Annotated in this window: 48 protein-coding genes, 1 tRNA gene and 1 riboswitch (2 of these 50 only partly in view); of the genes, 26 read left to right on the top strand and 23 right to left on the bottom strand. The window is 63.6% G+C overall.

Going from position 1 to position 57,671, the window contains the following annotated elements:
• Nucleotides 1-362 carry the 5' end (the start) of a LysR family transcriptional regulator gene (locus tag H163_RS0112705; protein WP_019964968.1) on the bottom strand. The gene continues 544 nt to the left of window position 1, outside the view, so the window shows 362 of its 906 coding nt (coding positions 1-362); the start codon lies at nt 360-362; the stop codon falls past the left edge of the window.
• Nucleotides 363-460: 98 nt separating this feature from the next.
• Here H163_RS0112705 and H163_RS0112700 point away from each other — a divergent pair, with 98 nt between their 5' ends.
• The gene (locus tag H163_RS0112700; RefSeq protein ID WP_019964967.1) at nt 461-2,092 is read left to right on the top strand and encodes a proton-conducting transporter transmembrane domain-containing protein; all 1,632 of its coding nucleotides are present in this window, start codon (nt 461-463) and stop codon (nt 2,090-2,092) included.
• A gap of 44 nt (nt 2,093-2,136) precedes the next feature.
• Nucleotides 2,137-4,572, top strand: a complete 2,436-nt coding sequence (locus H163_RS0112695; protein ID WP_019964966.1) for a YbcC family protein — start codon at nt 2,137-2,139, stop codon at nt 4,570-4,572.
• A gap of 25 nt (nt 4,573-4,597) precedes the next feature.
• Here the strand turns inward: H163_RS0112695 and H163_RS0112690 are convergent, their stop codons facing one another.
• The 4 genes from H163_RS0112690 to H163_RS0112675 form a co-directional block, all read right to left on the bottom strand.
• Complete coding sequence (locus H163_RS0112690; protein ID WP_244296270.1) at nt 4,598-6,109, bottom strand: protein adenylyltransferase SelO; 1,512 nt, start codon at nt 6,107-6,109, stop codon at nt 4,598-4,600.
• Nucleotides 6,110-6,163: 54 nt separating this feature from the next.
• Complete coding sequence (gene msrA / locus H163_RS0112685; RefSeq protein WP_019964964.1) at nt 6,164-6,670, bottom strand: peptide-methionine (S)-S-oxide reductase MsrA; 507 nt, start codon at nt 6,668-6,670, stop codon at nt 6,164-6,166.
• Nucleotides 6,671-6,672: 2 nt separating this feature from the next.
• Nucleotides 6,673-7,119, bottom strand: coding sequence for a peptide-methionine (R)-S-oxide reductase MsrB (gene msrB / locus H163_RS0112680; protein WP_019964963.1), 447 nt, complete (start codon nt 7,117-7,119; stop codon nt 6,673-6,675).
• Nucleotides 7,120-7,248: 129 nt separating this feature from the next.
• A complete protein-coding gene (locus H163_RS0112675) occupies nt 7,249-8,217 on the bottom strand; it encodes a GlxA family transcriptional regulator (protein WP_019964962.1) in 969 nt (322 codons plus the stop codon).
• A gap of 87 nt (nt 8,218-8,304) precedes the next feature.
• Between H163_RS0112675 and H163_RS0112670 the strand changes: the two genes are divergently transcribed.
• The 5 genes from H163_RS0112670 (at nt 8,305) to modC (ending at nt 12,179) form a co-directional block, all read left to right on the top strand.
• Nucleotides 8,305-8,976 carry a DJ-1/PfpI family protein gene (locus tag H163_RS0112670; protein ID WP_019964961.1) on the top strand — a complete coding sequence of 224 codons (672 nt, stop codon included), beginning with the start codon at nt 8,305-8,307 and terminating at the stop codon, nt 8,974-8,976.
• A 50-nt stretch (nt 8,977-9,026) separates the two neighbouring features.
• Nucleotides 9,027-9,443 (top strand): winged helix-turn-helix domain-containing protein, encoded by a 417-nt coding sequence (locus H163_RS0112665; RefSeq protein ID WP_019964960.1) that lies wholly within the window; start codon nt 9,027-9,029, stop codon nt 9,441-9,443.
• A gap of 92 nt (nt 9,444-9,535) precedes the next feature.
• Nucleotides 9,536-10,336 carry a molybdate ABC transporter substrate-binding protein gene (gene modA, locus H163_RS0112660; protein WP_019964959.1) on the top strand — a complete coding sequence of 267 codons (801 nt, stop codon included), beginning with the start codon at nt 9,536-9,538 and terminating at the stop codon, nt 10,334-10,336.
• Nucleotides 10,337-10,371: 35 nt separating this feature from the next.
• Entirely contained in the window at nt 10,372-11,070 is a 699-nt protein-coding gene (gene modB, locus H163_RS0112655; RefSeq protein ID WP_019964958.1) for a molybdate ABC transporter permease subunit, read from the top strand.
• Nucleotides 11,067-12,179: a molybdenum ABC transporter ATP-binding protein gene (gene modC, locus H163_RS0112650; protein WP_019964957.1), complete on the top strand. Its 1,113-nt coding sequence runs from the start codon at nt 11,067-11,069 to the stop codon at nt 12,177-12,179. The genes modB and modC overlap by 4 nt, the downstream gene beginning before the upstream one ends.
• Before the next feature lie 7 nt (nt 12,180-12,186).
• Here modC and H163_RS0112645 read toward each other — a convergent pair whose 3' ends face one another.
• Nucleotides 12,187-12,972, bottom strand: coding sequence for a DeoR/GlpR family DNA-binding transcription regulator (locus H163_RS0112645; RefSeq protein ID WP_019964956.1), 786 nt, complete (start codon nt 12,970-12,972; stop codon nt 12,187-12,189).
• 528 nt (nt 12,973-13,500) lie between these two features.
• Here H163_RS0112645 and H163_RS0112640 point away from each other — a divergent pair.
• The 5 genes from H163_RS0112640 to H163_RS24390 all read left to right on the top strand — a co-directional run bounded on the left by H163_RS0112640 (nt 13,501) and on the right by H163_RS24390 (nt 18,318).
• Nucleotides 13,501-14,457 (top strand): ABC transporter substrate-binding protein, encoded by a 957-nt coding sequence (locus H163_RS0112640; protein WP_208975395.1) that lies wholly within the window; start codon nt 13,501-13,503, stop codon nt 14,455-14,457.
• Nucleotides 14,458-14,844: 387 nt separating this feature from the next.
• Entirely contained in the window at nt 14,845-15,765 is a 921-nt protein-coding gene (ppk2, locus tag H163_RS0112635; protein WP_019964953.1) for a polyphosphate kinase 2, read from the top strand.
• 140 nt (nt 15,766-15,905) lie between these two features.
• Complete coding sequence (locus tag H163_RS0112630; RefSeq protein ID WP_019964952.1) at nt 15,906-16,919, top strand: Gfo/Idh/MocA family protein; 1,014 nt, start codon at nt 15,906-15,908, stop codon at nt 16,917-16,919.
• A gap of 116 nt (nt 16,920-17,035) precedes the next feature.
• Nucleotides 17,036-17,296 carry a hypothetical protein gene (locus H163_RS0112625; RefSeq protein WP_019964951.1) on the top strand — a complete coding sequence of 87 codons (261 nt, stop codon included), beginning with the start codon at nt 17,036-17,038 and terminating at the stop codon, nt 17,294-17,296.
• Between the two features lie 245 nt (nt 17,297-17,541).
• Nucleotides 17,542-18,318, top strand: coding sequence for a hypothetical protein (locus H163_RS24390; protein WP_147290461.1), 777 nt, complete (start codon nt 17,542-17,544; stop codon nt 18,316-18,318).
• A gap of 14 nt (nt 18,319-18,332) precedes the next feature.
• Here the strand turns inward: H163_RS24390 and H163_RS0112620 are convergent.
• Nucleotides 18,333-18,409 (bottom strand) — tRNA-Arg (locus H163_RS0112620).
• 295 nt (nt 18,410-18,704) lie between these two features.
• Between H163_RS0112620 and H163_RS0112615 the strand changes: the two genes are divergently transcribed.
• Nucleotides 18,705-19,577: a hypothetical protein gene (locus H163_RS0112615; protein ID WP_147290460.1), complete on the top strand. Its 873-nt coding sequence runs from the start codon at nt 18,705-18,707 to the stop codon at nt 19,575-19,577.
• A gap of 22 nt (nt 19,578-19,599) precedes the next feature.
• The gene (locus tag H163_RS0112610; RefSeq protein ID WP_208975389.1) at nt 19,600-21,069 is read left to right on the top strand and encodes a M48 family metalloprotease; all 1,470 of its coding nucleotides are present in this window, start codon (nt 19,600-19,602) and stop codon (nt 21,067-21,069) included.
• A 219-nt stretch (nt 21,070-21,288) separates the two neighbouring features.
• On the opposite strand, the gene H163_RS0112605 is transcribed toward H163_RS0112610, so the two are convergent.
• The 5 genes from H163_RS0112605 to H163_RS0112580 form a co-directional block, all read right to left on the bottom strand.
• Entirely contained in the window at nt 21,289-22,158 is an 870-nt protein-coding gene (locus H163_RS0112605) for an RNA polymerase factor sigma-32 (RefSeq protein ID WP_026355789.1), read from the bottom strand.
• A gap of 357 nt (nt 22,159-22,515) precedes the next feature.
• Nucleotides 22,516-23,091 (bottom strand): CarD family transcriptional regulator, encoded by a 576-nt coding sequence (locus H163_RS0112600; protein ID WP_019964947.1) that lies wholly within the window; start codon nt 23,089-23,091, stop codon nt 22,516-22,518.
• Between the two features lie 470 nt (nt 23,092-23,561).
• Entirely contained in the window at nt 23,562-23,900 is a 339-nt protein-coding gene (gene fdxA / locus H163_RS0112590; protein WP_019964945.1) for a ferredoxin FdxA, read from the bottom strand.
• Nucleotides 23,901-24,098: 198 nt separating this feature from the next.
• Entirely contained in the window at nt 24,099-24,467 is a 369-nt protein-coding gene (locus tag H163_RS0112585) for an RNA-binding S4 domain-containing protein (RefSeq protein WP_026355788.1), read from the bottom strand.
• Between the two features lie 56 nt (nt 24,468-24,523).
• On the bottom strand, nt 24,524-27,595 hold the full coding sequence (locus H163_RS0112580) for a helicase-related protein (protein ID WP_040678819.1): 3,072 nt from the start codon (nt 27,593-27,595) through the stop codon (nt 24,524-24,526).
• Between the two features lie 694 nt (nt 27,596-28,289).
• Between H163_RS0112580 and pyc the strand changes: the two genes are divergently transcribed.
• Nucleotides 28,290-31,733 carry a pyruvate carboxylase gene (pyc, locus tag H163_RS0112575; protein ID WP_026355787.1) on the top strand — a complete coding sequence of 1,148 codons (3,444 nt, stop codon included), beginning with the start codon at nt 28,290-28,292 and terminating at the stop codon, nt 31,731-31,733.
• A gap of 193 nt (nt 31,734-31,926) precedes the next feature.
• A complete protein-coding gene (locus tag H163_RS0112570; protein WP_019964941.1) occupies nt 31,927-32,688 on the top strand; it encodes a TSUP family transporter in 762 nt (253 codons plus the stop codon).
• 4 nt (nt 32,689-32,692) lie between these two features.
• Here the strand turns inward: H163_RS0112570 and H163_RS0112565 are convergent, their stop codons facing one another.
• Both H163_RS0112565 and H163_RS0112560 read right to left on the bottom strand, forming a co-directional pair.
• Nucleotides 32,693-33,409, bottom strand: a complete 717-nt coding sequence (locus tag H163_RS0112565) for a glutamine amidotransferase (RefSeq protein WP_019964940.1) — start codon at nt 33,407-33,409, stop codon at nt 32,693-32,695.
• 81 nt (nt 33,410-33,490) lie between these two features.
• Nucleotides 33,491-33,964 (bottom strand): tellurite resistance TerB family protein, encoded by a 474-nt coding sequence (locus tag H163_RS0112560; RefSeq protein WP_019964939.1) that lies wholly within the window; start codon nt 33,962-33,964, stop codon nt 33,491-33,493.
• A 334-nt stretch (nt 33,965-34,298) separates the two neighbouring features.
• Here H163_RS0112560 and H163_RS0112555 point away from each other — a divergent pair, with 334 nt between their 5' ends.
• The 4 genes from H163_RS0112555 to H163_RS0112540 all read left to right on the top strand — a co-directional run bounded on the left by H163_RS0112555 (nt 34,299) and on the right by H163_RS0112540 (nt 39,691).
• Nucleotides 34,299-35,582 carry an imelysin family protein gene (locus tag H163_RS0112555; protein WP_019964938.1) on the top strand — a complete coding sequence of 428 codons (1,284 nt, stop codon included), beginning with the start codon at nt 34,299-34,301 and terminating at the stop codon, nt 35,580-35,582.
• 323 nt (nt 35,583-35,905) lie between these two features.
• Nucleotides 35,906-37,450: a di-heme oxidoreductase family protein gene (locus H163_RS0112550; protein WP_019964937.1), complete on the top strand. Its 1,545-nt coding sequence runs from the start codon at nt 35,906-35,908 to the stop codon at nt 37,448-37,450.
• A complete protein-coding gene (locus H163_RS0112545; RefSeq protein ID WP_019964936.1) occupies nt 37,450-38,547 on the top strand; it encodes an imelysin family protein in 1,098 nt (365 codons plus the stop codon). The genes H163_RS0112550 and H163_RS0112545 overlap by 1 nt, the downstream gene beginning before the upstream one ends.
• Nucleotides 38,528-39,691 carry a DUF1513 domain-containing protein gene (locus H163_RS0112540; RefSeq protein WP_019964935.1) on the top strand — a complete coding sequence of 388 codons (1,164 nt, stop codon included), beginning with the start codon at nt 38,528-38,530 and terminating at the stop codon, nt 39,689-39,691. The genes H163_RS0112545 and H163_RS0112540 overlap by 20 nt, the downstream gene beginning before the upstream one ends.
• A 33-nt stretch (nt 39,692-39,724) precedes the next feature.
• On the opposite strand, the gene H163_RS0112535 is transcribed toward H163_RS0112540, so the two are convergent.
• The 9 genes from H163_RS0112535 to H163_RS0112495 all read right to left on the bottom strand — a co-directional run bounded on the left by H163_RS0112535 (nt 39,725) and on the right by H163_RS0112495 (nt 51,036).
• Nucleotides 39,725-40,801, bottom strand: a complete 1,077-nt coding sequence (locus H163_RS0112535; RefSeq protein ID WP_019964934.1) for a FecCD family ABC transporter permease — start codon at nt 40,799-40,801, stop codon at nt 39,725-39,727.
• Nucleotides 40,779-41,720: an ABC transporter substrate-binding protein gene (locus tag H163_RS0112530; RefSeq protein ID WP_019964933.1), complete on the bottom strand. Its 942-nt coding sequence runs from the start codon at nt 41,718-41,720 to the stop codon at nt 40,779-40,781. Before H163_RS0112530 ends, H163_RS0112535 begins: the two co-directional genes overlap by 23 nt.
• Nucleotides 41,721-41,730: 10 nt before the next feature.
• Nucleotides 41,731-42,498, bottom strand: a complete 768-nt coding sequence (locus H163_RS0112525) for an ABC transporter ATP-binding protein (RefSeq protein ID WP_026355785.1) — start codon at nt 42,496-42,498, stop codon at nt 41,731-41,733.
• Entirely contained in the window at nt 42,495-42,947 is a 453-nt protein-coding gene (locus H163_RS22750; RefSeq protein WP_019964931.1) for a DUF1636 family protein, read from the bottom strand. Before H163_RS22750 ends, H163_RS0112525 begins: the two co-directional genes overlap by 4 nt.
• A gap of 35 nt (nt 42,948-42,982) precedes the next feature.
• Nucleotides 42,983-43,199, bottom strand: a riboswitch (cobalamin riboswitch).
• Between the two features lie 323 nt (nt 43,200-43,522).
• Nucleotides 43,523-44,833 carry an NAD-dependent dihydropyrimidine dehydrogenase subunit PreA gene (preA, locus tag H163_RS0112515; protein ID WP_019964930.1) on the bottom strand — a complete coding sequence of 437 codons (1,311 nt, stop codon included), beginning with the start codon at nt 44,831-44,833 and terminating at the stop codon, nt 43,523-43,525.
• Nucleotides 44,834-44,861: 28 nt separating this feature from the next.
• Nucleotides 44,862-46,220 (bottom strand): NAD(P)-dependent oxidoreductase, encoded by a 1,359-nt coding sequence (locus H163_RS0112510; protein WP_019964929.1) that lies wholly within the window; start codon nt 46,218-46,220, stop codon nt 44,862-44,864.
• Between the two features lie 386 nt (nt 46,221-46,606).
• Nucleotides 46,607-48,259, bottom strand: a complete 1,653-nt coding sequence (locus H163_RS0112505) for a CRTAC1 family protein (RefSeq protein WP_019964928.1) — start codon at nt 48,257-48,259, stop codon at nt 46,607-46,609.
• A complete protein-coding gene (locus tag H163_RS0112500; protein ID WP_019964927.1) occupies nt 48,256-49,725 on the bottom strand; it encodes a di-heme oxidoredictase family protein in 1,470 nt (489 codons plus the stop codon). The genes H163_RS0112505 and H163_RS0112500 overlap by 4 nt, the downstream gene beginning before the upstream one ends.
• A gap of 42 nt (nt 49,726-49,767) precedes the next feature.
• A complete protein-coding gene (locus H163_RS0112495; RefSeq protein ID WP_019964926.1) occupies nt 49,768-51,036 on the bottom strand; it encodes an ROK family transcriptional regulator in 1,269 nt (422 codons plus the stop codon).
• A gap of 251 nt (nt 51,037-51,287) precedes the next feature.
• Between H163_RS0112495 and xylF the strand changes: the two genes are divergently transcribed.
• The 6 genes from xylF to otsB all read left to right on the top strand — a co-directional run.
• Nucleotides 51,288-52,322, top strand: a complete 1,035-nt coding sequence (gene xylF, locus H163_RS0112485) for a D-xylose ABC transporter substrate-binding protein (RefSeq protein WP_019964925.1) — start codon at nt 51,288-51,290, stop codon at nt 52,320-52,322.
• A 145-nt stretch (nt 52,323-52,467) separates the two neighbouring features.
• Nucleotides 52,468-53,757, top strand: a complete 1,290-nt coding sequence (locus tag H163_RS0112480; protein WP_019964924.1) for a sugar ABC transporter permease — start codon at nt 52,468-52,470, stop codon at nt 53,755-53,757.
• A 3-nt stretch (nt 53,758-53,760) separates the two neighbouring features.
• Nucleotides 53,761-54,543, top strand: coding sequence for an ATP-binding cassette domain-containing protein (locus H163_RS0112475; protein ID WP_019964923.1), 783 nt, complete (start codon nt 53,761-53,763; stop codon nt 54,541-54,543).
• A gap of 148 nt (nt 54,544-54,691) precedes the next feature.
• Nucleotides 54,692-56,137, top strand: a complete 1,446-nt coding sequence (gene xylB, locus H163_RS0112470) for a xylulokinase (protein ID WP_019964922.1) — start codon at nt 54,692-54,694, stop codon at nt 56,135-56,137.
• Between the two features lies 1 nt (nt 56,138).
• Nucleotides 56,139-57,455 (top strand): xylose isomerase, encoded by a 1,317-nt coding sequence (xylA, locus tag H163_RS0112465; RefSeq protein WP_019964921.1) that lies wholly within the window; start codon nt 56,139-56,141, stop codon nt 57,453-57,455.
• Between the two features lie 82 nt (nt 57,456-57,537).
• On the top strand, nt 57,538-57,671 hold the 5' end (the start) of the coding sequence (gene otsB, locus H163_RS0112460; protein WP_026355784.1) for a trehalose-phosphatase. It continues 604 nt past the right edge of the window; the window shows 134 of its 738 coding nt (coding positions 1-134); it begins with the start codon at nt 57,538-57,540; the stop codon falls past the right edge of the window.

Below are 57,671 nucleotides of genomic sequence, written 5' to 3'. Positions count from 1 at the left end.
ACATCCGCCCGCCCCAGCACGGGGCGCAGGAAGGCAATCTGGAAGTTGCGCGACAGCGTTGCCATGCCGCCCACCCGCAGCACCTGACGGGTGGTGCCGGTCTGGCGCAGGGTGGCAATCAGCTCTTCTCCTGCTGAGAAGATGGCATCGGCATGATCCAGCGCGATGCGCCCGGCCTCGGTCAGATGCAGCTGGCGGCCCCGGCGCTCGAACAGGGCATGGCCCAGCCGCTCCTCCAACTGGCGGATCTGCACCGACAGGGCCGACTGCGACAGGTTCAGCCGCTCCGCCGTGCGGGTCAGGTTGCCATCATGGGCCACGGCCCGGAAATAGCGTAGATGATGATAGTTCAGATCAGACATAGTTCTATTTTATAGAACGAAAACGCATAAACAATGTATTTTTATTGAGTTTTGTAGGCTGGTACCAACTGCGGCATCTGAGTGACCCGGAGGTCCAAATGCCTGAAATGTCCGCCGCGCTTCTGCCTGCTGCGCCCCTGCCTGCGGCGCTTGTGTCTGCCGCGCCCTACGGCGCGATTGCCGTTGCTGGCGCTGCCGGTTTGCTGGCCCTTGTTGCCTCCGTGGCTGCACTGATGCCGGGCCGCCGCCCCCATCCGCTGCCGCGGCTTGCAGAGCTTGCCGGGCTTGGCGCCTTCCTGCTGGCACTGGCAGCTCTCGCCGGTTTCCTTGTAACAGGCCCGCAGCAGGTCATCGTGCAGACGGGGTATCCGCTGGCGGATCTTCTCATGCCCGGACTGCGGCTCGATGCCGTGTCGGTGACCATGCTGGTGCTGGTCAGCTTCATCGGTTGGATCGTGCTGCGCTATTCACGCAGCTATCTTGATGGCGAAGCGCGGCAGGGAGCTTTCACCGGCTGGCTGTGCCTGACGCTGGCCGCCGTGATCCTGCTCGTCTCTTCCGCCACGCTGGCGCAGATCTGGCTCGCCTGGGTGATGGCCAGCCAGGCGCTGATGCGGCTCCTGCGCTTTTATCCGGAGCGGCCGGGTGTGGCGAAGGTTTTGGCCAAGAAGCAGTTGAGCGCCTGGACGGGCGATGCGGCGCTGCTGGCCGGTGTCATCGCGCTGGGCTTCACCTACGGCACGGGCGATATCGCCGCCATTCTGGCCGGTGCCCGCGCGGGAGAGGGCGGCATGCCGGCTGTTGCGGCTGCGGCCTTTATTGCTCTTGCCGCCTGCCTCAAGTCGGCGCAGTTCCCGCTGCATGGCTGGCTGACGGAAGTGATGGAAGCCCCGACCCCGGTGTCGGCCCTGCTGCATGCAGGCGTCATCAATGCGGGCGGTTTCCTGCTGGTGCGCTTTGCCGATGTGATGCTGCTCAGCCCCGGTGTGCTGGCTCTGCTGGTGGTGATTGGCGGCTTCACGGCGCTCTTCGGCGCGCTGGTGATGCTGACGCAGCCTCTGGTGAAGACTGCGCTCGCCTGGTCCACCGTGGCGCAGATGGGCTTCATGATCCTGCAATGCGGCTTCGGCCTGTTCCATCTGGCGCTGCTGCACATCGTGGCCCATTCCCTCTACAAGGCCCATGCCTTCCTCTCCTCGGGCACGGCGGTGGAAGCCGTGACGGCTGCTTCCCGGCCGGGGCCTGTAGCAGTGCCGGAAGCCAAGGCCGTGGCGCGGGCCTTTGCGCTGGCGGTGGGTGTCTATGCACTCGCTGCTGCGGCCTTCGGCTGGGCGGACAAGCCGCCGCAGGCGCTGGCCCTCGGTGTGATCCTCATCTTCGGCGTGGCCTATCTGATGGCGCAGGGGCTGGCCGGGGCCGCGCCGCGCGGTCTGATGCTGCGCACTATTGCCGCCTCGCTGGCTACCGCGGCTGCCTACTTCGCCTTCCACGGTGTGGCCGCAGCCATCTACGGCGGCACGCTGCCACCGGTGCCGCAGCCCGGCCCGCTGGAAACGGCCCTGCTGCTGCTGTCACTGGCAACCTTTGGGGTAATCGCGGTGACGCAGGCGATGTTCCCGCTCTGGGCGGCGCATCCGGCTGCAGCTGGCCTCAGGGTGCATCTCGCCAACGGGCTCTACGTTAATGCGCTGCTGGACCGCTGGCTGGCACGGCCTGCCCTGCGCTCCTGACCTGCTGATGCCCTTTGTCCTTTTCTCCGAACGGGAGACCTGAAATGACACTGCACATGCATCCCGCCGAAGCCGTCCATCCTGGTGACGCATCGCCCGCCCTGCCGCTTGCCGTTGTGATTGACGCGGCACAGGCCGCCCAGCGGCAGATCCCGCCCGCCTTCCCGCTGGCGGCAACCGTTGCCGTCAATCCCTTCCTCGGCCAGACGGGCATGACCCTTGCCCAGACGGCCGCAAAGCTGGCCCGGCTGGCCGGTGTGCGCATCACTCCGCCCCGCAGCGTCTTTGCCGCGAAGCTGGCGGAGGGAGATCTGACCCGGGAAGACATCGCACAGGCACTTGCGGCAAGCCCTGAGCCGCTGGCTCTCGATGCCGGGGCCGTCATCGCCCGGCTGAACGCCGAGCCGTCCGCACCTCGGGCTCTGCCGGCCGTCGCGGCACTCGCCACCACGCTGGGGGACTGGGATTTCGAGGCGCTGGTGACCGACCGGATGGGCGCCTTCTGCGCAGCGCTGTTCGATGAGGGCCAGGCACTCTGGCCGCTGGCGAAGGGCCGTTCGGTCTATGCCGGCTGGCAGATGAACGGCTCGCATGACCTGACGCCCGAAATCATGGGGCTGACCGGCTTTGGCGCCTTCGTTGCCGCCGCACCGGATACGGCGCAGGGCGCACTCCTGCGGGCCGTGACAACATTGGGGCTGACGGGTGAGGCGCTGGAGAGCTATTTCCATCAGCTGCTGCTTGGCCTTGGCGGCTGGGCGCAGGCTGCCCGCTACCGGCTGTGGGAGGCAGAGCTTTCCGGCGGCACGGATGCAACGCTTCTCGACCTCTTGGCCATCCGGCTCGTATGGGAAGAGGCACTGTTCCTGCATCTGGCCGGGCAAGGCATCAAGGGAGAGGCTGCCCTGCTGAAGTGGCGGCAGACTGCTGCTGCCCATGCCCAGCCTGCCATGCCGGCCGAAGACATGATCATCGACGCGGTGCTGCAGGAGGCATCGGAGCGGGCCGCGCAGCGCAAGCTTTCCGGCAAGCTGGCCGCCCGCAAGACGACGCTTGCCGCGAGCGCCGTGCAGAGGCCCGCCGTGCAGGCAGCCTTCTGCATCGACGTGCGTTCGGAAGTGTTCCGGCGGGCGCTGGAGTCGCTTGACCCTGCCATCCGGACCCTTGGCTTTGCAGGTTTCTTCGGCATCGGCACCAGCCACCGGGGCTTTGCGTCAAGCCGGGCGGAAAAGCGGCTGCCCGTGCTGCTGCAGCCGGCCCGGTTCTCCTGCTCGACACCGGTTGGACAGGAAGACGCAGACAGGAACACCCGGATTGCGGTGCGCGCAAAGCGGGCCTTTGGCCGGTTCCGGCAGGCGGCGGTGTCATCCTTTGCCTTTGTCGAGGCGGCGGGCCCGCTCTATGCGGCCAAATTGGTCAAGGATGCCCTGTTGCCGGCAAAGGCTGCGGCTGACGCCACACCCGCACCCCGGTTCGATCCGCCGCTGGCACCGGATCAGGCGATTGTCACGGCGGCCACCGTGCTGCGGGCCATGTCGCTGACGCAAGGCTTTGCCCGGATCGTGCTGCTCACCGGTCACGGCTCGGATGTGCGCAACAACCTGCATTCCAGCGCCCTGCAATGCGGCGCCTGTGGCGGCCATTCCGGCGAGGTCAATGCCCGGCTTCTGGCATCTTTGCTGAATGACCCGGCAGTGCGGGCCGGGCTGATCATTGAGGGCATCAGTATTCCTGAGGACACCTTGTTTCTCGCCGGACTGCATGACACCGCCTCCGATGGTGTCACTCTCTATGAGGGCGATGTGGACGCCTCAGCCCATCTGCAGGATCTGGCGCAGCTGAAGGATTGGCTCGCATCGGCCGGGGCTCTGGCGCGGGCGGAACGGGCAGAGAAGCTGCCGGGGGCTGAACGGCAGCAGGTGATGGGCGCAAGGGCGCGGGACTGGTCGCAGACCCGGCCCGAATGGGGCCTCGCAGGCTGCGCCGCCTTCATCGCCGCTCCGCGCCAGCACAGCGCCGGGGCCGATCTCGGCGGCCGGGTGTTCCTGCACGATTATGTGGCAGAAAAGGACGAAGGCTTCCGGGTGCTGGAGCTGATCCTCACCGCGCCGGTCGTCGTCGCCAGCTGGATCAGCCTGCAATATTACGGCTCGGCCGTGGTGCCGCAGCTTTTCGGCGCCGGCAACAAGTTGCTGCACAATGCCGCTGGCGGCATGGGCGTGGTGGAAGGCAACGGCGGCCTGCTGCGCACCGGCCTTACCTGGCAGTCGGTGCATGACGGCGAAAAGCTGATGCACGAGCCGCTGCGGCTGACCGTGATGGTGGAAGCACCGGACCATGCGGTGCTGGACATCCTCTCCCGCCATCCCGGCGTGCGGGCCCTGTTCGACCAGCGCTGGCTGCATCTGCTGCTGCTGGATGGCGAGGGCAAGCCGGTCAGCCGCTATGCCGGCGGGCTGAGCTTTTCGCCGCTGGGGTGAGCGGAGGGGGCAAAGCCTGCTCCCCTTACGTCCCGCAGAACGTGCGGTAGGGGCCGAAGCTGGAGGGGGCGGGCTCGGCGTAGGCTTCAAGGCCCGGGCGCTCGGTGAAGGGCTGGGAGACAACTTCCACCAGCCTGTCGAAGGGCTCAAGATCGCCCTCTGTGGCGGCGGCGAGGGCCTCTTCCACCTTGTGATTGCGCGGGGTGTAGATGGGGTTCACAGCCTCCATCGCAGCCCGGCGCCGGGCGGGTGCCATGCCGTCACGGGCGAGGCGCGCCGTGTAGGCCTGCACGAAGTCTGTAATGCGCTCCGTGCCGCCGAAGAACGGGGCCAGGACGGCTTCTCCCTCAGCCTCGAAGCGGCAAAGAGCGCGGAAGGTGCCGGTGAAGTCCGCCGCATGCTGGCCCGGCGCGCCCTGCGGCGTGCTCATGGCAGCCAGAAGCGATTTGACCAGGTCTTCGTCGCCGTCTTCGCTGGAGGCAAGACCAAGCTTGGCCCTCGCGCCGTTGAGCCAGACAGTCTGGAAGTGATCTGCATAGCCATTGACGCAGTCACCTGCCTTTCCGATGGCCTCATCCTCATCGTCGCCCATCAGCGGCAGCAGGGCTTCGGCGAGGCGGGCAAGGTTCCACTGGGCGATGGCCGGCTGGTTGCCATAGGCGTAGCGGCCATGGGTGTCGATGGAACTGAATACGGTCCTGAGGTCATAGCCTTCCATGAAGGCGCAGGGGCCGTAGTCGATGGTCTCGCCGGAAATGGTCATGTTGTCGGTGTTCATCACACCGTGGATGAAGCCAACGAGCATCCATTGCGCCACCAGAAAGGCTTGCCGCCGGACCACGCGGTCCAGCAGGCCAAGGGCGGCCTCAGGCGTTACCTTGCCGTCCGGGGCAAGGCCGGGGTCATGGCGGGCAATGGTATAGGCGGCAAGCTTTGTCAGCCGGGCAATATCACCGCGTGCGGCAAAGAACTGGAACGTGCCCACCCGGATGTGGCTTGAAGCCACCCGCGCCAGCACGGCGCCGGGAAGAACCCTGTCACGCAGCACCGGTTCTCCGGTGGCAACCGCCGCCAGCGCCCGTGTGGTCGGGATGCCGAGGCCGTGCATGGCTTCGCCGATGACATATTCCCGCAGCACCGGGCCAACGGCGGCCTTGCCGTCGCCGCCCCGGGAGAAGGGGGTCCGGCCCGAGCCTTTCAGGTGAATGTCGAACCGCTTGCCATCCGGGGCAAGGATCTCGCCCAGCAGAAGCGCCCGGCCATCGCCCAGCTGCGGCGAAAAACCGCCGAACTGATGCCCGGCATAGGCCTGTGCCAGTGGAGACGCACCTTGCGGCATCACTGTGCCGGAGAAGATCCGTGCTCCTTCCTCGCCGGAAAGCCGGGCTGCGTCCAGACCCAGTTCCTGTGCCAGTTCCGCATTGAACTTCAGCATGCGCGGCGCTGGTGCCGGCGCGCCCGCCTGAACAATGTAAAGGCCCTCAAGGTCGCGGGCGTAGCTGTTGTCAAAGCGGAAAAGCGGCTCGGTCATGGACATTCCGGAAAAAAGGGACGGGGCATCGGGCGCTGCCATTGCGCCCGATGCAAAGCATCATGTCCCAGCCGCGCGGCGGGGCAGGACCCAGTTGGGCCGCGGATAATGGCAAGTATATCCATTCGGGTAACGCAAAAGATAGTCCTGATGCTCCGGCTCGGCTTCCCAAAAGTCACCGGCAGGTTCGATCTCCGTCACCACTTTCCCCGGCCAGATGCCCGATGCATTGACATCTTTGACTGTGTCGATGGCGGTCTGCTTCTGCTCATCGCTCAGGTAATAGATGGCCGAACGGTAGGACATGCCCACGTCATTGCCTTGCCGGTTGGGTGTGGTCGGGTCGTGGATCTGGAAAAAGAACTCCAGAATCCGCCGGTAGCTGATTTGCTGCGGATCGAAAACGATCTCGATGCCTTCCGCATGGGTGCCGTGATTGCGGTAGGTGGCGTTGGGCACATCGCCGCCCGTGTAGCCGACACGGGTGGAGAGGACGCCCGGCAGCTTGCGGATCAGATCCTGCATGCCCCAGAAACATCCGCCGGCGAGAATGGCTGTCTCTGTCATCGTCAGATCTCCTCCACCTGGTCGAGATAGGCGCCGTAGCCCTGCCGCTCCATGTCGTCCCTGTGCACGAAGCGCAGCGAGGCTGAATTGATGCAATAGCGCAGGCCACCCCGGTCACGCGGGCCATCGGGGAACACGTGCCCCAGATGGCTGTCACCATGGGCGGAGCGCACCTCGGTGCGGATCATGCCGTGCGACGCGTCATGCAGTTCAGCCACGTTGGCCGGCTCGATGGGCTTGGTGAAACTCGGCCAGCCACAGCCGGATTCATACTTGTCGGAGGAGGCAAACAGCGGCTCGCCGGAGACGATGTCCACGTAGATGCCCGGCTCCTTGTTGGTGAGATATTCGCCGGTCCCCGGCCGCTCCGTGCCGTTCTGCTGGGTCACGCGGTATTGCTCGGGCGTCAGCTTCGAAATGGCATCTGCCGATTTCTCGTATCGTGTCATGGATGAACTCCTGAATGTCAGGCGGGAAAGGGGGTGCCTTCGCAAGGCCTCGGATGCAATATGGAGCGTCCCACCCCGCTTGCCCAGCCCATGACCAGCCTTGCACCGGAATGTGAGGGGGGCCGTCCGTCACGAACTGGCGCAAAAGCGCTGGCGGTAGTCCTGCGGGCTGATGCCGAGATGGCGCTGGAAGCTGCGGCGCATGGTTTCCTCGGTGCCGAAGCCGCAGCGCCGGGCGGTCTGGCTCACCGGTGCGCCCTGTTCCAGCAGGCGGCGGGCGTTTTCCATCCGCAGATGCTCCAGCGCCCGCGCCGGGGTGCGGCCTGTGGCGGAAAGATAATGGCGCGAAAAGCTGCGGCTGCTCATGCCTGCCTGTTCCGCCATGTCTTCGAGGGTCAGCGGGCGGGCAAGGTTCTCCATGATCCAGCCATGCAGCGCATCAAAGCGCCCTGCACCGGTCTGGCTGTTGTCCTGCAGGGTGAGCGCGGTGCTGAACTGCGACTGGCCGCCGGGCCGCTTCAGGAAGACGACAAGCTGGCGGGCGACCGCCAGCGCAAGGCTGCGGCCAAGGTCAGCCTCCACCATGGCCAGCGCAAGGTCGATCCCTGCGGTCACGCCCGCCGAGGTCCAGATGCCGCGATCTTCAATGAAGATCGGATCGGGCATCAGCTTCACGGACGGAAAACGCTGGCGGAACTCATCGCAGCGCTGCCAGTGGGTCACCGCCTTGCGCCCGTCCAGCAATCCGGCAGAGGCGAGCAGGAAGGCGCCGCTGCACACCGAGGCCGTGCGGCGGGCGGCGCTTGCCCGCTGTCTGATCCAGTCCAGCAGACTTTCGTCCTTGCAGGCATCTGAGACACCCCAGCCGCCTGCGACGATCAGCGTATCCAGCGGCATGGCCGGATCTGGCAGCGGCTTTGCGCCAATGGCAAGGCCGGAAGAGGTGATTTCCCCGCCCGGCGGGCTCACCACCACGGGGTCATAGGGCGCGGGCCTGCCTTTCAGCCGCTCATGATCATTTGCGGAGGCAAAGACCTGCAGCGGGCCGGTGACATCCAGAAGCTGGCTTCTGTCAAAGGTCAGAACTTCGATCCGCATCTGCACCTCTGGCGGAAAACGAGGGGTAATTGGCAATCGCGCCAGAGGGTGGACTGTTATCTTGCGGAAATCAACAGGAGCCCAGCCATGACCTTGCAGATCGGCCTTCTCGCTTTTCCCGCTGTCCAGCAACTGGACCTTACCGGCCCTTATGAGGTTTTCGCCTCCGCTGCGGGCACGAAGGTTCACCTTGTCTGGAAGACGCTCGCGCCTGTCACCTCGGCCACGGGGCTGAAGCTGATTCCGGACATGACATTTGCAGATTGTCCGCAGCTGGACGTGATTTGCGTGCCCGGCGGGGCAGGCGTCAACGCGCTGCTGCAGGATGAAGAGGTGCTGGATTTCATCCGCCGTCAGGCAGCCGGTGCCCGCTATGTCACGTCGGTTTGCACCGGCTCACTGGTTCTGGGTGCAGCTGGCCTTCTGGAAGGCCGCAAGGCCGCGACCCACTGGAACGCCATGGACTTCCTGCCGCTTCTGGGGGCAACGGCGCAGGAAGGGCGCAGTGTGCGCGATGGCAAAATCATCACCGCAGGCGGCGTCACCTCCGGCATCGACTTCGGCCTCACGGTGGTGGCCGAACTGCTTGGAGAGGAAGAGGCCAAGACCGTGCAGCTCGCCATCGAATACGCGCCCGCGCCGCCCTTTGATGCGGGCACGCCGGCTGCTGCCGGGCCGGACCTTACCGCTGCCGCACGTCAGCGCATGGCGAAGTCCCGCAGCGAGCGGGAAGAGATTATCGGCAGGCTCAAGAGCTGACCGGCAGCTTTCCGCTTGCCAAAGCGGCAGGCGGTTTGCAGGGTGGCGGGATGATGCAAGATGATGTTTCCGCCACCGTTTCCGATACCTCTCCGGCGCCAGCGGGCGAGCCCTGGCCGCGCCTCAGGCTGCGGCTGGTCTTTGGCAATGACGCGATGCTGGGGCCGGGCAAGGCCGAACTTCTGGAATTCATTCGCGAGGAAGGCTCGATTGCCGGGGCCGGGCGGCGCATGGGCATGAGCTACAAGCGCGCCTGGCAGCTGGTGGAGCATCTCAATGCGGCCTTCCGCGAGCCGCTGGTGGACAGTGCGCGCGGCGGGGCAAAGGGCGGCGGCGCGCGGCTGACGGAGGCCGGGGAGCTGGTTCTGGCGAACTACCACCGGCTGGTGGAGCGGCTCGCACAAGAGGGCGCGCCCGAGATCGACGCCATCTGCGCCCTGCTGAGGGATATTCCCGGCGAGAAATAACGCTTGCCTCAAGGGGTGAGCTTTGCGATGTTTCCCATCGAACATATCGCTGGGCAGTTGACCGCTGCCTTTTGCCTGTCAGGGAGAGACGCATGACCATCCATCTTTGCCACAGCATGGCGGGGCGCCTGCGCGGTGCCATGCTCACCGTGGCCGCGGTTGCGGCCCTGTCCTTGTCCAGTCTTGCCGCGCAGGCGCAGGAGGTGACGGTGTTTGCGGCGGCCTCCCTCAAGACGGCGCTGGACCGGATCGTGGCGGATTATCAGGCCGGCGGCGGTGCGCCTGTCACGGTGTCCTATGCAGGCAGTTCGGCGCTGGCCAAGCAGATCGAGCAAGGGGCGCCTGCGGATATTTTCATTTCCGCCAGCGCGGACTGGATGGACAAGCTCGACAAGGCAGGCCTCATCAAGGCGGGCAGCCGTTCGGATCTGCTTGGCAACACGCTGGTGCTGGTGGCCCACGGCGGCGATGTGCCGAAGGTGGAGATCACCTCCGCGCTGGATCTCTCCGGCATGATCGGCGATGGCAAGCTGGCGATGGCGCTGGTGGACAGCGTTCCGGCAGGTGTCTATGGAAAGGCGGCTCTGACCTCGCTGGGCCTCTGGGCTTCCGTGGAGCCCAAGGTGGCGCAGTCGGACAATGTGCGCGCCGCACTTGCGCTCGTTGCTACCGGCGAAGCGCCCTTCGGCATCGTCTACAGCACCGATGCAGCCGCTGATGAAAAGGTCAGCATCATGGGCACCTTCCCGGAAGGCAGCCATGCGCCTATTGTCTATCCGGCAGGCCTCACTGCGCAGTCCCGTGACGGGGCAGAGGCTTTTCTCACCTATCTGAAGGGGGAGAAGGCGAGCGCCGTGTTCAAGGCAGAGGGCTTCACGGTTCTGGCGCGATAACGGGCCGGAGCAGATGATGGGCAGGCGGAGTTGAGATGACGGAATGGCTTGGCCCCGAGGAGTGGCGCGCTGTCGCGCTCTCCGTGCAGGTTTCCTTCTGGGCCACACTGCTCAGCCTGCCTTTGGGCCTCGCCACCGCCTTTGCGCTGGCGCGGGGGCGGTTTTGCGGGCGGCAGTTGCTCAATGGCCTTGTGCATCTGCCGCTGATCCTGCCGCCAGTCGTCACCGGCTATCTGCTGCTCATCACCTTTGGCCGCAAGGCTCCGGTAGGAAGCTTTCTGGAGGAAACCTTCGGCATTGTCTTTGCCTTCCGCTGGACCGGCGCGGCGCTCGCTGCTGCCGTCATGGCCTTTCCGCTGATGGTGCGGGCCATGCGCCTGTCCATCGAGGCGGTGGATGTGAAGCTGGAAGAAGCTGCCTCGACGCTGGGGGCTTCGCGCTTCTGGGTATTCTTCACCATCACCCTGCCGCTGATCCTGCCCGGCATCATCGCCGGGGCGATCCTCGCCTTTGCCAAGGCGATGGGGGAGTTTGGCGCCACCATCACCTTCGTCTCCAATATTCCCGGCCAGACGCAGACGCTGCCCTCCGCCATCTATGCCTTCCTGCAGGTGCCGGGCGGCGAGACTTCCGCCTTCCGGCTGGTGCTCGTCTCCATCGCCATCGCCATGGCGGCGCTGCTCTTGTCCGAGTTCGTCTCCGCACGGGTCGCCCGCAGGATCTCCGGCCGATGACGCTCGATGTTTCTGTCCGCCACGCCTTTCCGGGTTTCTCGCTGGATGCAGCCTTCACCGGCAGCGCCGGAGTGACGGCCCTCTTTGGCCGTTCCGGTTCGGGCAAGACGACGCTGGTGCAGGCGGTTGCCGGTCTGCTGCGCCCGGATGCCGGCCATGTGCGGCTGAATGGGGACGTTCTGTGGGACAGTGCTTCGGGCATCTTCATCCCGCCGCACCGGCGCCGTATCGGCTATGTGTTTCAGGAAGGCCGTCTGTTCCCGCATCTCACCGTCCGGCAGAACCTGCTCTATGGCCATGCCTTCAACGGCGGCGGCAAGCCGGTGGATCTGGAGCGGATCGTTGATCTGCTGGGCATCGCGCCGTTGCTTGCCCGCCGCCCTGCGGCGCTTTCGGGCGGTGAAAAGCAGCGGGTGGCCATCGGCCGGGCGCTGCTCTCGCGCCCGCGTCTCCTGCTGATGGACGAGCCGCTGGCCGCGCTGGACGAAGCGCGCAAGGCCGAGATCCTGCCCTATCTGGAGCGGCTGACGCATGAGAGCGATGTGCCGGTGCTTTATGTCAGTCATTCGCTGGCGGAAGTCACCCGCCTTGCCGCCCACGTGGTGCTGCTGGAGGACGGCCGCGTGCGCCATGCCGGGGCGCCGGGCGCAGTTCTGGCCGATCCGCAGTCCCTCTCCGCCCTCGGGCCTTCTGGCGCAGGCGCTTTGCTGGAGGGAACCGTTCGCGCCCATACGGAGGATGGACTGACGGAGGTTGGCCTGCCCGGTGGAGAGGGAGCAGAAAGCCGCCTCCTGCTGCCGCGCCTCTCTGCCAGTCCGGGTGAGCCTGTGCGGCTGCGCATCGAGGCGGAGGATATCCTCATCTCCCGTCAGGTGCCGCAGGGCCTGTCGGCTCTCAACGTGCTGCCCGCCAAGGTCGTTGGTTTGACGCCAGCCCAGACCGGCAGCCTGCTGGTGCAACTGGTCTGCGGCCCGCATCTGTTCCTCGCCCGCATCACGGCCCGCTCTACGGCGAACCTGGAGCTGGCGCCGGATGTGCCCTGCTTCATGGTGCTGAAATCCGTCGCGGTGATCGCGGGCGGCGAGCGCCCCGGACAGGAAGGGCGGTAAGGGCCGGTCAGTCTTCTTCCGGCGGACAGATGACCAGCTGTGTTCCCGAGCCTTCCAGCATGGGCACCAGCGCTTCCGGGATCGGGCCATCGCAGACCACATGGCTGACATGCCTGAGGTGTCCGCCCCGCACATGGGCAATGCGGCCGAACTTGCTCTGGTCCAGCACCAGAAGGGAATTGCGGCAGTTGGCAAGGATCGCCTGCCGCGCCGCCACTTCCTCTTCGGTGAAATCCAGCAGCGTGCCGTCCTCATCCACGCCGCCGACGCCGAAGATGCCGTAGTCCACCTTGTAGCTGGCGAAGAAATCCTGGGTCACCGTGCCCAGCACGTCCCTGTCGCCGGAGCGCAGGCGGCCGCCCGCAATGGTGACGTGAAAGCCCGTGTTCTCCGAAGCGGTCACCGCCACATAGAGATTGTTGGTGAAGATGCGCAAGCCTTCGTGGCGCACCAGTTCCTGCATCACCAGTTCCGGCGTTGTGCCGATGGAGAAGGCAAGCGATGCCCCGTCAGGGATCATGCTGGCGACCATGCGGGCGATGCGGCGCTTCTGCGGCAGGTTCATGATGCGGCGGGTGCTGTAATGCACGTTGCCGCCCGGCACGGGTGGCTCCACACCGCCGTGGGTGCGCCGCAGGATGCCCAGCTCGCACAGCCGGTTCACGTCGCGCCGGATGGTCTGGGTCGTCACGTCAAAGCGCTCGGCAAGGCTCTCCACGGACATGAAGCCGTGGCTCTGCACCAGATCGGCAATTTCGGATTGCCTGTTGCTTAAGTCCTGCTGACCGAGCATATTCGCACCACCACTCTGGTTGCCGCCCGCTCTTCCGGGGTCAGGCCTCAAGCCGTTGCCGTTTTTCGGCTGACCGTGCACCGGGCGGTTCCTCTCCCATAGTCCGCTCATATGAACCGCTGGCGACGTTCATATGAACATAAGATGACAGCAGCCTGCCTGCAATCCATCCAATTGCGGAGACGGAATCCCTTTGACCCGGCGCCGAAAGCCGCGCACTCTTGACCATGCGTCTGGTTACAAAATAGCCGCCGCTGCGTAAATAATCACCTTGACCTCGGGGCCGCAGGTTTCCTAGGCTTTTTTGACCAAATGGTCAGGTGACGACAACAAGATGGCCCGGCAAACGGGCCCGGAGGGGGAGGCGAAGGATACGGGGGAACGCGCCACCGGCAACCGGCTGGCCGTCTTCACGCCGCCACGCCTGCTCCCGCATGACACTTCCAGAGACCGGGGCCTCAGCTCCGGGCATGCAAGAGGAGAAGGGGAATGGCGCATTTCGCAGTAAAGGCCCTCGCCGCCGCCACCATGCTGGCAGGAGCCCTCACCACGGGCGCTGCCCATGCGGCGGATCAGCTGACGCTGCAGCTCAAGTGGGTGACGCAGGGCCAGTTTGCAGGCTACTACGTGGCCAAGGACAAGGGCTTCTACGAGGCTGAAGGCCTTGATGTCACCATCAAGCCGGGCGGCCCGGACATTGCCCCGCCGCAGGTGATCGCCGGTGGCGGTGCCGACGTCATCATCGACTGGATGCCCTCTGCCCTCGCCTCGCGTGAAAAGGGTGTGCCGCTCGTCAACATCGCCCAGCCGTTCAAAAAATCCGGCATGATGCTGACCTGCCGCAAGGAAACCGGCATCACCTCTCCCGAGGATTTCAAGGGCCGCACGCTGGGGGTCTGGTTCTTCGGTAACGAATATCCGTTCCTGTCGTGGATGAGCCAGCTGAAGATGCCCACGGCAGGTGGTGCCGATGGTGTCACTGTGCTGAAGCAGGGCTTCAACGTGGATCCGCTGCTGCAGAAGCAGGCCGACTGCATCTCCACCATGACCTACAATGAATACTGGCAGGTGATCGACGCCGGCATTCCGGCGGATGATCTGGTGGTTTTCAAGTATGAGGACCAGGGCGTCGCCACGCTGGAAGACGGGCTCTATGTGATGGAAGCCAGCCTGAACGATCCGGCCATGGTGGATAAATACGCCCGCTTCGTGCGTGCGTCCATGAAGGGCTGGGCCTATGCGGCCGAGAACCCGGATGAAGCCGCCGAGATCGTTCTGGAAAACGATGCGACCGGTGCCCAGACCGAAAAGCACCAGAAGCGCATGGTTGGCGAAGTGGTGAAGCTGGTGGATGGATCCGACGGCAAGCTCGACATGGAGGCTTACGAGCGCACCGTGAAGTCGCTGCTCTCCGGCGGCTCCGACCCCGTGATCACCAAGGAGCCTTCCGGCGCCACCACCACCGTGGTGACCGACAAGCTCTGATCCGGCAACCGGCTCACACAGTCAGAACGGGCGGCGCTTTGCCGCCCGTTTCCAGTGGCGGGGTGTTTCCCGCTGTCATTCCGGTTTGACGCGCAGCGGCAAGACCGGAATCCAGTACGCCCTGTGCCAAAGATGCGAATAGCGGGGCTACTGGATCCTCGCCTCCGCGAGGATGACAAAGGGGTGTGGCGGATTCCGGAGCCCATTGGGCTGCAGTGTCAGGGCTGCTGACGCAGCTTTGCCGCCCGTTTCCGTTCCCGGCTCATCTTTCGCCGCCCATAAAAATCACCACATGAATCCGGGACCTTCGGCAATCTGTCGCAAACTGCGTGTAGTTTGCCGGCATCAAGGGGCGGCGCAGCCGCCGGATCTGGAGACGGGACGGTCATGGACGACAATCGGGATATCAGCTGGGCGCAGGCGGAGTGGCTGGACAGCCTGGATGAAGAGCTGGAAATGGAGATCGATGACCAGCTCATGTCGCCGGAACTGGCCCGTGAACTCGCCTTCATTTCCGATCTGAAGCACAAGTCCACGGTGGAGCGGCAGGTCTATTTCCACGAGTTGCTGCGCCTTCAGGCCGAGCTTGTGAAGATGCAGGACTGGGTGCAGCACACCGGCTACAAGCTGGTCGTCATTTTTGAAGGCCGTGATGCGGCCGGCAAGGGCGGCGTGATCAAGCGCATCACCCAGCGGCTCAACCCGCGCGTGGCCCGTGTCGTGGCGCTGCCCGCCCCGACCGAGCGTGAAAGGAGCCAGTGGTACTTCCAGCGCTACGTGCCGCATCTGCCGGCCGCCGGCGAAATGGTGCTGTTCGACCGCTCCTGGTACAACCGCTCCGGCGTCGAGCGTGTCATGGGCTTTGCCAGCCATGATCAGGTGGAGGAGTTCTACCACGACGTGCCCGAGTTCGAGCGCATGCTGGTGCGTTCTGGCGTCAAGCTGGTGAAATACTGGTTCTCCATCACGGATCAGGAGCAGCAGCTTCGCTTCCTGATGCGCATCCATGATCCGCTGAAGCAGTGGAAACTGTCGCCCATGGACCTGCAGTCGCGGGTGCGCTGGGAGGCCTATACCAAGGCCAAGGAAGAGACCTTCGCCCGCACCAACATTCCCGAGGCGCCCTGGTTCATCGTTGAAGGCAATGACAAGAAGGCGGCGCGGCTCAACTGCATCTCGCACCTTCTGTCCATGGTGCCTTACGAAGAGATCCCGCATGATCCGGTGAAGTTGCCGGACCGGGTGTTCAACCCGGACTACGAGCGCATGACACTGCCGGAAGAGCTTTACGTGCCAAAGCGTTACTGAGAGTGAGACGCAGTCTGGTCAGGTTTTTAGCTCATGACTCTGGCCTTCTGCAGCAAAGCCTGACAATCTGCCGCTCCCGTCTTTCCGTTCCTCCGCAGCTGCCGGAGGAACGGCTTTCCATACGTTGAGGAGCGTAACTCATGTCTCTGGTTTCACGGCCCATCCGCTGGGGTGTCCTGTCCACCGCAAAGATTGCTCGTGAGAAGGTGATTCCCGGTATCCGCGCCTCCCGCACCGGCTCGCTGGTCGCCATTGCCTCGCGCGATGCGGCCAAGGCGCAGGAGACCGCAGACCAGCTCGGCATTCAGGTGGCGCACGGCAGCTATGAGGCGCTGCTGGCGGACCCGAACATCGACGCCATCTACAATCCGCTGCCGAACCACCTGCATGTGCCGCTGACCCTTGAGGCCGCCCGGGCGGGCAAGCACGTTCTGTGCGAAAAGCCGATGGCGCTCAATGCCGAAGAGGCGCGCCAGCTGCTCACCCTGCCGAAGTCCGGCCCGCTGGTGGCCGAAGGCTTCATGGTGCGCTGGCACCCGCAGTGGCTGAAGGCGCGCGAGATCGTCCGCTCCGGCGAGCTGGGCGAGCTGCGGGCCATCCAGTCCTTCTTCAGCTATTTCAATGCCGACCCGGACAACATCCGCAACCGGGCGGACATCGGCGGCGGTGCGCTGCTGGATATCGGCTGCTATCCGATGGTGGCCGGCCGCTTTTTCTTCGAGGCAGAGCCCGTCCGCGTCATGTCGATGATCGACCGGGACCCGGCATTCGGCACGGACCGCCTTTCCAGCGGCATTCTGGACTTTGGCGGCGGCCGCCGTCTCGATTTCACCGTCGCCACCCAGCTTGCGCCCTATCAGCGCCTGCAGCTCGTGGGCACGAAGAAGCGTCTGGAAATCACCATCCCCTACAACGCCCCGCAGGGCGGGGCCGTTACCCTGCTGCTGGATGATGGCTCACAATTCGCCGATGCCGCCGCACAGCGCGTCGAGGTTGAGCCTGCCGATCAGTACGCCGAACTCATGGACGCCTTCGGCCGCGCCATCCTCGGCGAAGCCCCGTTCCCCTACGGCCCCGAAGACGCCATCCAGAACATGGTCATCCTCGACGCCCTGTTTGCATCGGACAAGGCGGAAGCTTGGGTGAAGGTGTGAGCTTGAGAAGCCCGGGCGGGCGTCAGGTTTGCCCGGGTTCTTTGATTTTTTGTCAGTGTGAGCTAATCTCTACTGTACGTAGTGATGGAAGACCTGCTTGATTGTGGTGTCGAGAGATGAGCGTGGCTGACAAGATCCTCGGAACTGTAAACGCACCCTATGGTGTGAAGGTCACTGCATGCGAACTGGCCGTTGCCATTTCGGACATGACCAGCGTCACTGCTTTCCACATGCAGGCGTTCTCTTTTTTTTCGGAGGTCCGGCCCGAGTTGCAAAGGGCTTTTGTCGCAGAGATGAATCTCTCTGAAGACAAGGTGACCTCTGTTGCAAGAGGCTTTCAAGAACTGGCGGGATACCAGTTGCCTTGTGCTGCTTGAATGCCCCTGAACACACCCTATCCAAGCCGTTGGGAAGAGCTGTTCCGTACGGCTTTGAACGTGCCATCCAGAACATGGTCATCCTCGACGCCCTGTTTGCATCGGACAAGGCGGGGACTTGAGTGAAGGTGAGAGTTGCACGGATAAGAATACGCGATGCTGTCGCATGTTTGAAGGAAGTTCCATATTTCCTAGATTGGCAATATATAGGAAAAAAATATCGCCATATTTGCATGGGGTAAATTGTGAAAAATAATCAGGCGTCTGATTTTTCAGAATTGTCAGAACTTATTTATCAGTTTCTTCGCTCTAGGTCCCCAAAGGGGAAGGTTGATTACTTAAATTTTTTTGCATTTGTTTCTTTTTTGTTTGCAATTTTATTGTTGTTGTTTGCGCTTAAATTCGGGGTCGACACAGATCTGGGTAGTTTTTACTATTTTTCATTCGTGATTTCTCTTGCATTTTCGGCCGTTCTTGTTTTTTGTCTTTCTGTTTTAACGTTTAAGCGGTTTTTGAGGTTTCTTGAAGATATTCCAAGTCAAGTTCTTGATGGTACTATTGGAGATGCTTTGGCGGTTGAGAAATTTATCTCTTTTGTTAGTATATTTTCTAAATCATCAATAGAATTGCATATAGATATTGTCGAATCTTCAATAAAAAGAATTAATTCTTTTATGTCTTTATTTCGACGTGGCTCTTTTTTGTTTACTGCTTTTATCTTTTTTGATCGATTTTCTAGTTATTTTGGGGTTAGAATTTTTATTGATTTCTCTCGAATTGGCGATTTGTATAATAATATTGTTGTTGTTTGCTTTTTGGCTTTTATTTTATTTTTTTCGTTCTTGTTTTGGAGTCGCCAAGAATTGGAGCATTTGGCGATTTTTTTGCGGCACGCAGCAAAAAGAGCAGAAGCAAATAGCGCAGATGTCTGTGAGGGTCTGCATAGTGCGCAGAACCTACCATCTGAATCTGCAAGTTCCAGGAATTCTGCGGCTGATGCAGTGCAGGCAACAAAAACCTGAATTGTCTGAAAAAATGGTGATCCCGACAGGATTCGAACCTGTGACCCTCAGATTAGGAATCTGATGCTCTATCCTGCTGAGCTACGGGACCAGCCGGGAATGCGCATAGCATGATTTGCGGGCGAGGGCGAGAGTGTGTGTGGCGGGAAATGCGGTGGCGGCGCCCTGTTGACAATCCATTGTCAGGGGGGCTGCTGCGGTGGGTGTGAATTGCGGGTGAAGCTGCAATGCGCTTAAATCTTGTGCCTTTTCCGCCATTTATGAGCCGCAATCATCCCCTATGCGACAGGGGTGCCAGACCGGGATGTTCCTCACCTGGCTGTGGCTTGCCGGGCCTTTGCGGCTTTGGCGGTTCGGGCAGGTGGTTTCCGCTGGCTGGAGGGTGAATGCAGGCAAGTTCTGTGATGCGCAGGGCAAGAGGCCTTTGGGGCAGGGCGGGTGGCGCTGCCTTTTTGTGCGGGCTCGGGCTGGTTCTTCCGCCCTTTGCCATGCCCGCTGCACGGGCGCAGGCCGCCGGTCTTCCCTCCGAACTGGTCTGCCACGGCAGCGCAGAAAAGGCCGAGGCCGTTCGTCTTGCTTCCATATCCGACGCTGGCGAGCTTACCCTTGAGGATGGCCGCAGGATCGTGCTGGCGGGCGTCTGGCTGGCTCAGCCGGGCCGCGATGCCTTGCGGGACATGCTGGCGCCCGGCACGGGGCTGACAGTGCGTGATCTGGGGCCGGAAGACCGCTGGGGCCGCCGCGCTGCCCAGGTGGATGCTCCTGGCGGGTGGCTGCAGGGCCGGCTTCTTTCCGATGGTTTTGCCTTCGTTCTGCCGCCCGTGAAGGCCCGCGGAAATGCGGCGCCGGCCATTTCCTCTGAGTGCCTGAGGGAACTCCAGCTTCGCGAAAGCGTTGCACGAAAGAAGCTTGGGGCGGACTGGGGCGAGGGGGTGCGGTTGCGCTCGGGCGATCTGGCCGGGCTTTTGGAGCGTACAGGGCTCTTCACGATCGTTGAAGGACCTGTTGTATCTCTTGGAAAAAGCGGCAAGACTCGCTATCTGAATTTTGGCCGTCATTGGTCTTCGGATTTCACAGTCACAATTGATACCCGGCTGGATGCCGAACTGGCCGCCAAAGGCGTGCCGCCGGAGGCGCTGGAAGGGCGTTGGGTCCGGGTAAGGGGAATTTTGCAGGACAGGAACGGGCCGATGCTCGAAATCGCCGATCCGGTTCAGATTGAAGCTTTTGCCAGGGACAGAGTGTCGGGCGGTGAATGAATTGCCGGTTGGAACAGTGCCAGTGAAGAACCAGTCTACTCCGGTGCGCAAGGCGCTCCGCACCCTGCTGACGGCAGGCCTGATGGCCAGTCTCGCGGGCTGCCAGATGCTGGGCGGCAACTCGGCTTCTGTGGGCGTCGTGGCGCCTGGCACGCTGCGGCCGGGCCTTGCGGCAGATATCGGTGCGCGCGAGCATCCGCGTGTGGTGGCGACCTATGGCGGCGTCTACCAGAACCCCGGTGCGGAGCGGGCGATTGCGGCTGTCGTCGGGCGTCTTGTGGCCGCCTCTGATGATCCGAGCCAGAGCTATCGCATCACCATCCTGAATTCTCCGGCGGTGAATGCCTTCGCCCTGCCGGGCGGTTATCTTTACATCACCCGCGGTCTGCTGGCGCTTGCCAATGACACGTCCGAGGCAGCTGCCGTGCTGGCCCACGAAATGGCGCACGTGACGGCCAACCATGCCATCCAGCGCCAGCAGAAGGCAGAAGCGACGGAGCTTGCGAACCGCGTTGTCAGCAATGTGGTGAAGGATCCCGAGAAGGTGAAGGAGGCGGTGATTTCCTCGCAGCTGTCCTTCGCCCGCTTCTCGCAGGCGCAGGAGCTGGAAGCGGACAAGATCGGCGTGCGCACGCTGGCCCGTGCCGGGTTTGATCCGTTTGCAGCTGCCCGCTTCCTCAATTCCATGTCGGCCTTTGCGGCGCTGCAGAGCGCCCGCAAGGAAGGCTCCTCCGCGCCAGACTTCATTTCCTCGCATCCGAGCACGCCGGAGCGCATGAACCTTGCGGTACAGGAGGCGCGTGCCATCAGCGCGCCGGGCATCGGCGAACGGGACCGCACGGCCTACCTGTCGAACATCGACGGGATGCTGTTTGGCGATGATCCGCTGGAGGGCTTCGTGCGCGGGCGTGACTTCCTGCACAAGGCGCTTGGCATCGGCTTCTCGGTGCCGGCCGGCTATGTGCTGGAAAACTCGCCGGAGGCCGTGCTTGCCAGCAATGGCTCGGGCACGGCCATGCGCTTCGACGGGGCGGATCTGACCGGCTATGACAGCCTGCGCAGCTACATGAATGCGGGCTGGATCAACGGCCTCATTCCCGACAGCGTCAAGGAAACAACCATCAATGGCTTGCCGGCCGTGGTCGGTTCGGCGATTACGCAAGGCTGGTCATTCCGCATTGCCGTGGTACGCATTGGCCGCAATGGCTACCGTTTCATCTTCGCCAGCCGGGATCCGGGCGGGGCTTTCACCCGCGACTATGACCAGACGATCCAGAGCTTCCGCCAGCTGTCTCCGACAGAGCGGGCGCGGCTGCAGTCGCTGCGCATCAAGGTGGTGCAGAGCCGCGATGGCGATACGCCGCGCAGCCTTGCCATCGGTATGAGCGGCATCGAACCGTCCCGCCGGCTGGAGTTCTTCTCGGTGCTGAACGGCTTCCGCCCGGATGACGAGATCCCGGCAGGGACGTCGGTGAAGCTGGTGGTGGATTGACGCGGGGTTGAGCTGAGCCTGAAACCGTGCTGCAGCGGGAGCTCATCCTCTTTGGCTTTCAATGCCTTATCCGGTGTCATCCCGGTTTGCCGCGCAGGGGCAGGACCGGGATCAAGTACTCCCTTTCTTCGCCGTAACGGCTTCAGAGAGTACTGGATCCCCGCCTGCGCGGGGATGACAGGCTTGGCTGGCAGGTAGAGGGTGACCTCCGCGCGCGCCTCACGGCATCAGGGCGAGACGGTCCGGCTGGGCCTTGAGCAGGGCTTCCTTCAGCTTCTCCAGGGCCCTGTTCTCGATCTGGCGGACGCGTTCCTTGGAGATGCCCATGGTCTGGCCAATGGCCTCCAGCGTGGCGCTTTCTTCCTTCAGGCGCCGCTCGCGCACGATCTGGCGCTCGCGCTCGGTCAGCACATTCATGGCGGAGCGCAGCCACTTGCGCTGGCGTTCGCCATCGATCTCGCCGCTCACCACTTCATCGGGAAGCGGCGCATCGGAGACGAGGAAGTCCTGCCGGTCGGCGCTGCTGCCTTCCGTGTCTGACAGGGGCGCGTTGAGCGATGTGTCGGGCCCCGAGAGGCGGGCGCTCATCATATCCACGTCGGCAATCTTCACGCCGATGGTCTCGGCGATCTGCCGGTGCATCTCGCTTTCGTTGATGCCCTGCTGTTCGGCGCTGATCTTGGCGCGCAGACGGCGCAGGTTGAAGAAAAGCGACTTCTGCGTCGAGGAGGTTCCCCCGCGCACGATGGACCAGTTGCGCAGGATGTAGTCCTGGATGGAAGCGCGGATCCACCAGGTCGCATAGGTGGAGAAGCGAACGTCCCGCTCCGGCTCGAACCGGCCTGCGGCTTCCAGCAGGCCCACATGGCCCTCCTGGATCATGTCATTCATGGGCAGGCCAAAGTTGCGGAAGCGGGCGGCCACGGCGATCACGAGACGCATATGCGAGAGGGACAGGCGGTCCAGCGATGCCTGATCCTGCTCATCCCGCCATTTGATGGCGAGCTGCTGTTCTTCCTCACGGCTAAGGTACGGCGCGTTGATGGCGGCCTTGACGATCTGGCGCCGGGTGCTCATCGATGTGCTCATGATGGCAGGCTCCCTGTTGCTTGTCGGACATGTTACGCCAGTCACGGCGGTCCAGATCAGCGTTTTCGCCCGGTTTGCTGCGGGCGGGGCGGCCGGTGACTGCTGCTACGGCAGTCTGAAATCTTCGGGTCTTTCCCGGTCGAGGAGTAACCCTTTGTCTCAAATTGGCTTTTGGGGCCGGGTCAGCTCTTGCGCGGTCTGCCGGCACGGTTCTCTGACACATTCTGACGCAGGCACATCACGGAAACGTGGCTGCAGCGTCTCACAAGACAATGGCTCCACTGAGGGCAGAAAAAGGAAAAAGGGCGCACGGCTTGCGCCGGACGCCCTTCCTGATCGTGAAAAGATGCAGCCTGTTCAGGCGGCTTCTTCTTCCTGCTCGCCTTCTTCCTCGTCTGCGCTCTTGGCGCGGGCCGGGGTCTTGGCAAGGTTCTGTTCGATCTGCTTGACGGCTTCCGTCTCGGAGCACTTGTTCACGGCCGCGATTTCGCGGGCCATCCGGTCCAGCGCTGCTTCATAGAGCTGGCGCTCGGAATAGGACTGTTCCGGCTGGGCGTCGGAGCGGTAGAGATCGCGCACGACTTCGGCAATGGCCAGCAGGTCGCCGGAGTTGATCTTGGCTTCGTATTCCTGGGCGCGGCGGCTCCACATGGTGCGCTTGACGCGCGGGCGGCCGCGAACGGTCTCCAGAGCCTTCTTCACAGCAGCGGCATCCGCCAGCTTGCGCATGCCGACCGAAGCGATCTTGGCGACGGGGACACGCAGGGTCATCTTGTCCTTCTCGAAGCTGATGACCAGCAGTTCCAGCGCATAACCCGCAACGCTCTGCTCTTCGATGGCCGTGATCTGGCCGACACCGTGAGCGGGATAAACGATATGTTCGCCAGTCTTGAAGCCCTGACGCTGCGCGGTCTTCTTGGTGGGGGTTGCCATACGCTTCGTAACTCCTGCGCAGTTACGGCTGAATGAGCCGTACCGGGCCGCCACGGGGCGGACCGTTGTTCCTGTGGTAACGCAAACCGGACCGGAACCTGCTCACGCATGAGCACCGGACCTGTCTGTACGTCTTGGGTGGTCAGCCGCCGGTGCTCGCCGGTTCGAACGGGCCGCATTTCACATGTGCATGGCTGCGGAGAAACTTGATCTCGCGCACGATCCAGCGGTGGACTGCGACCATAAAAAAACCTCCAGGGGGAGGGGGTGAACCAAGACTGCGACGACTACTTGAACAACCTATCACAAAAACGCAAAAAACCAAAGCAGAAAGCGACCGGGTGTTATGCCGGCCGCTCTGGCAACTTGCTTCCGTATCGTAACCGGCAGGCTTCCGCCATGCTTCAGGTCAAGGATTTCGCGCTTTTGCCAAGGCTGAGGGATGCTGACGCATCAAGCCTTGCGATGGCTCAGGCGCCGTCTGGACCGTTGGGCGAGAAGTGCGTTTCCAGCTTGTTCTTGATGCCGTCAAACTCGGGTGCCTCGGGAAGGGCATCCTTCTTCTCGGTGATGTTGGGCCACTTTGCCGCATATTCGGCGTTGAGCTCGATCCACTTCTCAAGGCCGGGCTCGGTATCCGGCAGAATGGCCTCGGCCGGGCACTCGGGCTCGCACACGCCGCAGTCGATGCATTCGTCCGGATTGATGACGAGCATGTTCTCGCCCTCATAGAAACAATCGACCGGACAGACTTCGACACAGTCGGTGTACTTGCACTTGATGCAGTTGTCAGTGACGACGTAGGTCATCGCGTTCCTCTTGATGGCGCTGGCGGTATCAGCCGGTCCTCGTGCCGTCTCCCTCAGCTACGGCGGACCTGCAGAGCCTGCTTCCCGTTTCAGGGCCGTTGCCTACCGCTTTTGCCCCTTTGTGGCAAGCACAGTAAGGGCAGGAAGGGCGTGCGAAAAGAAAAGGGCATGCGTCCTTTTGCCTGTCAGGGGATCAACTTACTCCGGATCATCGAGGCCGGAGTGAAAAGCGTCCATGCGGCGCCGGTCGCGTTTGGTGGGGCGGCCCGATCCGGGATCCCGCTGCGCCGGGGCAGGGGGCACATCCGCGCGCGGTGCGGGCGGCGGGGTCAGGTCCTTGTAGAGCAGCTGGGCTTCCGGGGCAGGGCCGCGCCGGGTGCCGAGACCTGCAATTTCCAGCACAACAACCCGCCGTTCCAGCGTGATGGTCAGCACATCCCCAATGCGGACGGCCTTGCTGGCACTGTCAATCTTCTCGCGGTTGACGCGCACATGACCGCCGGTGGCCAGTTTCTGGGCCAGGGTGCGGGATTTCGTCACCCTGGCAAACCAGAGCCATTTGTCGATCCGCTGCGAGGCGGACGGCCCCGCATGCGGGGCCGTGTCTGATGTGCCTTTGGCGCTCAGGACTTGCCTTTTTCCATGTTGGCCTTCAGAGCCAGCAGGGCTGCGAAGGGCGAGTTCGGATCAATCGGCTTTTCCGGGCGCGGCGCCCGGTCACGCTGGCCACCCTGATTCTGGCCCTGATGATGCGGCTTGCCGCCCTTGCCGCCTTCGCGGCGGTCGTCGCGCCGGTCATCACGGCGGCCTTCGCGGTTGCCGTCACGGTTTCCACGGTGTTCGCCGCCGGAGCGGTTGCGTCCGCCTTCAGAGCCTTCGCCTTCGCCGCGCTTGCCCTGCTGCGGACGGCCGCGGCCGCCTTTGTTGCGGTCACCGCGCTCGCCGCGGTCACCACCACGGCGCTCGCCGGCTTCGCCGCCCTGACGCGGACGCCCGCCGATGCGGCCCGGGCGCCAGACGTCGATGGTGACGGTTTCGGTGGCAACGGCTGCGGCAGCTTCGCCGGCGTCAGCCGTCTCTGCCTCTGCCTCGGCTGCAACCGGTTCTGCGGTGGCTTCTGCCTCTGCCGGAGCTTCGGCTGCGGTTTCTTCCGGCGCAGCTGCCGCTTCTGCCGGGGCCGCTTCGTCTGTGGCGGCAGCTGCAGGAGCAGCTTCTGTCACGGCAACGGCAGCCACCGGACGCTCGATCTCGCGCTTTTCGTTGCGGTAGCCGAGGGACTTCAGGATTTCCGTGAAGTCATCGCCCGCGCAGCCCAGCAGCGAGGTCATGGCCACGGTGACGGTGAAACCGCCGCCCTGGGCAATGGCGCCATCGGGCGGGGTGACGCTGGAGTCCAGCGGCTTCCACGCGATGAGCGGGCGGATGAGGTCCGCCAGACGCTCCAGAATGTCGACGCGCACGGCGCGCGGGCCGCAGACGCGGAAGCCGACAACCTTGTAAAGCGCCTTGTCGATCTGCGGATCTACGGTGATGGAAGTGCGGCCCGAGGCGGACAGCTGCGGCAGCTCCACGAGGCCGGGCATGTCCGGCGTGCCGTGCTTCAGCGCCCAGAGCTGGGCCAGAAGCTGGCTCGGCGCCGGCTTCAGCAGGGCCGGGACATAGATGTTGTAGGCGCCGAAGCGGACACCCAGCTTGCGCAGCGACGCGCGCATGTCCTGATCGAGCTGGCGCACATCATTGGCCACATCCTGGCGCTCCAGAATGCCGAGCGCTTCATAGATGCGGTAAGCGATGCCACGGGCAAGGCCTTCCAGCCCTTCGGCGTCCTTCAGGTCGATCAGCGGCTTCAGCAGCGTTCCGACATGGGCCTTGACCCAAAGGTCAACGCGGGCCTGCACCCGGTCACGGGCAGGGCCGGTCAGGTGTTCGTCTGCCAGAAGCACAAAGCCGGGCACCAGCGCGTCGTCACCGGCGGTGAGACGGGCGACAGGTTCGCCCTGCCAGCGGATGGTGCCGTCCGTGCTCAGGACGAAATCTTCATTGGGTGCGCGCGAGAGCCGGTCGGAACGGGCTTCGATCTCGCTGGCCAGAGCCTTCTGGGCTGCTGCGCGTACGGCCTTCCCTTCCGGGCTGTCCGCAACCGCATCCGGCGCGAACCGGAACCCCTGCAGGCGGCCGATATGCTGGCCCTCCACAAGGACGTCCCCAGTCTGCGTGATTTCCGCTTCCAACATGGCGTTCTCTCTCAAACGTCTCATCAATACGCTTGTCCGCCTGTCCACGAACCGTTGGGTCAAACGGTCATGAAGGGCGTCCGACAGTCTGTCTTCAATGCCTCGGGTGACGCCCTGCCAGTGAACAGGGTCCTTCAGCCATTCGGCACGGTTTGCCACGAAAGTCCAGGTGCGGATGTGCGCAATCCGGTTCGCAAGAGTGTCGATATCACCATCCACCCTGTCTGCGAAAGCCACTTGACGCTGAAACCAGTCTTCATCGACCACCCCGTTGCGCACGAGCAACGTGTATAGGTGGATAAGCAGGTCTCCGTGGTTAGCCGGGGCGATCTTTCGATAGTCCGGCACCTGGCAGATATCCCAGAGCAGCGCCACCCGCGAGGGGGAGGACGCCATGTCGCGGATGCCGTGATCCTTTGCGGCATATTCGAGGGCCTGCGCGTCGTCGGCGGCTGGCGCACGGGCCAGTCCGTCTTCACGCGGAGGCACGTCCAGTGTGTCACGCAGGCTGGAAATCGACGTGAAATCGAGCTGCGTGTTGCGCCACTGGAAAACTTTCAGTGCATCGAACCGGTGGCTTTCGATCATTTCCACGAGATCATCGGACAACGGATCGACACGGCCTGTCACGCCGAAGGAGCCATCGCGCATGTGGCGCCCGGCGCGCCCGGCGATCTGGCCCATCTCGGCGGGGCTGAGATTGCGGTATTGATAGCCGTCGAACTTGCGGTTCCCCGCAAAGGCGATGTGGTCCACATCCAGATTGAGGCCCATGCCGATGGCGTCGGTGGCGATCAGATAGTCCACGTCGCCGTTCTGGAACAGCTCTACCTGCGCGTTGCGGGTGCGCGGGCTGAGCGAGCCCAGCACCACCGCCGCGCCGCCGCGCTGGCGGCGGATCAGCTCGGCAATCGCATAGACCTCGCTGGAGGAGAAGGCGACGACGGCGGAACGGGCCGGCAGGCGCGAAATCTTCTTGGAGCCTGCATAGGTCAGCACCGACATGCGCGGCCGTGTCACCACATTGAGGCCGGGAATGAGCTTTTCCAGGAGAGGACGGGCGGTCGCAGAGCCCAGCAGCAGCGTTTCGGAGCGGCCGCGCAGGTTCAGGATGCGGTTGGTGAAGACGTGGCCACGCTCCATGTCGGCGGCCAGCTGCACCTCGTCGATGGCGACAAATTCGGTGTTGAGATCGAGCGGCATCGCCTCGACCGTCGAAACCCAGAAGCGCGGCGCCTTGGGGACGATCTTCTCTTCGCCCGTGATCAGGGCAACGGCTGCCTCGCCTGCGCGCTCCACCAGACGGCCATAGACCTCGCGCGCCAGCAGCCGCAGCGGCAGGCCGATGAGGCCGGAGGGCTGGGCCAGCATCCGCTCGATGGCGAGATGGGTCTTGCCGGTGTTGGTCGGGCCCAGCACCGCCGTAACGGTTCTGGACCGGGCGGCCGGCGGCAAGGTCATGATCTGGATCGGAGGCATCGCGCGGAGTGCTTCGTTCGGCCGGGTGTCTTGGCCCTCACAAAGGTCAGGGCGTGCGGAAGGCTGTCTAGCATAGGGTCTTCCCCCTGTCCCTCACGATTTTCGGCCCCGGTTCTAACGCGGCGCCATGGCTGAATCGGGGCAGCGAATCCGGGCAAAGGAACGAGTCTGGAACAAAGGCTGATCGAATCGCAGACAAGCTCCGAGTCTGTTTTTGTTCCCTACGACATGTGGTTTCCGGCGAGGGGGTAGCCACGAAATCGTGAATCTGGTCAAGGATTTAGGGCGTGCGGGGTGGTGTTTCGCGGAATCGTGTCAAGTTCAGACAAGTGTGCAGATACGGTTAAACGGATCAGCAATTTTCAGGAGCCTCACGGCAAGGTTCAGCACCAATGCGGAACGACTCATGCACGAATCGCTATCCGCCATGCGTTTTTGTTTTGTTCGTACGACAGCTGGTAGTGTTCAGACGTCTGGCCCACGACATAGCGGAAATGGAAAAGGGTGGTTGTTCCCGGCAACCAATTTAACCGCCAAAAATATAAAGAAATATGTCCCATTCTGGGTCAGTTGATTGTTGAGGCGGCTGATGCGAATAGGTCAAGGGTGCTGGCTCTTTTCTTTACCCTCATCCCTTTGTATGACTCATACGCTTTCATATTGGGGAGGTATGGGCTTGGCCATCCGTAAGATTCTCGTTGCTAACAGATCTGAAATCGCCATCCGCGTGTTCCGCGCCGCGAATGAGCTTGGGCTGAAAACCGTCGCCATCTTTGCCGAACAGGACAAACTGGCGCTGCACCGCTTCAAGGCCGACGAGGCTTATCAGGCCGGCAAGGGCCTGGGCCCGATCGAGGCCTATCTGTCCATCGACGAAATCATCCGGGTTGCCAAACTCTCGGGCGCCGATGCCATCCACCCCGGCTATGGCTTCCTGTCGGAGAGCCCGGAATTTGCCGAGGCCTGCGCCCAGAACGGTATCATCTTCATCGGTCCGCAGCCCGAGACCATGCGCCGGCTTGGCAACAAGGTGGCGGCGCGCAACCTTGCCATCGAGGCGGGGGTGCCCGTCATGCCGGCCACCGATCCGCTGCCCGATGACATTGAGGAGATCAAGCGTCAGGCGGCCGGCATCGGCTATCCGGTGATGCTCAAGGCCTCATGGGGCGGCGGCGGGCGCGGCATGCGCGTCATCCGCGACGAGGCCACGCTGGTGCGCGAGGTGGTCGCCGCCAAGCGCGAGGCCATGGCTGCCTTCGGCAAGGACGAGATCTATCTGGAAAAACTGGTCGAGCGCGCCCGCCATGTGGAAGTGCAGATTCTTGGCGATTCGCACGGCAACCTGGTGCATCTGTTCGAGCGTGACTGCTCCATCCAGCGCCGTCACCAGAAGGTGGTGGAACGTGCGCCTGCGCCGTATCTCTCCGAGGCACAGCGGCAGGAACTGTGCGGCTATGGCCTGAAGATCGGCCAGGCGGTGAACTACTGCGGGGCCGGCACGGTCGAGTTTCTGATGGATTCGGACACGGGCGCCATCTACTTCATCGAGGTGAACCCGCGCGTGCAGGTGGAGCATACGGTGACCGAACAGGTGACCGGCATCGACATCGTCAAGGCGCAGATCCGTATCGCTGGCGGGGCCGCCATTGGCACTGAGGCGAGCGGTGTTCCGGGGCAGGGAGATGTGCGGCTCAACGGCCATGCGCTGCAGTGCCGCATCACCACCGAAGATCCGGAACAGAACTTCATCCCCGATTATGGCCGCATCACAGCCTATCGCGGCGCGACCGGTTTCGGCATCCGCCTCGATGGCGGTACGGCCTATTCGGGCGCGGTGATCACCCGCTTCTACGATCCGCTGCTGGAAAAGGTGACGGCCTGGGCCCCCAGCGCCGAGGAAGCCTGCAAGCGCATGGAGCGCGCCCTGCGCGAATTCCGCATCCGCGGCGTGGCGACCAATCTTGTGTTCCTTGAGAACATCATCGGCCACCCGGACTTCCGCGCCAACAACTACACGACGCGGTTTATTGACGGCACGCCTGAGCTGTTTGCTCAGGTGAAGCGCCAGGACCGCGCCACCAAGCTGCTGACCTACATCGCCGATGTCTCCGTCAACGGCCACCCGGAAACCCGCTCGCGCCCGCGCCCCGGCCGGGAAGCGGCAGCCCCCGTCGTGCCGGAGTTCGGCAATGTAAAGCCCGACGGTACCCGCCAGCTGCTGGAACAGCTGGGGCCGAAGGGCTTTGCAAACTGGATGAAGGCGCAGCCGCAGGTGCTGGTGACCGACACCACCATGCGTGATGGACACCAGTCGCTGCTGGCCACCCGCGTGCGCACCCACGACATTGCCGCCATCACCGATGCTTATGCCACCGGTCTGCCGCAGCTTCTGTCGCTGGAATGCTGGGGCGGGGCGACCTTTGACGTGGCCATGCGCTTCCTGACGGAAGATCCGTGGGAGCGTCTGCGCCTGATCCGCCAGAAGGCGCCGAATATTCTGCTGCAGATGCTGCTGCGCGGCTCCAACGGCGTTGGCTACACCAACTATCCGGACAATGTGGTGCGCTTCTTCGTGCATCAGGCGGCGCAGAACGGTGTTGATCTGTTCCGCGTGTTCGACTGCCTCAACTGGGTGGAGAACATGCGCGTCTCAATCGACGCCGTGCTGGAGACGGACAAGCTCTGCGAGGGTGCGCTGTGCTACACGGGCGATCTGCTCGACAGCGCAAGGCCGCAGTATGACCTCAAGTACTATGTCAGCCTCGCCAAGGAGCTGGAAAAGGCGGGCGCGCATATCCTTGGCGTCAAGGACATGGCGGGCCTGCTGAAGCCTGCGGCCGCGCGCATCCTGTTCAAGGCGCTGAAGGAAGAAATCGGCATTCCGATCCACTTCCACACGCATGACACCTCCGGCGTCTCCGCTGCCACGGTGCTGGCGGCGGTGGATGCGGGCGTTGATGCCATTGACGCGGCGATGGATGCCTTCTCCGGCAACACCTCGCAGCCCTGCCTTGGCTCCATCGTCGAGGCGCTGAAGGGCTCGGACCGCGATCCGGGGCTTTCGGCAGAGGCCATCCGCCGCATTTCCTTCTACTGGGAAGCGGTGCGCGGCCAGTATGCGGCCTTTGAAAGCGACCTCAAGGGACCGGCCTCCGAAGTCTATCTGCACGAGATGCCGGGCGGCCAGTTCACCAATCTCAAGGAACAGGCCCGCTCGCTTGGCCTTGAAACCCGTTGGCACGAAGTGGCGCAGGCCTATGCCGATGCCAACATGATGTTCGGCGATATCGTCAAGGTCACGCCGTCGTCCAAGGTGGTCGGCGACATGGCGCTGATGATGGTCAGCCAGGGCCTGACTGTGGCTGATGTGGTAGACCCGTCCAAGGATGTGGCCTTCCCCGATTCCGTGGTGCAGATGCTGCGCGGCGATCTGGGGCAGCCCCCGGCCGGCTGGCCGCAGGCGCTGCAGGCCAAGGTGCTGAAGGGCGATACGCCCATCACCGTCCGCCCCGGCTCGCTGCTGAAGCAGGAGGATCTGGAAGCCCGCCGCAAGGAAGCAGCCGAAAAGACCGGGCTTGAGATCGGCGACATGGATCTGGCCTCCTATCTCATGTACCCGAAGGTCTACACCGACTTTGCCAAGGCGCAGAGCCAGTACGGCCCGACCTCGGTGCTGCCGACGCCGGTCTATTTCTACGGGCTTGAGGTGGGCGAGGAAATCCTCGTCGAGCTGGAGCCGGGCAAGACGCTGGTGGTCCGCTGCCAGGCGGTGGGCGAAACGGATGAGCAGGGCGAGAAGAAGGTGTTCTTCGAGCTGAACGGCCAGCCCCGCATCATCAAGGTGCCGGACCGGGCCCATGGCGCCGCAGGCAATGCCGCCCGCCGCAAGGCCGAGGCCGGTAATGAGACCCACGTGGGCGCGCCGATGCCGGGCGTCATCTCCACCGTTGCCATAGCGGCAGGGCAGGAGGTCAAGGCCGGTGACGTGCTCTTGTCCATCGAAGCCATGAAGATGGAAACCGCGCTTCATGCCGAGCGCGACGGTGTGGTCTCCGAAGTGCTTGTCACCCCCGGAAGCCAGATCGACGCCAAGGATCTGCTGGTGGTGTTCAAGGCCTGAGTGCAGCGTCAGACAGGAAATGCGCAAGGGGAGGCTTTGGTCTCCCCTTTTCGCTTCAACGTGTTCAGCCTCGCAAACCGCCCTTGCCAGCCCTCGTATTCCGTGGCATCGCAAGCGTCTCATTCCCAGATGCTGGTCCGTTCCGCCGCCTTACATGAGACGGCAGGACGCCAGCCCCTTCCGGTGCTCTTCCATGGAACTGTCCTATGAGGTTCTCGGCCTCCTGTTTCTTGCCGCTCTCATGGCTGGCTGGATCGATGCGATTGCAGGCGGCGGCGGGCTGATCACCATCCCCGCGCTGCTGCTGGCGGGCCTGCCGCCGGCAACGGCGCTGGCGACCAACAAGCTGCAGGGCAGTTCCGGCACGCTGACGGCAGCCACCTATTTCATCAGCCGGGGCATGGTGTCGGTGCGGGCAAACATCCTGCCCATCATCGCCATATCGCTGGGCTCCATCTTCGGCGGCTGGGTGCTGCAGCAGATCAATGCGGAGCTGCTGGTGCTGTTCATCCCCGTGCTGCTGGTGTCGATCGGCCTCTATTTCCTCTTCTTCGCCAGGAACCTTGATGAAGAGCGGGCGCCGCGCATGAGCGCCGAGCGCTATGCGGTGACGGCCGCACCCGCCCTCGGCTTTTATGACGGCTTCTTCGGGCCGGGTACCGGGTCTTTCAGCTCCACGTCTCTGGTGCTTCTGCGCGGCATGACCATCCGCAATGCCACAGCCCATGCCAAGCTGTTCAACCTGACGAGCAATCTGGGCGCCTTGTTCTATTTCATTCTCTTCGGCCAGATCGCCTGGGTGGCAGGCGGCGTCATGGTGCTGGGGCAGATGGCCGGTGCCTATCTCGGCGCCCACTTTGCTTTCCGGGGCGGAGCAAGGATCATTCGTCCGGTCACTGTCATCGTGTGCTTTGCCATGAGCATCCGCGTGCTCATAAGCGTCTGGCCGTGGTGAGGTCTTACTTCGCCCGCCCGATCCAGATGTCGAGGAAGTCGTCCAGCCATTTGCGCAAGGCGTGGTCGAAGATGTAGCGGCCGGCGAAATGGTCCTGACGGCCTTGCGCGCCGGGCAGGGACATGCGGGGAGCGCCCTTGGTGGTCCAGCGCACCATCATGGCGTGGGTGAGTTCCGGGTGGAACTGGATGCCATAGGCGGCCGGTCCGGCACGGATGGCCTGATTGGGATAGGTATCGCCCGAAGCCAGAAGATCGGCCCCGCGCGGCAGCTCGAAGCCTTCCCGGTGCCATTGGTACACCTTCGATGGCCAATGCATCAGCGATTTGCCGGTTTCTGTCGGATGCAGCGGATAGTAGCCGATCTCGACCAGGTCCTGCGGATGAGCGCCGACCTTGCCGCCCAGATGCTTCACCATCATCTGTGCGCCAAGGCAGATGCCGAGATAGGGCTTCTGCTCTGCGAGAGGCACGCCGATCCAGTCGATCTCCCGGTGAACGAAGGCATCGGGGTCGTTGGCACTCATCGGCCCGCCGAAGATGACGGCGCCTGCGTGATGCTCCATCGTGTGGGGAAGCGTGTCGCCGAAGCGCGGGCGGCGGATGTCCAGCGCAAAGCCGCGCTTCACCAGTTCCTGCCCCACACGGCCGGGCGACGAGGTTTCCTGATGCAGGACGATCAGGATGCGCGGCCGGTGCGGGGAAGCAGGGTCAGGATTCATGGTGTCACGATAACGTTGCAACCGGCCCGGCGTCGAGCGCTAATCCAGAGCAATACGCCCTGAAATCAGGCAGTTGCCGGATCACTCCGTTTCCGGCTGTCCCTGCTCGCGGGCGACTTTCTGGCGCAGGGCGATCCGGTCACGCGAGGAGACGCCGAGCAATTCCGAGACGCGCCAGATGGTGTTGTCCTCGAATTCGTGCACATGCCCGTCCGCATAGACAAGCTGCCACATCAGTTCGATGATCTTCTGGCGTTCGTCCTCCTCCAGCTTGCGCTTCAGGACGGAGGTGAAGCCGTACATGTCGACGGCCTCGTTGTCCTTGTCCGTCGCAAGGGCCACAAGCTCCGCCGTTTCGCTGTCATTCAGCGAATAATGGGTCTTCAGAATCGCCGTGAGCTTGGCCTTCTCCACGTCATCGACTTCACCATCCACGCTGATGACATGGACGAGAAGAGCGGCGACGGCCAGCCGGTGATCATCTTCGGCGAAAGTCAGATTGTCGCTGTCGCCAAAGGTAACGTCCTTGATGAAGCGCTTGAAAGCATCGAGCATAAAATCATCCGTCCTGAAGTCTTGGGCGCGGGACCCGTTAACCGCAGCGGTTCTGGGTTCTCGCCACCGGATATCCGTATCTTCCCTGAGATATAGGTGAGAACGTGGCGGAAAAACCACCCGAAAACCTGACTTTTGGCCACAAGCGCGTGAGGTGTTGTCCGTTTGCACCGCTGCCTGCGCTGTTTTGTAACTTGACACAAACGTTCAGGAATTGTCTTGTCCGCCGAGACCTGCCGCAGGCGCGTGCCCCTCTTCCACCAGATACGGGACATTTCTGCCGGGCAGTCACCGGGCGGCGCTGGGGCCGTCCGATGCCCAGGGAGATTGCCCCATGACCCGTTCATTCAAAGCCATCCTGTTCGCAGCCACTGCGATGATGGCTCTTCCTGCCTCTTTTTCCGCCCATGCGGCGGACGTGAAACCGGCTGATATTCTGGCGACCTATCAGGATGTTGCTGCTGCGGCCTATGCGGATTCCGTCACCTCCGCCAAGGCGCTGAAAGCCGCCGTTGATGCGCTGATTGCCAAGCCGGATGAAGAAACGCTGGCTGCCGCCCGCAAGGCCTGGATTGCTGCCCGCAACCCGTATCAGCAGACGGAAGCCTACCGCTTCGGCAATGCCATTGTCGATGACTGGGAAGGCAAGGTGAATGCCTGGCCGCTGGACGAGGGGCTGATCGACTATGTGGACGTGTCCTACGGCGACAGTTCGGAGGAAAATGCCCTCTACGCCGCCAATGTCATTGCCAATCCGAAGCTGCAGCTGAATGGCGAGGAGATCGACGCCACGGTGATCACGCCGGAGCTTCTGTCGGAAAAGCTTCAGGAGGCTGGAGGTGTCGAGGCCAATGTGGCGACCGGCTACCACGCCATCGAGTTCCTGCTCTGGGGGCAGGACCTCAATGGCACGGGCCCCGGCGCGGGCAACCGACCGGCCACGGATTTTGATCCGGCCAACTGCACCGGCGGCAATTGCGAGCGGCGTATCCAGTATCTTCAGGCGGCCACTGATCTGTTGATCTCGGATCTGGAAGAAATGGCGGCTGCCTGGGCTCCAGGCGGTGCGGCGCGCGAAGAACTGGCCGCCAAGGGCGAGGCCGGCGGTCTGGCCACCATCTTCACCGGCATGGGGTCGCTCTCCTACGGCGAACTGGCAGGCGAGCGCATGAAGCTTGGCCTCATGCTGCACGATCCGGAAGAGGAGCATGACTGCTTCTCCGACAACACCCACATGTCGCATTACAATGATGTGGTGGGCATCCGGAATGTCTATTTCGGCACCTACACCCGGCTGGATGGCACCAAGGTCTCCGGCCCGTCGCTGGCGGATCTGGTGGCGGAGAAGGACAAGGCCGTGGCGGACGAGCTGAAGGGCAAGCTTGATGCATCCCTCGCCGCGTTCGACAAGCTCAAGACCCGCGCTGAAACGGTCGAGGCCTATGACCAGATGATCGGTGAAGGCAACGCAGAGGGCAATGCCGTCGTGCAGGCTGCCGTGGACAGCCTGATCGATCAGACCAAGTCGATCGAACGTGCCGTTGCCGTGCTGGGCCTTGAATCCATCGCCTTCGAGGGCTCCGACAGCCTGGACAATCCGGGTGCTGTGTTCCAGTAAGGACGGACTGGACGCGACAGCGGGAAGGGGATGTTTTCCCCTTTCCGGACTATCGTTCAGGCACCAGCTCCTCTCCCCCCTTGAGGGGGAGATGCCCCCGGCAGGGGGCAGAGGGGGGTAACGGCCTGTCAGATCATTCGGGAAGTGATGCCGAACTGAGGCGCTGGTACCCCCCCTCTGTCTGCTGGCGCAGACATCTCCCCCTCAAGGGGGGAGAGGGGGCTGCGGCCTCACGTTTAGGTTTTGAAGCCTGACTTCCCGGAATAAACTGTGGTGCTGCAGAGGGGTGTGGCTGATCTTTCCTGAACAGCCAGGGGAACAGCATGATTTTCTTCCGATGGAGGCGTTTTGCGGCTCCGGTCCGGCTTGTGGCCGGTATCTGTCTTCTTACCGGTGCAAGTGTTGCGGCCGCTCAGGCAAGTCCGCTAGATCACCGTGATGACCTGACGCAGGCTGACCGGGAGAAGGCGGCCAAAGTGCTGGCCGCTCCTGACAGTTTTGCCGCGCCCGAGCCATTCGAGGACATGCCGGGCGGGGCTGCCACTTCGCGCAAGCGTATCAACCGGGATGCCTTTTCCCATCCCTCGGCCAATCTCAGTTTCGAGGAACAGCAGACCTTCCGGGTCGGCAACGGCATCTTCCGCAAGTTCTGGGTCTCTGCGCCGTCCTCCACGCAAGCCTCGGACGGGCTGGGGCCACTTTACAATGCCCGCTCCTGCCAGGGCTGCCATCTGAAGGATGGACGCGGTGCGCCGCCCGCGCCGGGAGAGCCTGCTGTCTCCCTTTTCCTGCGGCTGTCCGTGCCGCCGGTGACGGAAGAGGAGCGGCAGGCATTGGCAGACCGGCAGATGGCCACGCTGCCGGAGCCTGTCTATGGCGGCCAGTTTCAGACCTTCGCCGTACAGGGCCTTGCCCCTGAAGGGGAACTGCGGATCACTTACGAGGATCTGCCCGTGGCACTGTCTGGCGGCGAAACGGTTGTCTTGCAGAAGCCGCTCTATGAGGCGGCGAACCTTGCCTATGGCCCGATGCGGCCGGACACGATGATCTCACCCCGTGTGGCGCCGCAGATGATCGGGCTTGGCCTGCTGGAGGCGATCCACCCGGCGGATCTCGAAGCCCTTGCCGACCCGGACGATGCAGATGGCAACGGCATCTCCGGCCGTCTCAACCTTGTGCGGGATCCTGCAAGCGGCGCGCTTGTGCCCGGCCGTTTCGGCTGGAAGGCCACGATGCCGGATGTGCGGGCGCAGAGCGCTGCGGCCTTTTCGGGCGACATTGGTATTTCGACGCCGGAGCATCCGGACCCTTACGGCGATTGCACGCCGGCGCAGACGGCCTGCCGGTCCCTGCCCACGGGCGAGCAGGGCCGGCTGGGCAAGACGGAAGCGCCGGACCCGGTGATGGATCTTGTCACCTTCTATTCGGAGAACCTTGCCGTTCCGGCCCGGCGGGACATGGCTGATCCGGAGGTGCTGAAGGGCAAGGAGGTGTTCTATGGCACCGGCTGCGCCTCCTGCCACGTGCCGAAATTCGTCACCCGCAAGGACGCGAAAAACCCGGCGCACAGTTTCCAACTGATCTGGCCCTATACCGATCTGCTGCTGCATGACATGGGCGAGGGGCTGGCGGACAACCGCCCGGATGGGGATGCCAATGGCCGCGAATGGCGGACGGCCCCGCTTTGGGGTATTGGTCTGACGCAGACAGTCAGCGGCCACACCCGTTTCCTCCACGACGGGCGTGCCCGCTCGCTGCTGGAGGCCGTGCTCTGGCATGGCGGCGAGGCCCAGGCCGCACGCGATGCGGTGGCGGCCATGCCGCCGGAGGACCGGGCGGCTCTGATCCGTTTTCTGGAGTCTCTTTGATGCGCCGCATTGCCTGTCTTGCCCTTGCCTTTGCCAGCACCCTTCTGCCTCTGCATGCGCAGGAGAAGACCGGCTATGCGGATTATGTGAAAGGGGCGGTCGAGGGCTATATCCGGCCGGAGACCCGTGCCTTTGCCAATGCTGCCAAGCGCCTGCCCACGGCTGTCGAGGACGCCTGCAAGAGCCCCGGCACGGAGACGGCGGATGAGTTCCGCGTCGCCTATGGGGTTGCCGTGGCAGCCTTTGGCCGGATCAGTTTCCTGCGCTATGGCCCGCTGGCGGAAGAAAGCCGGCTGGAACGTATCGCCTTCCTGCCCGATGCGCGCGGCGTGGCGCAGCGGCAGATCCGCAAGCTGGTGGCAGAGCGCGATGCCAGCGCCACCACCCCTGAAAGTCTTGCCGCCAAGAGCGTGGCCGTGCAGGGGCTGACGGCGCTGCAGCTGGCGGCCTTTGATGACAACGGCCAGGTGACGCTGGGCGGCACGGATGAGGCGGGCGTCTATGCCTGCGCCTATGCGCAGGCGCTCGCCGTCAATCTGGCGCAGCTCTCCGGCGAAGTTGCGGCCCTTTGGGAGGCGCCGGACGGGTTCAGTGGCCAGCTTGAAGCCGCAGGGCCTGACAACCCACGCTTCCGCAGCAGCAAGGAAGCCGCCGAAACCCTGTTCAATGCGCTGGTCACCGGGCTGGTGATCGTGCGCGATCAGGATGTTATCCCCGCTTTTGGCCCAGCGCTGGGCAATGATCCGGCATCGGCAAAGCCCAACCGCATTCCCTTCTCCCGCGCCAATTTCGGACAGGCCTATATCGCCAGCGAACTGACCGGCATCCGCGATTTCATCCGCGCCTCGAACTATGCAAAGGGCGTGGACAGCGAAGGCGAGTGGATTGCCGCGAGCCTTGAATTCGAGGTTTCCAATTCACTCAAGGCACTCGCCCGTGCAGGCGAGCCCATGCGCGAAACGGTGAAGACGCCCGAAGGCTACAAGGCCTTGTCGGACATGCTGATTTCGCTGAAGGGCTTGCGCGATCTCGTTGCGCTCAATCTGGCCGGGTCGCTCAATATGACCGGAGGCTTCAATGCGCTGGACGGCGACTGATGCACTGGTGTTGAACCGCAGGCGGTTTCTGGCCGGTCTTGGCCTGACAACCGCCACCGCGCTGACGATCTTGCCCGCAGAAGCCGCGGTCAAGCTCCTTGGCGCGGATCTGGATGAGCCGCTGTTTGCCAGCGCCCGGCGCAATGCGGACGGCAGCCATGCGGTCGCCATCCTGACAGCCGATGGCCGGGACGTGATGGAGGTGCCGCTGCCCGCACGCGGCCATGGCGTGGCCCTGTCGCCGGACGGCCGCAAGCTGGCCGCCTTCGCCCGCCGCCCGGGCCAGTTCATCATGGTGATTGACCGGAGCGGGGAAACCCCGCCGCAGCTGACGGAAGCCGAGCCCGGGCGCCACTACTATGGCCATGGCGTCTTTTCGGCTGACGGGCGGCTGCTTTATGCGGTCGAGAACGCCTTCGGCACGGTGGGTGAGGAAACGCAGGGGCGAGTCGGCGTCTATGATGCCAGCGGCGAAACCCTGAAGCGCATCGGCGAGTTCGAGACCCATGGCGTTGGCCCGCATGACATTCTGCTGGCGGAACATGGCCGTGTGCTGGTGATCGCCAATGGCGGCATCGACACCCATCCGGTCACCGGCCGCGAGATGCTCAATGTTGATACCATGAAGCCCTCCATCGTCTATCTCGATGCAGCTACCGGCGCATTGCTGGCTCAGCATGAACTGGACAAGGATCTGCATCAGCTCTCGCTCCGCCACATGGCGCTGGACGGGCGCGGGCAGGTGTGGGTGGGCGGCCAGTTCGAGGGCGATAAGAGCCGTTTTCCGCAGCTGGTCGTGCGGCTGGAACGGGAGCGGAAAATGGAACTGATACCGTTGCAGAACGAGGTTCTGGCCCAGCTCGACAATTACATCGGCTCGGTTTCCGTGAATGCCAGCGGCGATGTGGTGGCGCTGTCCTGCCCGCGTGGCGGACGCATTCTCTATATGGCCGCAGACAGCGGCGCATTGCTTGGGCTGGATAGCATCACCGACGGCTGCGGCCTTGCCGCCATCGATGAGCATGGCTTCCTCGTCTCCGACGGCAACGGCGGCCTCAGCCTTGCCGAAGACCCCGGCACACGGGCGCAATCCCTCGCCTTCGTGCCGGGCATCTCCTGGGACAACCACATGCTGGCGCTTTGACCTCCGGAGTGCCGGGAAAGTCTTTCCCCCCTCTCACCTCTGCCGTGCCATCAGCCAGATGAAGAACAGGCCTCCGGCAAGGCCGGTGACGATGCCGATGGGCATGTCTTCCGGGGCCATGACCACGCGGGCGCAGATGTCGGCAAGGATCAGGAACAGGGCTCCGGCCAGTGCGGACAGCGGCAGGACGCGGGCATTGTCGCCGCCCGCCACCAGCCGCACCAGATGCGGCATCATCAGGCCGACGAAGCCGATGATGCCGGAGAAGGCGACCGACACGCCGGTGATGAGGGCGCCCGCCACAAACACCGACAGCCGCAGCCGGTTGACGGGGATGCCGAGCGTTGCTGCCGTCTCGTCCCCCAGCGTGATGGCATTGAGCTGGCCCGCCTTCAGCCATAGCCAGATCCCGCAGGGCAGGAGCACGGCCAGCGGATAGAGCAGGTGGCTCCACTGGGCAAGGCCCAGCCCGCCCAGCATCCAGAACACCACCGTATGGGTCGCCTTCGGATCTGCCAGGAAGATCAGGATGTTGGCGCAGGCCATGATCACGAAGGACACGGCAACGCCTGCCAGCACCAGCCGGTCGGGCGAACCGGCCCGTGTGATCCGCACCACGCAGAGCACGATGGCTGTCGCCCCCAGCGCGCCGAAGAAGGCGAGCAGCGGCACGGTCAGCATTCCGAGAAACAGCCCGGTATGCAGCAGCGCCAGAATGGCGCCGAAGGCAGCGCCCGAAGAAATGCCGAGCAGATGCGGGTCGGCCAGCTGGTTGCGGGTGACCGATTGCAGGGCGGCACCGGTCATGGCAAGGCCCGCGCCGACAAGGGCAGCCAGCAGCGCACGGGGAAAGCGCACATCCCAGACGATGGCCTCGCGCGCTACGCTCCAGGTCTTCTCCACCGATCCGGGAAAGATCTTCGACAGAAGGATGCCGGCTACATCCGCAGGTGGCACGGCGACGGCGCCCACGGCCAGGGCGGCAATCACCGCCGTGGCCAGAAGGGCAAAGCATAGAGCCGCGATGGCCAGCACCGGCCAGATTCTGGACCGGTGCCGGGCAAGTGCGCCTTCCAGCGCATCGGCCTCAGTTGCGTGTGAAACCGTCAACGAGCTTCTCCACAGCGCGGATGTTGCGGGGGCCGGGCGTTGCCTCGACATATTCCAGCACGACGAAGCGGTCATTCTTTACCGCGTCGATGCTGGCGAAGGCCGGGTTGGACTTCATGAAGGCGATCTTCTGTTCCGCCGTCACCTGCCCGTAGTTGACGATGACGACCACTTCCGGATTGCGCTCGATGACCGGCTCCCAGGCGACGGTCGCCCAGCTCTTGTCGAGATCATCCATGATGTTGCGTCCGCCTGCAGCCTCGATAAGGGCGGTGGGCATGGCATAGCGTCCGGCAGTGAAGGGCGTGTCCTCGCCGCTGTCATAGACGAAGACGCGCAGCGGTTCCTTGCCTGAGGTCTTCACCTTTGCCGTCACTTCGGCAAGCTTTGCCTCGTAACCGGCGACCAGCGCATTGGCCTTGTCCTCGATGCCGAAGATCGTCCCGAGGTTCAAAAGGTCATTGTACATGTCGGCCATGGAGATCTTCTCCTTGGGGCCGATGTGGATGCAGCTTTCGGTCAGCTCATAGACCTTGATGCCGAAGGGGGCGAGGGTGTCGGGCGTCACTTCTCCGCCGACCTTCATGCCGTAGTTCCAGCCCGCGAAATAGAAGTCCGCCTCTGCACCCAGCAGCACTTCCTTGGTGGGGTATTTTTCGGCAAGTTCCGGCAGCTCCTTCACGCCTTCGCGCATGTCCGGGTCCAGCGTCTTCCAGCCAGACACGCCGGTGTAACCGGCCATGTGGTCCGTCAGGCCCAGCACCAGCATCATTTCGGTGAGGTTCACGTCATTGGAGACGGCGCGTGTGGGGGCGGCGTCAAAGGTGACATCGCGGTTGCAGCTTTTCACCGTCACCGGATAGGCGAGGGCGCTGGCGGTTGTGGCCAGAAAGGCGGCGAGAGCAAGGGCTATACGCATCGGTCAGATCTCACAAGTGAAAGGAAAAACGGGGGGAATGGCCGGAGGTATCGATCCGTGAACGGACGGAGAAGGCCCCGGCGATATTGGCTTCGGTCAGCGCCGCTTCCGGCGTGTCCATGGCGAGCACGGTGCCATTGGCGAGCAGCAGCACCCGGTCGGCATGTTCTGCGGCCAGCGTCAGGTCATGCAGGGTGGTGATCACCGTCAGCGGCAGGCTGCGCAGCAGGGCCATCAGCTCCAGCTGGTGGCGGATGTCGAGATGGTTCGTCGGCTCATCAAGGATGAGCAGGCGCGGTTCCTGCGCCAGCGCACGGGCCACCAGCACGCGCTGGCGCTCTCCGCCGGACAGGGTGCCGAAAGAGCGCTCGCTCAGTGCCGTCAGATGCAGCCGGGCCAGCGCATGCTCCACCACCTCGCCGTCACGCGCTCCGGCTGCCGCAAGTCCGCGCTGGTGCGGCAGGCGGCCGAGGCTGACGATCTGGCGCACGGTGAGGGCAAAGTCCGTCGGCTGCTCCTGCAGCACCACGGCAATGCGGCGGGCCGTGTCACGGCTCGACATGGCCCAAAGGCTCGAGCCCTCCAGCCGCACGTCACCTGTCTGCGGCTTGTGGAAGCGGTACAGCAGCCGCAGCAGCGACGACTTGCCCGCGCCATTGGCACCGCAGATGGCCAGCATCTCTCCCTGACGGACGGTGAAGCTGATCCCGGAGAGGAGGGCAGGGCGTCCGCGCGGCCCCCAGCCAAGAGTGTCAGCCTCGAAGAACGGCGCGCTCACGCGGCAGGCTCGAAGGCGGTTGTGCGGCCGGGCGCGGGAATGCGGGCCAGTGCGGTCTTCGCCATCCGGCCCGGACGCTCGGATGCCTTGCACCAGCCATCGGCCAGGCCGTGATACTGGCGGGCAAAAGCGGCAATGTCCGGCACGTCTTCCAGCGTCAGGTTGCCGAACAGCCAGCCGGTTTTGCCGGGAGACGTCAGCGCGACAGCGCAGGGCAGGCCGCAGGCGGCCATGCATTCAACGCCGGAGATGGACCAGTCCGCATCGGCCTGCAGCGCGCTGGCAAGAGCGGCGCCAAGGCTCTGGCCGGGCCGCTCGCCGGTTTGCGTGTCACGGCAGGTGACGCAGATGGTGAGGTGATGGGAAGGGGAGGTTCCTTCCGTTTTGGGAATGGCCTGCACGGCCGCAGGCACATGTGTTCCGGCCAAGGCCGGTCCCTGAATGGTCATGGATATGCTCCTTCCGGGACACCCCGCCCGGCGGTTTGAGGTCTGCTGTGATGGCAGGTCTCCTGACTTGCGGGTCGCCGCTTGCCCGGTCCTTCCCGTTCCTCGCTGGAACAGTGGATCACCCGGGGTCGCTCGCCGCCTACAGTTGCGGGGGCAGTCACGGACTTGGCGCCTGTTGGCTACACCGTACCGTGTTCCCTTTTCACCCGGCCAAGGCTTTGCCAGCCGGGAACCATCGCCGCAGATGATCAAAGCCGCCGCCCTTCCTGTCAAGGTCCGCCGTCATAAATCCGGAACAGGTTTTCATACTGGGGCAGTGATATATGTTATAAGATAACATTACAATTTGAAAAGTAACTTCACACGGACAAAAAAATCCCCGGCTGCCTATGCCGGGCAGCCGGGGGAGTCGCCTCTCATCGAGCTGGGGTGAACGGCATCCCGGGGGCTGGGGTGCCGTCGCAAGTCTGTGCCTTTACGCCAAGTCTTAAGATGCTGACGCATCAAGACTTGGAACGCTCAGGCGCCGCAGTGCTTGAACAGTTTCCGTTGAGCAAAGCTCTCCGGGGGCTTAATCACTCGGCGGCGATGCGGGCGCTGGGGTTGTTCGGATGTGTCGTCCAGTTGGCATAGTCCCCAGAGACGGAACGGCCCGTCCGCGGATCAACGGTTCCGGTGGCCATTGGTTCCATGGTGATGCAATTTTCCACCGGGCAGACCGAGACGCAGAGATTGCAGCCGACGCATTCCTCGTCGATCACCTCGAACTTGCGCACCCCGTCCACCATGTTGGTGATCGCCTGATGCGAGGTGTCCTCGCAGGCGATGTGGCAGCGGCCACACTTGATGCAGAGGTCCTCGTCGATCTTCGCCTTGGCGATGTAGTTGAGGTTGAGGTAGCGCCAGTCGGTGACATTGGGCACTGCACGGCCGGAGAAGTCCGAAATCCGCTCGTAGCCGGCCTCGCCCATCCAGTCCTTCAGGCCCTCGATCATCTCCTCGACGATCTTGAAGCCATAGGTCATGGCGGCGGTGCAGACCTGCACGTTGCCGGCACCCAGGGCAATGAACTCCGCCGCATCGCGCCAGGTGGTGACGCCGCCGATGCCGGAAATCGGCAGGCCGTAGGTTTCCGGATCGCGGGCGATTTCCGCCACCATGTTGAGGGCAATCGGCTTCACCGCCGGGCCGCAATAGCCGCCGTGCGAGCCCTTGCCGTCAATGGTCGGCGTTGGTGCCATGCGGTCGAGGTCGACACCCACGATGGAGTTGATGGTGTTGATCAGCGACACAGCATCCGCCCCGCCGCGTTTGGCGGCCTGTGCGGGCTTGCGCACATCGGTGATGTTGGGCGTCAGCTTGACGATGACCGGCATGCGGGTGTGCTTCTTGGCCCAGCGGGTGACCATCTCGATATATTCCGGCACCTGGCCCACGGCCGAGCCCATGCCGCGCTCGCTCATGCCATGCGGGCAGCCGAAGTTCAGCTCCACGCCATCGGCCTCGGTTTCTTCCACGCGCTTGAGGATCGCGGCCCAGTTGGCCTCCTCGCAGGGCACCATCAGCGACACGACAAGGGCGCGGTCCTTCCAGTCGCGCTTGACGCGCTTGATTTCCTGCAGGTTCACCTCAAGCGGCCGGTCGGTGATCAGCTCGATGTTGTTGAGGCCGATGAGCTGGCGGTCCTTGCCATGAATGGCGCCATAGCGCGGGCCATTGACGTTGACCACATTCGGGTCCTCGCCCAGCGTCTTCCACACGACGCCGCCCCAGCCCGCCTTGTAGGCGCGCACCACGTTGTATTCCTTGTCCGTTGGCGGCGCAGAGGCGAGCCAGAACGGGTTGGGCGACTTGATGCCCACGAAATCAGATCTCAGATCAACCATGACGGGATCTCCGCAAAGAACGGCTGGCTCAGGCGCTGAGCGCCTGATGGATGGCTTCGGCGGCAACCTTGCCGTCCTCGACGGCGGCCACGGTCAGGTCTTCCCCGCCGGCGATGCAGTCGCCGCCGGCCCAGACCCTGGCCATGGTGGTTGCACGGGTGGCGTCCGTGACGATGCGCCCCTTGTCGAGGGTCAGCGCCGCCGCCGAACCGTTCAGCCCGGACGGGTTGAGCTTCTGGCCCACGGCCTTGAACACCATGTCGGCCTCAAGGCTGAAGGTCTCGCCGGTCATCACCAGCTTGCCCGCGTTGTCGATCCGGGTGCGTTCCAGCTCGATGCGGGTCAGCTTGCCGTTTTCACCATGCATCGCCTTGGGGGCTGCCCAGTGCAGGATGCGCACGCCATTGGTCTTGGCGAGGTCCTGCTCATAGGGGCTGGCGTTCATGTGCTCCTTGCCGCGCCGGTAGGCGATGGTTACCTCTTCGGCACCCAGCAGCTTGCTCTGCACGGCAATGTCCACCGCCGTCATGCCGCCGCCGATCACCACAACGCGCCGTCCGACGGGCAGGGTGGAAAGATCCTTCGCCTGCCGCAGCTCCGCGATATAGGCAACCGCATCCACCACGCCCTCCAGCTCCTCGCCGGGAACGGATAGGCCGTTGACGCCGGCAAGGCCGATGCCGAGGAACACCGCGTCGAAGTCCTTCGTCAGCGCGGAAAGGGAAAGGTCTTCGCCCAGCACCTTGCCATGCTCCACGGTGATGCCGCCGATGGAGAGGATGAAATCCACCTCGCGCGCGGCAAAGTCATCAACCGACTTGTAGGCGGCAATGCCATATTCGTTGAGTCCGCCCGCCTTGGGCCGGGCATCATAGAGCGTTACCGCATGGCCATGCACGGCGAGCCGGTGGGCGCAGGACAGGCCCGCCGGGCCCGCGCCCACAACGGCCACACGCTTGCCGGTTTCGGCTGCGCGGGTGAAGGGCGTGGTGGCGTGGGTTTCCATGTAATGGTCGGTGGCAAAGCGCTGCAGCTCGCCGATCTTCACCGGCTTGGCTTCTGCCTCGTTGCGCACGCAGGCCTGCTCGCACAGGGTCTCCGTCGGGCAGACGCGGGCGCACATGCCGCCAAGGATGTTCTGCGCAAAGATCGTCCGCGCCGCGCCGGTGTCGTTGCCGGTCGAGATCTGGCGGATGAACAGCGGAATGTCGATGCTGGTCGGGCAGGCATTCACGCAAGGCGCGTCATAGCAGAAGTAGCAGCGGTCACTCTCCACCCTTGCCTCATGCGGGTCGAGGCGCGGGTGCAGGTCACAGAAGTTCTGTGCATACTGGTCAGCCGGAAGGCGCGCAGGCGCAATGTCCGGACCAGGTCTGGTCTCAGTCATGGGAGGATCTCCGGAAGGTGGCGATCTATGTTCGGCGCCCGTTTCTTTTTGCGAACAGGCTTATCCGTTCCCATTGAAGGAAAATTTGTCCAAACAGTCAAATATTTTTCGAAAGATCAATTATATGAATATGATAGTCATGTTTTTGCAGGTGCTAACTGATTGAATTGATTTGGGGTGGCAATTCTCCAATCAACCGCCTCTCCGGCTTCACCCGGCCGGGAAAACCGGTCTCCGGGCAATCGAACCGGTCAGACCCCTCCGTTTCCGTCCTGCCATGATCAAGTCATGGCAAGACGGTGTGTCTGAGATGGTAATCACCTGACAGTGGTCCCTCCGTAAGACTGTGCCGGCTGTCAGGTGATTTCCGTCTCAGGACACTCTATCTACTCCGGCAGCCAGAGCTTCGCCTCTTCCGCGCCGCGTTCGATGACCACGTGGGTGTTGGCGAAGACGCGGTAGGCGTGGCTCCATTCGCCGTCCGGCCAGCGCACGCGGATCTGGGCGCGTTCGGAGACGCCGAGGCCGAAATGGGCAAAGCCGAGCTGGCCTGAGGCGTGGCCGCCGCCAATCTGCAGGTCGCGCTCGATGGATTTGGTGCCTGCCCGCACGCTGATCTTTGCGCCGATGGCGTTGCGGTTGGGCTTGCCCGGCTGTTTCAGCTCCACCGCGACCCAGTTGCCGAGCGGGCGCGGGGCTTCGGCTGTGCCCGCGCCCGTGTTGCGGAACAGGCTGACGGGGGCGCTGCGGTTGACCACAATCAGATCCAGCAGGCCGTCCTGATTGAAATCGGCAAGGCCAGCGCCGCGTCCGCGCCGCTCCAGCGCGATGCCCGCAAGATCGCCTGTTTCGGTGAAGCTGCCATCCCACTGGCCCAGCAGCAGGTTGTCCGGGTCGAAAGCGGCAAAGTCCGGCATGGCTTCCACATTGCCCTTGGCGATGTAGAGGTCCCAAAGGGTGTCGTTGTTCACATCCTGGAATTCCGCATGCCAGCCGGTCGAGGGGCGCAAGTCCCCGCCTGCATAGGGCCGGTGTGCGGTGACGCCCTTTTCGAAGGCGATGTCCGCATAGACCGGCACCACCTCATCGCCTTCCTTTTCCAGCGTCTGCAGCTTGGTGTCGCCCATGCTGGTCAGCGCATATTCGGGCTGGCCATCCACATCCAGATCGATGCTGGCAATGCCCATGCCCCAGATGGTGAGGCTGCGCCAGCCGTCGGCCCGGCGGTAAAGCCGGGCAGGGCGGCCCGGCGGCACGGCCCAGAGCTGTTCCTCGCCGCCCCGGTAGTAATGCCGGTCGTTGGAAATGCGCAGCGAGGCTTCGCCGGAGCGGTTCCAGTCGGTGAACATCATCGACAGGGCGCAGAAGCCAGGTGTCAGCCGTTCGGCCTGCGAGTAGTCCGGCCGGTCTGTTGCCTGCGGGCGGTAAAGGAAATTCTCGTGGCAGGTACCCCAGGGCGAACCGGGCAGGGAGCGGTCCACATAATTGCCGAAGGCGAGCGCCGGATAGGCGTTGCCAGCCTCCCAGACGGCGGAGAAGGAGGTTGTCCACTCGTTGCCGCCCTTGAAGCCGAGGGAGCGGTTGGCCACCTCGAACTGGCAGTTCCCCTTGCCGCGCAGCAGCAGGTTTTCGCCCTCGCGCAGCACGGCGAGATCCGGTTCGCCGTCATTGTCGAAATCGAGCGGATAGGCCCCCAGCACCTTGGTCAGGCTGCGCTCGTCAAGGCCGCCGTTGCCGCGGGCGAATTTCAGCGGCCCGCCGGTGGAGCTTCCGTTAACGAAAAGCCCGGCGGGGTTCTTGCCGCCTGCAATGAACAGGTCCGGCTTGCGGTCGCCGTTGCAGTCGAGAATGGCAACGCCGCCGCCGACGAAATATTCCCAGGGGCCTTCGTAGCTCTGGCGGATGCCGGCGGCTTCCGCTTCCTCCACGAAATGCGGCACGGGGGCGAGCGAGACCTTGCGCTCCTGCGCCAGCGCAGCCGTGGCGGCAAGCGGCAGCAGGGCGAGGAGAGAGGTGGTAACCGGGCGGACCATGCTCATTTGCCAACCTCCAGGCTGCGCAGGAAGGCAATCACCGCCTGCCGGTCTTCGTCGGGCAGGGCGGCATAGGCCTTCTGCGTCTCCTCCGCCGCGCCGCCATGGGCCATGATCACCTCATTCAGTGTGGTGATGTCGTTGCGGTGGCCATATGGCGCCGTATTGCCAACGCCCCAGAGTTCTGCGGTGATGAACACGTCCCGCTCGACGAAGCGCTGGCCCAGCAGCTCGTTGCCCAGCCGGTTGTTGCGCTGGCCGGAAATCTGATGGCGCTTGAGGTCGCCATAGAGCGGCACAAGCACGCGGCCCTTTTCGTCGCGCGGCAGGGCCTTCACCCAGGCAAGTGTGGAAAGATCCAGCACTAGCGGCGTCTCTATATCCTGCCGCCGCAAGGTGCCAGCCCCTTCCACCGGGCCCGGGTCCTCGAAGGCGAGGCTCTCCAGCGGCAGGGACGGGCGGTGGCAGGCAGTGCAGCCGGTGGCGGCAAAGACCTGTTCGCCCCGCGCCGCTGCTGTCTTCCAGTCCTCCGGCAGGTCCTCCTTGCGGCCCGGCGCGGGCAGGGTGGCCTGAAAGGCGACGAGGGCAGAGACATGTTCGGGGCGGATCTCGTCCGTCACGCCGTCCATGTCGAAATCATCCGTGCCGGTCCACATGGAACCGAAGCGCTCCTGCGCCTGCATGCCGTGATGCACGTTGAGCGCGTTGACCGAAAACTGGCGCAGCGAGGCGAACACACCCTTCTGGCTGAAGGGGCGCAGCACCAGATCCCGGTCGATGCCGTCGATGGCGGAAACATCGATCGTGCCATCGGGATGGGCGGTCACCTTGCCGAAGCTGACGCCCTTGGTTTCGAGCTGCGCCGTCACCGGCACCTTGTCAGCCCGTGCCTTGCGCACGGCTTCGGCGCGCTGGGCTTTCAGCTCAGCCGTCATCTCCCGCGCCAGCAGCTCGATCAGGCCGGAGCCCTGCAGGATGTTGGTGCCGCGCTCGTTGGAAAACTGCGGGTCGGAGGTGTCGAAATCGGCGCTCTCGAAGCCTTCGGAGACGAAGACATTGGCGGTGAAATCCCCGGCGCCGCCGATGACCGGCTGGTGATGGCAGCCGGAGCAGGCGGCCGCATCGGGACCGGGCATGCGGTTGAACATGTTTTCGACCGCGCGCTTGCGCTTCGTCGGCACGATGGCCTGCGTTGCCATGGGCCGTCCGGCGCCTTCCTCGCGGATGAAACGCGCCTCGAACAGGCGGCGGCCTTCTTCGGCAAGGGCTTCCAGCGCGGTGGGGCTGCCGGTCTTGCGGGCTTCATCCAGAGAGGCGCGGATATCCTCCAGCGGCGGCGTGTGATCAACGTTCCGCTCGCTCCAGCTCTGCGCCTGCGCAGATGCCGCAAGGCCGAGCCACAGCGCGCCTGCTCCTGCAAGTGCCGCTGCAACAGGCAGCCATATGCGGCCTCGTTCCTGTCTCCCCCTCATGCCGTCTCTCCCCCCGGCTGCGGTTCATATGTGCCGCAGCAATCAGATCCCTTTGCTGGCGCCTTGGCGGATGAGGCTCGCTCGGGGGCTTATGCCCTCCGGCTGTCCGGTCAGGTTTTCATCCAGCCGCCGCATCGCCTGCGCAACAAGACCGCGGCGGATGAAATCCTCGTTCCATTCCACCACGTCGATCACCAGATGCCGCCGCAAGTCCTCCACCAGCACCTCCTCAAGTGCCTGATGCATGCCGGCTTCCATGAACTCGAAGGCCTCTATGCCCGCGCCTGTCAGCACGACGCGGGCCGGCTCGATGATGGCCAGCAGCCGCGCTAGGCCGGTGCCGAGCGCCCTGCCTGCGCCATCGAAGACGGCCCGTACGTGGGCATCCCCAGCTTTCGCCTTTGCGTAAAGCTCGTCAAAGGTCTGGCTGTTGACCGGCAGCGAGCGCGGGTCCGTGTCTTCGGGCAGATCCAGCACCTGCCGCAGCAGGGCATAGTCGGCGAGATACGCCTCAAGGCAGCCGCGCTTGCCGCAGCGGCACAGGGCGCCGCCTGGAATGTGGTTGGCATGGCCGATTTCCGCCGCCGCTCCCGTGGCGCCGACGAAAAGGTGGCCATCGAGAAACAGGCCCATGCCGACGCCGTAATCCACCATCAGGACGGCAAAGGTGCCGCTGTAGCGCTCTGGCTCCGACCAGTGCAGCGCCTCGGTGATCATGTTGGTGTCGTTGGTCAGGAAGCAGCGCGCCCCCAGCCGGGTGCGGATGGGGTCGACCACGGGGATGTTGCGGCCGCTGAAGGCCGGGCTCCAGACGATCTCGCCCCGCATCCGGTCCACGATCCCCTGCGAGGCGACGCCGATTTCCTGCACGGTCGCCGGATTGGCGCCGGACTCTTCGACAAAGCTGGCAATGGTGCTGCACAGAAGATCGGGAAAGCTTTCCGCATCGGCCCGCGTGGTGTCGAACGGATATTTGCGGCTGAAGATGATCCTGCCGGTAAAATCAGCCAGCGCGAGATCGATCCAGTTGACCGAAATGCGCAGGCTGATGACGCTGGCCGCAGCCCCGTTGAGTGCCAGCATGCTGCGCGGCCGGCCCCGTGACTGGGCCGCGCGCGGCTCTTCGGTCTCGATCCCGGCAATGAGGCCTTCGTCCAGCATGTCCGAGGTGATGGCTGTGATCGTCGCAGGGCTGAGGCGCGTGGCGCGTCCCAGATCGATGCGCGCCATTTGCCCTTCGCGCCGCAGCGTCTGCAGGATGATGCTGCGGTTGCGCCTGCGGATCTGGTCCCTGTTCGCTGTCTGCGTCATGTCCTGACGTAGTTCCCGTGCTGTTTCCGTCCCTGGCCTGCCAGTCTTTATGCCGCCAGCATGGCCTTCAGCGAGATGAAACCGTTTCCGGTCTCCAAAAGCATGTTGACAGGCGGCGAGCTTTGGAGCAACTTTTTTTCGGGCGCCGAAAAAAATAAAGGTCCGCCCGCTGAGACGGGGGTTCGACACTCTCGGGGATTAAGAAGGCGGCGCCGGGAGAAGGGTGACGCCTTTCAGGAGGAAACAACGCAATGCGCAAGATTGCCATGATTTTTGCGGGCGCGCTCATGTCTGCGACCGCGCTCACTGCTGCCGCACAGGCGCAGGATGTCGTCGTCGGCGTCAGCTGGTCCAACTTCCAGGAAGAGCGCTGGAAGACCGACGAAGGTGCGATCAAGGCCGCTCTGGAAGCTGCCGGTGCCAAGTACATTTCCGCTGACGCCCAGAGCTCCTCTGCCAAGCAGCTGTCCGACATCGAAGCCCTCATAGCACAGGGCGCCACCGCCCTCGTGATCCTTGCCCAGGATGCCCAGGCCATTGGCCCGGCCGTGCAGGCCGCTGCCGACGAAGGCATTCCGGTTGTCGCCTATGACCGCCTGATCGAAGATCCGCGCGCCTTCTATCTGACCTTCGATAACGTTGAAGTGGGCCGCATGCAGGCCCGCGAAGTGCTGAAGGCTGCGCCGGAAGGCAACTACGTCATGATCAAGGGCTCCTCTACGGACCCCAACGCCGACTTCCTGCGCGGCGGCCAGCAGGAAGTGCTGCAGCCGGCGATTGACTCCGGCAAGATCAAGATCGTGGGTGAGGCCTACACCGATGGCTGGCTTCCGGCCAACGCCCAGCGGAACATGGAACAGATCCTGACCGCGAACGACAACAAGGTGAATGCCGTTGTCGCTTCCAACGATGGCACCGCCGGCGGCGCCGTTGCAGCTCTGGCCGCTCAGGGCATGGAAGGCATTCCGGTCTCCGGCCAGGATGGCGACCACGCCGCTCTGAACCGCATCGCCAAGGGCACCCAGACGGTTTCCGTCTGGAAGGACTCCCGCGAACTCGGCAAGACCGCAGCTGAAATCGCCGTGGCCCTTGCCAAGGGCGGCACGCTCGACAGCGTTGAAGGCGCTGGCAAGTGGACCTCGCCAGGCGGCGCTGAAATGACCGCGCGCTTCCTGACCCCGATCGCGATCACCAAGGACAACCTCAATGTTGTCGTGGACGCGGGCTGGATCACCAAGGACGCACTCTGCCAGGGCGTTTCCGGCGGCCCGGCTCCCTGCAACTAAGGCCTGACCGGTCAAGACCTTGCACTGCCCCGGATGGTTCCGGGGCAGTGTTTTCGATGTGAAACCGCAGCGCTTGCTTGACTGACCTTGGGTCACGCGCTCCAATCGGCACATCAGGACCGGCTTTTCAACCAGGAGCACTTCGATGTCGAATGCAGACCTGTCCGGGGCGAGGACTCCGGCGGCCCGCTCGTTTTTATCCGCGCTGCAGCTGGACACGCGCCTGCTGGGCATGATCGGGGCGTTCATCGTCCTCTGTCTCGTGTTCAACGTGATCACGGACGGGCGTTTTCTGACACCGCGCAACATCTTCAACCTGACGATCCAGACCGTCTCGGTCGCCATCATGGCAACGGGCATGGTCTTCGTCATCGTCACCCGTCACATCGACCTGTCCGTTGGTTCGCTCCTGGCGACGGTCGCGGCGGTGATGGCGGTCGTGCAGACGCAGGTTCTGCCCGGAATGCTTGGCCTCGGCCATCCCTCCATCTGGATCCTGGCCATTCTCGCCGGTCTGGTGGCTGGTGTTGCCATTGGCGCGGCACAGGGCTGGATGATCGGCTATCTCGGCATTCCCGCCTTCATCGTCACGCTTGGCGGTTTGCTGGTCTGGCGCAACGTCGCCTGGTTCATCACCGACGGCAAGACGATTGGCCCGCTGGATGAAACCTTCCTGCTGCTCGGCGGCACGGGTGGTTCGCTCGGCGAGATTTGGTCCTGGGTCTTCGGCCTCGCCTGTGTCGCCGCTTCCATGGCTCTTCTGTTCTCTGCCCGCAAGCGCCGTGCCTCGCATGGCTTTGCCGTCAAGCCCGCTTGGGCGGAAGCCGTGATTGCAGCGGTGATCTGCGGTGCCATTCTCGGCTTCGTCGCCGTGCTCAATGCCTATGACATGCCGGTGCAGCGCGTGCAGCGCCTGTTTGCAGATCGCGGCGAGGTCATGCCCGAAGGCTTCCGCATGGGCTACGGCATCCCGATCTCGGTGCTGGTGCTGATCGTTGTGGCTGTGGCCATGACTGTTGTCGCCCGCCGTACCCGCCTTGGCCGCTACATTTTCGCAACCGGTGGCAACCCGGATGCAGCCGAACTGTCGGGCATCAACACCCGCCTGCTGACGGTCAAGATCTTTGCGCTGATGGGCGGTCTTTGCGCCATCTCCGGTGCGGTGGCAGCAGCCCGTCTCGGCTTCTCCACCAATGACATCGGCACCCTGGACGAACTGCGCGTCATTGCGGCGGCGGTGATCGGCGGCACGGCCCTGTCCGGTGGTGTCGGCACCATCTACGGAGCGATCCTGGGTGCGCTGATCATGCAGTCGCTGCAATCCGGCATGGCCATGGTGGGCGTGGATGCGCCGCTCCAGAACATCGTCGTCGGCATCGTGCTGGTCTTTGCAGTCTACGTCGACATCATTTACCGCAAGCGCACGGGGGACTGAACCATGGCGCCTCTGGTCGAAATGAAAGACATCTGCATCTCGTTCGGCGGGGTGCGTGCGGTGGATCATGTGTCCATCGACCTCTTCCCCGGTGAAGTGGTGGGCCTTCTGGGCCACAATGGCGCGGGCAAGTCGACGCTGATCAAGATCCTGTCCGGCGCCTACCGTCAGGACAGCGGCGAGATCCTGATCGATGGCCAGCACGCCACGATCCACAGCCCGCGTGATGCGCGCAAGTACAACATCGAGACGATCTACCAGACGCTGGCGCTGGCCGATAACCTCGATGCTGCCTCCAACCTGTTCCTCGGCCGCGAGCTGGTGACGCCATTCGGCTTCGTCGATGATGATGGGATGGAAGCCGAGACGCGCAAGATCATGGGGCGGCTCAACCCGAACTTCAAAAAGTTCAAGGCTCCGGTGAAGGCCCTCTCGGGCGGCCAGCGCCAGTCGGTTGCCATCGCCCGTGCGGTCTATTTCAATGCCCGCATCCTGATCATGGACGAGCCAACGGCTGCTCTTGGCGTACACGAGACGCAGATGGTGGCGGAACTGATCGAGGAGCTGAAGCGTCAGGGCCTCGGCATCTTCCTCATCAGCCATGACATCCACGATGTGTTCAAGCTGTGTGACCGCATTGCCGTGATGAAGAACGGCCAGCTGGTCGGCACCGCCAAGACCACGGACGTGACCGATGATGATGTGCTGGGCATGATCATCCTCGGCAAGTGCCCTGCCGGCGCAACGCCGGGGCCGGGCGCGCTGAATGATGCAGTGGCGGCCTGATGGCCTGACCATGCGGGAGCCTGCGGCATTGCAGGCTCTGGCAGAAATAGCCGTCATCGGCTATGGAGAAACAGTCCCCGGACGGGTGCGCCAGTTATGTGCGGCCTGCTCCGGGGTTCTTTCGGTTCAATTTTGAGGGGCGTACCTCATGTATATCGGCCTTGATATCGGCACCAGTTCGGTGAAGGCGATCCTGATGGACGGCAGCCAGGCGGTGCTCGCCTCGGCCAGTGCCCATCTGACGGTCGAGCGCCCGCATCCCGGCTGGTCGGAGCAGGACCCGGACAGCTGGTGGACGGCGCTGGAACTGGCGATGGACCAGCTTGCCGCCTCCCATCCCAAGGAGATGGCTGCGGTGCGCGGCATCGGCCTGTCCGGCCACATGCACGGGGCCACCTTGCTGGATGCGGCAGACAAGCCGCTGCGTCCCTGCATCCTGTGGAATGATGGCCGCTCGGCTGCACAATGCGCGGATCTGGAAGCGCGCGAGCCCCGGTTCCTCAGCCTTGGCGGCAACCGGGTGATGCCCGGCTTCACCGCGCCAAAGCTGCAGTGGGTGCGCGAGAACGAGCCGGAGATCTTTGCCCGCACGGCCAAGGTGCTGCTGCCGAAGGATTACGTCCGCCTGCGCCTGACCGGCGAGCACGTGGGCGACATGTCGGACAGTGCCGGCACTCTGTGGATGGATGTGGCCGCCCGCGACTGGTCCGATACGCTGCTTGAAGCGACCGGTCTCAACCGCAGCCACATGCCGCGCCTTGTCGAAGGTTCGGATGCCAGCGGCCGCCTGCGGCCGGAGCTGGCGCAGCGCTGGGGCATGGCCTCGGCCCCGGTGGTGGCCGGTGGCGGCGGCGACAATGCGGCTTCGGCCTGTGGCACGGGCGCGGTGAAACCGGGCTCGGCCTTCGTCTCGCTCGGCACCTCCGGCGTGCTGTTCGTTACCAATGACCGGTTCTCGCCCAATGTGGGCAGCGCCGTGCATGCCTTCTGCCATGCGGTGCCGGACACATGGCACCAGATGGGCGTGATCCTGTCGGCAACCGACAGCCTCAACTGGCTGTCCAAGGTGCTGCTCCGCCCGGCGCAGGAGCTGACGGGGCTCGTCACGGATCTGAAGCGGCCTTCGGATGTGATGTTCATGCCGTATCTGGGCGGAGAGCGCACGCCGCATAATGATGTGGCGATCCGGGGCGGTTTCTTTGGCATCTCGCATGACACCGATGAGGCGGAGCTGACCCATGCGGTGCTGGATGGCGTTGCCTTTGCCCTGATGGATTGCCTTGCGGCGCTGACCTCTGCCGGCACGAAGGTGGAGCGTGTCACCGCCGTGGGCGGCGGCTCGCGCTCGCGCGTCTGGCTGGAGATCATCGCCACCGTTCTGGGCGTCACCGTTGATCTGCCGCAGGATGGCGACTTCGGCGCCGCGCTGGGTGCTGCCCGCCTCGGTCAGGCGGCGGCGGATGGCTATTCCGATGCGCTCTTCAGCGCCCCGCCGATGGCCGCTGCCATCGACCCCAATCCCGCTCTTCGTTCCGCCTATGGCGAGGCCTATGCCCGCTGGCGCAAACTCTATCCCGCAGTGAAGGAGATCTGACGTGGCTACTGGTTTTTTTGACGGCCTGGAGCCGGTCCGCTTTGTTGGTCCGGATGCCAGGGACCCCTATGGCTACCGCTTCTATGACAAGGACCGGATGGTCCTCGGCAAGCGCATGGAAGACCATCTGCGCCTTGCCATCTGCTACTGGCACTCGTTCTGCTGGCCGGGTGGTGACCCGTTCGGCGGCGACACCTTCCAGCGCAAGTGGATGGCCGCCGGTGATCCGATGGAACAGGCCCGCCTGAAGGCCGACGTTGCCTTCGAGATGTTCCAGCTGCTGGACATGCCCTTCTTCACCTTCCACGACCGCGACATCGCGCCGGAAGGGGCGACGCTGGCCGAGAGCAATGCCAATGTGAACGCCATCGCCGACATCTTTGAAAAGAAGATGGCCGAGACGGGCGTGAAGCTGCTGTGGGGCACTGCGAACCTCTTCTCCAACCGCCGCTTCATGAGCGGTGCGGCCACCAATCCGGATCCGGAGATCTTCGCCTATTCGGCAGCGCAGGTGAAAAACGCCATGGACGTGACCAAGCGTCTGGGTGGTGCAAACTACGTGCTGTGGGGCGGCCGCGAGGGCTATGAAACCCTGCTTAACACCGACCTGAAGCGCGAGCTGGACCAGCTCGGCCGTTTCCTGTCCATGGTGGTCGAGTACAAGCACAAGACCGGCTTCAAGGGCACTATCCTGATCGAGCCGAAGCCGCAGGAGCCGACCAAGCACCAGTATGACTATGATGTCGCCACCGTCTTCGGCTTCCTCAAGTCCTATGGCCTGGAGAACGAAGTGAAGGTGAACATCGAGCAGGGCCATGCGATCCTTGCCGGTCACTCCTTCGAGCATGAGCTGGCGCTCGCCAATGCGCTGGGCATCTTCGGCTCGGTGGACATGAACCGCAACGACTACCAGTCGGGCTGGGATACGGACCAGTTCGCCATGAACGTTCCGGAAATGACGCTGGCCTATTACGAGATCCTGAAAGGTGGCGGCTTCACCACCGGCGGCACCAACTTCGACAGCAAGATCCGCCGTCAGTCGATTGACGCGGTGGATCTGATCCAGGGCCACATCGGCTCGGCAGACGCCATTGCGCGCGGCCTGCTGGCTGCTGCCGCCATGATCGAAGATGGCCGTCTCGGCGGCTTCGTCGAAGACCGTTACGCCGGCTGGTCCAAGCCGGAAAACGCTGCAATCCTCAAGGGCGACGTGTCGCTGGAGGCTCTGGCTGACCGTGTTCATGCTACGGATCTTGAGCCGCAGCCGAAGTCCGGCCGTCAGGAATATCTGGAAAGTCTCGTCAACCTCTTCGTTTGACGTCTTGCAATCATCTGTCCCTGCTCCGGAGAAAATCCGGGGCAGGGGTGGACTTTTCTGCCCTGTGCCTTAAATTGTGCACATGCGAAATTCTGTCCGTCTGCAGTCCGATAGTGCCCTCTTCCTCGACTTTGATGGAACGCTGGCTGCTCTTGCGCCGCGTCCGGAGCTCGTAGACGTTGATAGCCAAGTGATCAGCTTGCTGAGCCGGATCAA

Origin of the sequence: Pannonibacter phragmitetus DSM 14782 (assembly GCF_000382365.1) — a bacterium.
GTDB lineage: Bacteria > Pseudomonadota > Alphaproteobacteria > Rhizobiales > Stappiaceae > Pannonibacter > Pannonibacter phragmitetus.
This window is presented reverse-complemented; position numbering and strand designations above follow the sequence as displayed.

Coding starts and splice junctions, on each gene's coding strand:
- H163_RS0112700 (WP_019964967.1), top strand. CDS start 461: ATGCCTGAAATGTCCGCCGCGCTTCTGCCTGCTGCGCCCCTGCCTGCG.
- H163_RS0112695 (WP_019964966.1), top strand. CDS start 2,137: ATGACACTGCACATGCATCCCGCCGAAGCCGTCCATCCTGGTGACGCA.
- H163_RS0112690 (WP_244296270.1), bottom strand. CDS start 6,109: ATGTCCATGACCGAGCCGCTTTTCCGCTTTGACAACAGCTACGCCCGC.
- msrA (WP_019964964.1), bottom strand. CDS start 6,670: ATGACAGAGACAGCCATTCTCGCCGGCGGATGTTTCTGGGGCATGCAG.
- msrB (WP_019964963.1), bottom strand. CDS start 7,119: ATGACACGATACGAGAAATCGGCAGATGCCATTTCGAAGCTGACGCCC.
- H163_RS0112675 (WP_019964962.1), bottom strand. CDS start 8,217: ATGCGGATCGAAGTTCTGACCTTTGACAGAAGCCAGCTTCTGGATGTC.
- H163_RS0112670 (WP_019964961.1), top strand. CDS start 8,305: ATGACCTTGCAGATCGGCCTTCTCGCTTTTCCCGCTGTCCAGCAACTG.
- H163_RS0112665 (WP_019964960.1), top strand. CDS start 9,027: ATGATGCAAGATGATGTTTCCGCCACCGTTTCCGATACCTCTCCGGCG.
- modA (WP_019964959.1), top strand. CDS start 9,536: ATGACCATCCATCTTTGCCACAGCATGGCGGGGCGCCTGCGCGGTGCC.
- modB (WP_019964958.1), top strand. CDS start 10,372: ATGACGGAATGGCTTGGCCCCGAGGAGTGGCGCGCTGTCGCGCTCTCC.
- modC (WP_019964957.1), top strand. CDS start 11,067: ATGACGCTCGATGTTTCTGTCCGCCACGCCTTTCCGGGTTTCTCGCTG.
- H163_RS0112645 (WP_019964956.1), bottom strand. CDS start 12,972: ATGCTCGGTCAGCAGGACTTAAGCAACAGGCAATCCGAAATTGCCGAT.
- H163_RS0112640 (WP_208975395.1), top strand. CDS start 13,501: ATGCTGGCAGGAGCCCTCACCACGGGCGCTGCCCATGCGGCGGATCAG.
- ppk2 (WP_019964953.1), top strand. CDS start 14,845: ATGGACGACAATCGGGATATCAGCTGGGCGCAGGCGGAGTGGCTGGAC.
- H163_RS0112630 (WP_019964952.1), top strand. CDS start 15,906: ATGTCTCTGGTTTCACGGCCCATCCGCTGGGGTGTCCTGTCCACCGCA.
- H163_RS0112625 (WP_019964951.1), top strand. CDS start 17,036: ATGAGCGTGGCTGACAAGATCCTCGGAACTGTAAACGCACCCTATGGT.
- H163_RS0112615 (WP_147290460.1), top strand. CDS start 18,705: ATGCAGGCAAGTTCTGTGATGCGCAGGGCAAGAGGCCTTTGGGGCAGG.
- H163_RS0112605 (WP_026355789.1), bottom strand. CDS start 22,158: ATGAGCACATCGATGAGCACCCGGCGCCAGATCGTCAAGGCCGCCATC.
- H163_RS0112600 (WP_019964947.1), bottom strand. CDS start 23,091: ATGGCAACCCCCACCAAGAAGACCGCGCAGCGTCAGGGCTTCAAGACT.
- fdxA (WP_019964945.1), bottom strand. CDS start 23,900: ATGACCTACGTCGTCACTGACAACTGCATCAAGTGCAAGTACACCGAC.
- H163_RS0112580 (WP_040678819.1), bottom strand. CDS start 27,595: ATGACCTTGCCGCCGGCCGCCCGGTCCAGAACCGTTACGGCGGTGCTG.
- H163_RS0112570 (WP_019964941.1), top strand. CDS start 31,927: ATGGAACTGTCCTATGAGGTTCTCGGCCTCCTGTTTCTTGCCGCTCTC.
- H163_RS0112565 (WP_019964940.1), bottom strand. CDS start 33,409: ATGAATCCTGACCCTGCTTCCCCGCACCGGCCGCGCATCCTGATCGTC.
- H163_RS0112560 (WP_019964939.1), bottom strand. CDS start 33,964: ATGCTCGATGCTTTCAAGCGCTTCATCAAGGACGTTACCTTTGGCGAC.
- H163_RS0112555 (WP_019964938.1), top strand. CDS start 34,299: ATGACCCGTTCATTCAAAGCCATCCTGTTCGCAGCCACTGCGATGATG.
- H163_RS0112550 (WP_019964937.1), top strand. CDS start 35,906: ATGATTTTCTTCCGATGGAGGCGTTTTGCGGCTCCGGTCCGGCTTGTG.
- H163_RS0112545 (WP_019964936.1), top strand. CDS start 37,450: ATGCGCCGCATTGCCTGTCTTGCCCTTGCCTTTGCCAGCACCCTTCTG.
- H163_RS0112540 (WP_019964935.1), top strand. CDS start 38,528: ATGCGCTGGACGGCGACTGATGCACTGGTGTTGAACCGCAGGCGGTTT.
- H163_RS0112530 (WP_019964933.1), bottom strand. CDS start 41,720: ATGCGTATAGCCCTTGCTCTCGCCGCCTTTCTGGCCACAACCGCCAGC.
- H163_RS22750 (WP_019964931.1), bottom strand. CDS start 42,947: ATGACCATTCAGGGACCGGCCTTGGCCGGAACACATGTGCCTGCGGCC.
- preA (WP_019964930.1), bottom strand. CDS start 44,833: ATGGTTGATCTGAGATCTGATTTCGTGGGCATCAAGTCGCCCAACCCG.
- H163_RS0112510 (WP_019964929.1), bottom strand. CDS start 46,220: ATGACTGAGACCAGACCTGGTCCGGACATTGCGCCTGCGCGCCTTCCG.
- H163_RS0112505 (WP_019964928.1), bottom strand. CDS start 48,259: ATGAGCATGGTCCGCCCGGTTACCACCTCTCTCCTCGCCCTGCTGCCG.
- H163_RS0112500 (WP_019964927.1), bottom strand. CDS start 49,725: ATGAGGGGGAGACAGGAACGAGGCCGCATATGGCTGCCTGTTGCAGCG.
- H163_RS0112495 (WP_019964926.1), bottom strand. CDS start 51,036: ATGACGCAGACAGCGAACAGGGACCAGATCCGCAGGCGCAACCGCAGC.
- xylF (WP_019964925.1), top strand. CDS start 51,288: ATGCGCAAGATTGCCATGATTTTTGCGGGCGCGCTCATGTCTGCGACC.
- H163_RS0112480 (WP_019964924.1), top strand. CDS start 52,468: ATGTCGAATGCAGACCTGTCCGGGGCGAGGACTCCGGCGGCCCGCTCG.
- H163_RS0112475 (WP_019964923.1), top strand. CDS start 53,761: ATGGCGCCTCTGGTCGAAATGAAAGACATCTGCATCTCGTTCGGCGGG.
- xylB (WP_019964922.1), top strand. CDS start 54,692: ATGTATATCGGCCTTGATATCGGCACCAGTTCGGTGAAGGCGATCCTG.